A 43,037-nucleotide genomic window follows, 5' to 3' on the forward strand; every position below is an offset into this window, starting at 1 on the left:
CATACTCCACTCTCTTTTTAGTAAATTATTTGTTTTATCAAAATCAAATTAGAAAGAGTTTCCTCGTCTATTTAACCAATAAACAATTTCATTTATGCCTGTTATTTTACGATTCTTCTTTAATCTGATTGTATTTGGTACCAACTACTGCAGTTACTTCAAAGTGACCAAATTCATGATCAATGATCAGAGAACTTACAGCTTCATTGTTATTCAATTTTCATCATTTAAAATAACATCAAGTACTTTCCTTAATCCTATACCCACTCCAAAGTGTTTTATTGTATAATCTCTTATATAATTAATAACTTCTTTTTGGGTATCCAATGAAGAGTCGTATATTGAATCGTAGAAATTGATAATATTTTCTATGTTAATTGGAGTATCATCTGCTGGCACTCTGAGATAATATGGATAATTTCCATCAAAGTCCAATTCAGTTTTCATGCCTGACACTATAGGTAATCCTTTAGCACCGTATTCTTTCCCCTTTAATGAACTATTATAATAAACTTTACTCCGGTGTCTCCCCATAGAATCCAAGGCCAACTCACATTCATCGTATATCTCATTCAGTTCCTCACCATCCTGAAGACCATAGAACAAAACCTTATTGACAAGATTATGTTTCTTTACATAGTTTTTGCATTTCAATAAGTTCCTCTCCATCTCCTATCAAATGAAACACTATTTTTCTTTTTTCATCACTATTATTCTTATAGTATTCATATAATCCAACAAGAAAACGATCGTACCCATGCCAATAGTTAAAATTAGCTACAGCTATTATATTGATTACTGTATCCGTATTTTTAGAAGGCATTTTTGGAAGAGTCAGTTCTGTGTTAACAAAATTAGATAATTCCAGAGTATTAATTTTGAATATCTTTTCATCTTTTGAATAAGTCAAAACATAATCAACATAACTATGAATCCTTTTCCTATTAAGCCGATCTTTAGTTTTAATCGGTAATCTCCCTATCGTGTTGCTTATTTTAAAATCATAAGGGTAGGTAGGAATTTCAATCAAGATTATTATTTTTGGATTAATTCTTTTTACATTTTTTAGAAATTTGACAAATTGAAAGTCACTTGATGCGTATCTAGTATAAATTATATCGCAATTTTTTATTATCTTTTTATCAATACACCAATCATTTATGCCTGTAAAGGGCATTATTTCTCATATTTTGGACCAAAAAGATTTATTAATCATACTTATATCAATATGGGTGACCTCGATATTATTATCTTCAAAAAAACGCATTTGCTGTTGTAATTTATTTTGTACCCCTATAAACTTTTTTTGTCTCGTAGCTGATAAATATAATAATTTTCTCAAGATATTGATACTTCCCGCTCAGTTCTATTAACAATATTTGATTAATATAATCGAGTATAGCATATCGCTTATGAATTTTTTTATGATCTATCTTTAGCGTATAAAATTTTTTATTAAATAACAACTATCTAACCTTGGAGTAGCGGAAACTTTCCGTCTACTTGTTTCGAATAAGCCTAAATAAAGGAGCGCAAAAGGGCATGATACTTAAAGAACGCACAAAATCCGTCAGTCATCTCGTTTTAGAATCACTGAATCATCATACGGCGCTATCTTCGGTTGAAAGATCGCAATACGAGAACCAGGTGAAAGGTTTTACCGGCAATCTAAAGTTTGATCGATTATTAGAAGAAGCCCAACTGTCTGGACTGATCATAAATGATCTGTTGTTAAACACACGGGACACTTAATATCAGATCGATGCACTACTTGTAACAGATGAGCATATTTATTTATATGAATCGAAGAATTATTCAGGTTCTTAATATACCGCGACGCCAATAGTAATTCTAAATCTGGCCACACGATAAAGAACCTGGTTACTCAAGCTGACTATAAACGCTGTCTCCGCATAATTTACTGTTGAATCTCGGTTATCAGATCGACATATCGACGCAAGTCGTTTACATCAATCCTGACTTTTATATTTATTCATTACCGAAAAGTCCTTCTGTTTTATTTGCCGGTCAGCTTTCCAGTCATTTCGACTTGTTATCAAAGACGCTGGTCAAACAGTCAGACAAACACTTGAGCCTCGCAAAGAAACTAATAGCCATGCACAATGTTTCATACCGTCAGGCTAATTTACTTGACCATTCGTTCAACCCGTTTGGAAAAAGGCATCTTGTGTCTAGCATGTTTTTCCTTTGCTCGTAAATCGTCGAGACAAACTTACACGTGCTTGACTTTCGGACACCGAGACAAGTTGGCTGATGCCATTCATCGAAGTATTGAAGAATTGAGGCTTCTTTTAACGACCACGCCTTTGACCAAACAGCTCGCTCACGAATGGTGTGGGAACGACTTAAAGAAATCACATATAAGGAACGTGCTGAATAATAATTATCGGCTTCATAACGCCGGTTGGAGCAGTTATTATCATTAAATTGCTTTTTTCTAAATGAGTTCAGACCAGATCATGGCCAACTTATCTCGTTTACGCATCAATCTAACTGAGTACACCCATTTAACGCAGCTACTCGTTCCGATTAGCGTTAATCTAAACGAGTGGCCCTGAAATAACAAGAAACTCATTACGATTAACAAAAATCGTAATGAGTTTCTTGTTTTAAGTGGTCATTATCGAATGTAAGTTACCCTCTACTTCAATCTATCCATGGATATCCTCACATATATCTACAGTCGATTCCTCGTTACCGTTTAAGATATCTTATATTATACAACCGAACTAATCCCAGTATTCTTCAATTTTTTCAAAGCAATCAGATCACCATCCTTCAATAATTCATTTTTCGAAGGATAATACCGGGGGTTGCCTTTCTCCCTGACTATTAACTCCTCCAGATCATCGAAAATCGCCACTGCTTCACTGATAAAGTAGTTCCCTTCAGCAAAGGTAAAGCGTTTCTCGACTTCCGCTGAAGGATTTCTCAACTGTTTTTCAACGTCTTTAACACTGATCGACTTTTCATTCTGTGCATTGTAGGTTTCAACGATTTCATTTTTATGAACGGCCCCGTATAAATGAGTCAAAGCCACAATATATTGATTCAATAGATTCATGGTTATCAGCCCTCCTGTTTGTTTAAAAGATTAATAGTAAAAATCATTTTATATTAATTGAAAGTACAACCAATTTTATCAGCTCTCTGACAAAATCAGCCTTCCGGACGAGAAGTTTATACTAAACTCGTGAACTTATACTGATTACTACTAACCAGTACAAGTGAGATTCAAAATTTCACAAAATCTATACAAATTAACGCTAAATCAGTAGGTTTCTCTCCTTTCATTAAATTATCCTAGCATTATATAAGCGCTACCAACTATACTGGCTCAAGTATACTCCTTCCAAGCTGGATTAGATATGTACTAACACTTATAGTTTTTAGCGTGTGTAGATTCGCATCTTCCCTCACTCAGATTTCCTCTTCATGAATTACTGAATAACTTTTCTCCTTTTATTTAAAACAAACCAATTTTGATCGTTTTTTATAATTCTCAACCATCATTCGGAAATTTTGTCAGAATGCTGACAAAATAAACCTCTTTTTATTAAGATCTTCACTTTATCGTGATAAGTTTTGGTATTAATTGCTGCTACTCCTTAAGATGATACAGGTATCGTAACAAATAAGGATGTTATTCGTACCAACTTCTTAAGTTTCTCTCTAATCTTCAGAAGTTTTGCCCGTTTCCAATAAAACTTCTGAAGATTTCAATTAAAAAAGTGAGTTTCAGATTCTTTTGTATATATATTATATAGAGATAACTAAAAAAGGAGCGTATGTCTGCATGATACTAAAAGAACGAACCAAGTCGATAAATCATCTCTTGCTGGAATCTTTGAATTACCGAATGGATCTTTCATTCAACGAAAAAATTCTGTATGAGAATCAAATCAAGGGTCTTAAAGGTGAACAACTATTTGATGACTGTATGAACGACTGTCAATTACCTGGTCTGATTATAAACGATCTTTTGATCAGTATCCGGGACACGTATTATCAGATTGATTCATTGCTCATCAAAGCCGACCATATTTATCTATATGAAGTAAAAAACTATTCCGGTAATTACCATCATAGAGACGGCTCACTGTTCTCGGAATCCGGTCATGCACTGCAGGATCCTCTGGCTCAGGCCAACCGAAAACGTGCTTATTTGTTTAACTTGCTTCTGAATTTCGGTTATCAGACCGAAATCACCTCTTATGTAGTTTATATCAATCCCGATTTTTACATCTATTCGCTGCCGTCAACTCGATTTATTATCTTTGCAGGACAACTACCAAAGCATTTTAATGATTTGGTGAAACAGTTACCAAATGCTACAGATCTTATCGCTGCGCTGGGCGATAAACTGGTCAAACTTCATGATTACAATTTCCGACCAACTAATCTTCCTGAATATAACTTCGACCAACTGCAAAAAGGTATCCTCTGTCCTGAATGCTTTTCATTTAGACACACAGCTTCGAGACAATTTCTTCTATGCTCTGATTGTGGGCACCAAGAAAAAATAGCTGAGGCCATCCACCGAAGTATAGAAGAATTCCGACTGTTGTTCCCAGCTGTCCTCCTTACGAAGGATTTCATTTACGAGTGGTGCGGGGGTGACTGTTCCAAATCGAGAATACAAGTCGTTTTGAAGAGTAACTATCGCACACATTTCGCTGGTCGTGGCACCTACTATAGTTGAATCGACAATACCTTCACTAATTAAGTGGTTATTTTTCGCCTGCGAAAAATTTCAAATTTAAAATGATGGTGTTGAAGCTCTTATCTTAAGAAGTTTTCACTATTACCTTAATAACTCCTTAAGATTACGGTTTATCTTAAGGAGTTCGGCTCTCTTTTGACTATACTAGTGAATATTTAGTGGGTATCTTCACTAGTTTCCACTTAAAACACAGCAACTTCTTTAATTAAGTGGTCATTTTTCGCCCGCGAAAAATTTCAACTTTAAAATGATGGTGTCGACGCTCTTATCTTAAGAAGTTTTTGCTATTACCTTAATAACTCCTTAAGATTACGGTTTATCTTAAGGAGTTTGGCTCTCTTTTGATCAAACTAGTGAAGATTCAGTGGAAATCTTCACTAGTTTCCACTTAAAACACAGCAACTTCTTTAATTTAAGTGGTTATTTTTCGCCTGCGAAAAATTTCAACTCAAAAAAACGTGAAAGCTATCATTAGCTTTCACGTTTTTCACTATTTATTCTCATCTACAGCGTCTCATGTCCCAAGCGTCCCAACCGGCCATCTTGGGGTTATTGACTGTGTCGATGTTCAGTTTATAGGTCCAGTATAAAAAGCTAGTTACTAATCACGTTGTAATACGCGCCCAGTAAGCCGGCATCGTTATGGTACTTGCAGGTTTCGATCGGCACTCTGAACTCATGCCAGTCATTTAATAATATATCCATCGTTTCTCTCACAAGTGGTAAAAATGACGGGTGTGAACTGATGCCGCCACCGATGAGTATTTTTTCTGGATTGATCACGGTCACGACGTTGAATATGGACACACAAATATCCGCGATCCAACTCTTTACCAAAGCCCCGGTATCTGGATCATCTTTACTATTATCCAAAATTTCTTCTCCTGACACTCGCGCCTCTTTAGGCAGGTTCTTCAATTCCTTGTAGTTCATGATAAGCCACTTGACGGAGGCTAAACTGTTTACTTTTCTATCTATATCCGTCCGTGACATGATCCGCATTTGGCCAAATTCCCCCGCTTTGTATTGAAACCCGCGGACGAGTTGATTGTTGATATAAAAGGCGCCGCCAAAACCAGTCCCGACCGTGACCAAAAGAAATGACTGATTGTCCACGGCTCTGCCACTATTTTTTTCAGCAATAGCCGCGCAGTTCGCATCATTTTCGATATGGTAGACATAATCCTGCCCGATCGTTTCCGCAAACTGGTCTATGATATTACTACCGTCAAGAAAATTCAAGGCGCCCGCTTTTTCCGCATAGCCGTTGTTCGGGTTGATATAGCCCGGAAAACTCAAGGTGATGTCCTTGAAATCATATGTTTCATCGTATTTATTTGTGATAGAGTTTATTGCTTCAAGAAACTCTTTTTTGGTGGTCGGTGTGGGGGTAACTCCTTTAGCAACGATCGCCCCTTCGTTTATGATTGCATGTTTAATACTTGTGCCACCGACATCAATACTTAAAACAGTCATCTGCTGACCTCCATTCAAACCGATTTAGTTACTCAAGCCATTCTGTTCTATGACGTTCTGGTACCACACAAACGATTCTTTTTTTCTGCGCTTAAGGGTGCCGTTTCCCTGATTATCTTTGTCGACATGGATGAAGCCGTAACGTTTTTCCATCTCACCGGAGCCAAAACTGACGATATCGATGACTCCCCATGGCGTATAACCCATCAATTCGACTCCGTCTTCCTTGACGGCCTGGAACATCGCCTGGATATGTGCCTCCAAATAACTGACGCGGTAATCATCATGGATCTTGCCATCCTCTTCGATCGTATCATAGGCACCCATCCCGTTTTCAACAATGAACAGGGGCTTGTTGTAGCGCTGGTACACGGTGTTCAGCGTGTACCGCAAACCATCCGGGTCGATCTGCCACCCCCAGTCATTGGCTTTCACATGCGGATTAGACACTACTTTGGCATAAGGGTAATCTCTGATCGGTGTTCCCTTTATACCAGCCAGTGTCGTCACCGCGGTTGACATGTAATAACTGAAGCCGATGTAATCAACGGTACCTTCTTTAAGAATCTCCAGATCCTCTTGTGAGTAGTCGATATCATAGCCTTTTTGCTCCCACAGTTTCAAAGCGTAGCTCGGGATCTCTCCGCGAACGTGCACATCACTGTAGAAGAAGCGGCGTTCCATCATCTTGCTGGCCGCCAGCATATCTTCAGGGTGACACGAATACGGATACACCGGGACATAAGCCATCATGCAGCCGATCTGAAAAGCCGGATTGATCTCTTTACCGATCTTGACCGCTTTCGCGCTGGCAATCAGCTCGTTCATACTCGCTTGGATCGTTACTTCTTCCTTGTCGTCCCCGTCTTCGAATAAGATCGCCGAGTTCGTCCATGCATGCAGTTTTTCGAACGTGTCCATCTGATTATTGATTTCATTGAAGGTCATCCAATATTTCACTTTGTCTTTATAGCGGCGCATGACCGTTTCAGCATACCAGGCAAAAAAGGTGATCAGTTTCTTGTTCCTGAACCCACCGTAGTTTTCGTAAAGGGCATAAGGGATCTCAAAGTGTGACAGGGTAATGACCGGTTCGATGCCGTTTTCCAGCAGTTCGTCAAACAAGTCATCGTAGAACTGTAAGCCCTCTTCATTCGGTACCACGTCATCCCCATTGGGAAAGATCCTAGACCAGTTGATCGACGTCCGGAACACTTTCAACCCCAACTCCTTGAACAGCTGGATATCCTCTTTATACGTATGGTAAAAATCGATGGCTTCATGGTTCGGGTAATACTGGTCGCTTTCAATGCCTTTAGTGATCTGGCGTGGCGTTCTCTGATTGCCGGCCGTCAACACATCGGCAGTCGATAGCCCTTTGCCACCGACGTCGTAAGCCCCTTCAATTTGATGAGCAGCAACGGCCCCGCCCCACAAAAAAACATCGGGGAATTTGTCTGTTGCTTGATCCATAAATAGCACCTCTATACTTCAATTTTTTTCCTAGCGTTACAATATTAAAAATCATTTTGTCTGACCTATACTCATTTTTGTTTACCAATATACCAACAGAATACCATTTCGTGTAAGGATAAACAATACAAACCGGGATGATTTTTTCATAGAAATTTGACTGTAGGCCCGCTCCCATTACATCGACACCGATCGAAACGGCTTGCAGCCTTTTTTGAACAAGTAAAAGCTAATAACCACTCATCCCTGAAGAGAAGTTATTAGCTTCGTTACACATATTCGGATCATAAATGCCTTTTGATGACCGTGGCTCCCAGCTGACCTTGTAATTACTCACAAAGATGCGGTGGTAAGTATTTGTTTCAAATCCCAAAAAACGAAGCTCTATGAAAGTTAATTATACTTGGTTTATGCTGGCAAATACGGCGCCTAAAATGTTGGAATTATTTTTAAATGCACAGGTATCGATCACCAGTGGTTCAAATACCCTGCCATAAATAGTAGATTCTTTTCTTAATGATTTATATTGCTTAGTTATTTCATCGATCAGAACAGGCTGTTCACTGATTCCCCCACCGATCAATACTTTCTCTATGTCCAAAATAGCCTGCAGATTGACGATCAGATTGACGATTTTTTTAGTATAGTCACCGAACAAGGCCATCACTGCCGCATTATTATTTTTCTTGATCTCATCAAAGACTTTTTCGCCATCGTAAGGTCTTGATAAATGCAACGCTTCTGAACAGGCCTCTATAAAGTTGACTGCCGATAACTCATAGCCGACGATATTTTTTCGATCCAGTTCAAATAAGTTTTTAGTAATAAAGCTCAACTCGCCCGCTTGGAAATTAGTTCCCTGATAGAGTTTTCCATCTAAGATGATCCCTCCACCAACGCCAGTCCCCAGCGTTATGACTAAACCGTTTTTAATTCCTTTTAAATTGCCCAACCATAACTCACACAAAGCACCGGCTTTACCGTCATTGATGATCGTGCAATTTTTATTGTATTTTTCTTTGAAGTGTTTTTTGAAATCGAACTGATGCAGATACGGCAGAGACCCACCGAAACAAACGACACCTTCTTTTGAGTTGACTTTACCCGGAAGACTCAATGCAACTGATTCGATCTCATTACTGTTAAAAGAAGTATAGATCGTATCGATTTGATTTAAAAAACCGGCTAAATCTTCGGGTGTATCAACTTTATTTGTCTGGTCTATCGTCCCATCAGAATAAACTTTGGCAAATTTAATTTTTGTCCCGCCAATATCAATGCCAAGAAAACCATTCGTATCCATATTATTCCCCCAATTTAATTATCGTAGAAAGTAAATACATTATAACCGCTATATCCATACTTATTATACTCTATATGGGAACAATGCGTAACCATAAATTAAGTATGTCTCTTTGTTTGAAAAGGAAATTTTGTCAGGCAACTGACAAAATATACCCTCTTGATTTAAAAACGTAAGCAGTTAATGCTCAATTCGTGTAAACTTCTGAAGATACTGCGGTTATCTTCAGAAATAGAGGTAGTAACAGACAAAACTCCTTAAGATTCACTCTTAATCTTAAGGAGTTTAGGCCTTTCTGGTCTCCACTCATTAACATTTTCAAGTATCAACCTTCTTTCAGTAAGAAAAGTGCAAACCTATATATATAGGTTTGCACTTTTCTTGTTTCTATTCGTTTCTGAAAACGAACGCTTCGTATGGTTTTAGTTTTAGATCAGCTAAATCATATTCTTTTTTATCGTAGTTCGAGATCAGTGCCTGGACAGCCGTGTTGTGTATTGAACGCGCCTGCTCAGTATCCGACAGATTAGCAATCACCGTCCACTTCTCATTATCCAGTTCTCTTTCATAAGCAAAAATTTGTGGGTCATCTGGAAGAGTCAGTTTGAAACTTCCTTTTACAAGAATATCATGCTCTTTTCTCAATTCTATTAATTTTTGATACGTGTTTCATGCAACACTAGTGTTAATAATCATAGAATAATTTAAATGAGTAACTCGCTTTCTCCACTCCGCTTGTCTCGATCGGAAATTTTGTCAGGCAGCTGACAAAATACACTCCTTTTTATAAAAACTCTTCTTAATCTTAAGCAGTTATGTCTCTAGTTAGGGCTACTCCTGAAGATTAACCTGTTATCTTAAGAAGTTAGGTTTATATTACTTCAAACTTCTGAAGTTTATGCTTTAATCTTAAGTAGTTTCCCCGTTTCCAACCACTACTCCTGAAGATACGCGCTTTATAACGAAAAAAAGCCTGCATCGATCTACTCGTTATTCCAGGAGACATAGTTCCAAATGTATATTTCATTTAATTTATCCTTATCAAGAAGTAACAATCAAACTATTCTTTTTTCTTAGGTAGATATTCGACTTCTAAATCATCTTCCAGCACCTTAATAACTCGCCAGGAATATGTTCCCGCAGATGGTATGCTTCCATTTGATGTTTTTCCATTCTTGTATTGAATACGACCATAGGCAAAACCATACTTACTATCCGGCTTGAATTTGACTTTGTCCACTATACACCAGCTACCTTCACACCAGCTGTCCTTCATGATCATAATCTTTTTTAAATCATGTTTCTTCGCCAAATTCATGATATTGTCATATTCATTTTCCACATTTAACATCCTTCCCAAGTATTAGTATCTCTATATACTATTCTGTATCGATTACAAACAGATACTTACTAGTAATAAATTCAGTGCTGTCAAAACCAATATAATAAGAGTCTTTTCAACAAAAAGGTTCTCCGCCTACTTCATTTTTCTCAAAGTATTGAGGCAGATCATAACACCTTCTTGATTTTATCGTTCATACCAACTGTATCTGACAAAAAGATTAGATAGTGCACCCGTCTCATCCCCCATATAAAAATTAAATGAAAGACATATTTTTAATCACTAAATTAAAAATCAATATACACTTTTATATTAAAAGTGTACTTCTAAAAACGTATAAAATCAACTAACTTATACAACATGTACAAAAAAAATCTTTTTCTTTAATTTCTATCGGCTTAATTTATCATTTTCGGTCTAGATAACACCTTATTTATTTGTCTAGCCTGATTGCACAATAGACGAAGCACTAAAGCTGCTGACTCATTTAAGAATCAGCAGCTTTAGTGTTTATTTTATTTCAATCCGATTTTTAATACTCTCGCACTGTTCATTGCCGTATTTTTGAGATTTTCATATCCATTAGCCAGTGCATCTTCCTGTGAACTAAATTCTGGAATGATACTGAAGGCAGCGTCTATGCCTTCATCATAAATATTCTCGTATCCTTTATTTAGACACCCAGCAAACGCAATCGTCGGTACACCGTATTTTTTTGATACTTGCGACACAGCAATAGGTGTTTTACCAAAAATCGTCTGGTGATTAATGCCTCCTTCGCCCGTGATGACTAAGTCTGCCTCTTTGATCTTCGCTTCAAGATCCAGTAAATCAACTAGTAAATCGCCACCACGTTCAAGTTTACCGTTTAAGAATGCCATTATTCCGGCACCTAACCCCCCTGCAGCACCTGCACCTGGAATGTGTTCGATATCTTTACCTAACGTTTCTTTTATCAGTTGAGCAAAATGGGATAGATTCGCGTCCAATTGTTTCAACTGGTCTGGCGTTCCGCCTTTTTGCGGACCGTAAATATAAGAAGCGCCTTGCTCACCTGTCAGTGGGTTATCCACATCGCAGGCAACTCGAATGTTCACGTCATTGATTCTTGAATGCATCTCCGTGATGTCTATATAGGCTAAGTCTTTTAATCCTTTACCATTCGGTGATATCGGCTTTTTATTTTTATCGAGAAGTTTTCCTCCCAGACTCATAATCATTCCTGCTCCGCCATCGTTAGTCGCACTTCCACCGATTCCGAGTAAAATTTCTTCTACCCCTTCGTCTAGTGCATCCTTGATGAGTTCCCCAAATCCATATGTTGTCGTTAAAAGAGGATTTCTCTTTTCGGGATTTACTTTGTCAAGTCCTGAAGATGCTGCCATTTCAATGACAGCAATCTTTTTATCTCCTGATAGACCATAAAAAGCATCGACAGGTTCCTGAAGTGGTCCTGTTACAGTCAATTCTTTCATCGTTCCGCCTGTAGCATCAATGATCGATTGAACCGTGCCCTCTCCACCATCCGCCATAGGAACTTTGATATAATCTGAATCTGGAAAGACCAGCTTGAAACCTTCTTCAATTGCACTTGCTGCTTCTAATGCCGTCAAACTTTCTTTAAATGAATCGGGCGCAATAACTATTTTCATAATCTCATTCCTTTACACTTTATTTTAACTATTTTATCCGAGATTCAAGAATCCAAATATTACGACCGAAACAACGGTAATAGTTAATCCGATCATTGATTCATAGGGAATCAATTTTAGACGATCTTTAAAACCCATAAGGACACTACCGCCTGTAGCATGGAAGAAACTACCATGTGGCAGATGATCTAGCACAGTTGCGCCCGCATGGATCATTGCGGCTCCAGCTAAAGCGCCAACTCCTGATTCTATTAAAGCCCCACTGAAAACAGAACTTGCAACGATCGAACCAGATGTTGTTGATGCAGTAGCAGCGGACATTACAATACCTGAGATAGGTGCGAGTAAGAAAACGGGCAAACCTAATCCTGCTACTCCGTCAATCAGTACCTCTCCTAAAGTAGAGTTGGTGATTATTCCAGCAATTGTACCCGTTCCGATTAAAAGAATGGCTACTGGAGACATTTTACTTAAACCAAATGATGCCTGATCAATAATTCCTTTGAATTTACCCATGATCAGTGAACCGGCAGCTCCGCCTAAAGGGAGAGCTATCATGGGATCGATGACAATACCCGCTATCGGTCTTAAAGATAACAGAACGACCGCTACAATCGGACCAGAAATAGCTGTAAGTAAACTTGGTAAATCTTTCGTTTCCGAACCATTTGATTCTAATTCGCTCGTTTCAACTGATACGCCTTTAGTAGAATTTCGTTTTGCCATGAAGTAAGTCATGAATAATGCAACAATCCCAGGTATAATACCTGCTAACATAACAGAAGTTAATGGAGTTCCGAAAGCTTCCGAAACAGCGATCGTATTAAAGAATATGCAGAACTAAAAGAAGTCCTTCTTACTTATGGAAAAATGAATAAAAGTATAAATAAAAGCGCTGAGAAGCTGTACATACATAAAAATACTTTTCAGTACAAATTAAATAAATTAGCACGATACACAGGTTACGACCCTAAGGTTTTAAACGACTATGTTTGTCTTTATATTGCTTTTCTCCTTAATGATGTTGCCTAGGTACAAGTAAATATAAATTATGTAATTGCTTAATTGAATAAGTCCGGACTAAATAACAGTCCGTTTGTTCCGTTTACACATCGATCTAACTAAGTACACCCATATTTCCGAGCCACTTGTTAAGATTAACGCTAATCTTAACAAGTGGCTCGGAAATAATAGAAAACTCCTTACGATTAGCAACTAATCGTAAGGAGTTTATCTTTTTAAGTGGTTATTTTTCGCTCGCGAAAATATCATCATCGTTTACTAAAAACTAATTATTTAATACTCTGGACCGTTTCTTTCGCCACTATTTTTTCAAGATACGCTAAAAAGTCTGTTCTCAAGTCGTCTCTTCTCAGTGCGGTTTCCACCGTTGCTTCCAGGAAGCCGAGTTTATCGCCGACATCATAGCGTTTTCCTTCGAAATCATAAGCGACCATATCTTCTTGTAAGGCCAACTCTTTGAGGGCATCCGTTAATTGGATTTCTCCGCCTTTTCCCGGTTCGGTATCTCTAAGGATATCAAAGATAGCTGGATTGATGATGTATCGACCTAAAATGGCCACATTTGATGGCGCCTCTTCGATTGATGGCTTTTCGACCAACCCATCTACCGAGTAAACCTTTTCTGCCAGCTGTTTGCCATCCACGATGCCGTATTTGCTGACGTCTTCTGCTTTGACTGTTTGGACACCTAAGACACTCGTCTGATACTCATCATAACAGTCGATCATCTGTTTCAGGCAGGGCGTGTCTTCCGTATAAACAATGTCGTCTCCAAGCAGGACTGCGAATGGTTCATCGCCTACGAAGGTTTTCGCACAGTAGATCGCATGGCCCAGTCCTTTGGCTTCTTTCTGCCTTATGTAATGGATGTCCACCATATCAGATATGCTATTGACCAGTTCCAGTAATTCAGTCTTGCCTTTCTTTTCGAGTGCCAGTTCAAGCTCTACCGAATGATCAAAGTGGTCTTCGATCGCCCGTTTATTTTTACCGGTAATGATCAAGATTTCCTCAATGCCACTGGCGATGGCTTCTTCCACAATATATTGAATCGTCGGTTTGTCGACGACCGGCAGCATTTCTTTGGGCATCGCTTTCGTAGCGGGTAAAAAGCGCGTACCAAACCCAGCTGCTGGGATGACTGCTTTTCTTACTTTAGACATATATATTCTCCTCCATCTTTTATATTTATCTTAACCTATATATTGGTATTAAACCACATACAAAAAAATATCTTTAGTCAGTCGATCAATTAGTGAGTCGATTTTGTAAAAATTATATTCCCGCAATTTGGTTATCCACTCAGGCAGTGCGCTATTCGGGCTATTATTTCAGTTGAGAACGCATTAGCTATAGAAGTGGAGACAAGCCAACAGATAACTCATTTAGATTAGTCATCAATTGAGATAAGTGAATCCAAAATACTATTCTATTTATAATGATAACCGCTAATCGGTAGGAGTTCAACAAAATTAACTCGCAACTCCTGTCGATTAGCATCGAAAAGGCTGTTATTTTTTGCGAGCGAAAAATTTCCACTTTGCAGTCCTTATAAATTAATTTATCTTTTTTGAAATTCGGATATTCTTTTATCAATAATATTTCCGTTCTCAACAATTAGTGCATCCTGTAACGTTTTATTATCGCTAATTTTATCCTCGATTAATAGATCAATATATTTTACGACTTCACCGCTAAAGATTTCTGACACACTTCGAAAAGCGATACTCGGTGTATGATCAACAGCGTAATGTAATATCTCCTCCTTAACGTACACTGGATTTTCAAACGATGTAGGAATGCAGGTTTCTATCGCACCGTTTTTGTCGCAACTGACATCAATAATCATGGATAGAGGTTTCATATTTTTTAAATCGTTCTTGTATATGATATGATCTTCTCTAGCTGTATCCCATAACACACAATTAACAATGACATCAAATTCATTGATTTCTTTACGTAACAGTTCTTCCATCTTCCTGTTATAAACTTTGATATTGGCTCCCAAAGAAGCTAAAATCCGATAGGCACCTCTTGAAGTATTTCCTCTGCCGATGATAGCCACCTTACATTCATAAGGGAATTTTCCAAAAAAGGAAAATGCATGGACGATTGCAGCTTCACCTGCTAATTCATTATTTCTCCAAAAAACATGTCTGCCATCTTCATTCATATCTTCCCAGGCTACGGCAGAAAGTTCATTATCAACTATCACATCGGTAACTTCTTTATTTTGTACAGCGTGTACATATCCAAATAGTACTTGGTTTTTTAAATGATCCAAATAATCGGCATCGCCAATTTTAGGATCACAAATGATATCTTGCTTCAGCGCAACTTCTTTGGTCGTTACGTTGACACCCGCCTTTTCATAATCACTATCACTGTAACCTAGAACATCCCCGTAACTGGATTCAATATAAACGGATGATTTGTTTTTTATTTTCACGATATCTCCTGGAATCAAGGCTCTTCTCTTTTCGTTATTTTTTGTACTTTTAATAAAACTAATGGTATGCATTCTATTTCCTCCTGATTCTAAGTATAAACTAAACTTAAGTCTATTAACCCCCCTAATTTCATCTACTGTACATCAAGTATACTATAAATATGATAATATCAAGATATTCGAGATTGCGTGGTATTCTGTCGATTCAGTGGCTAATCCATTGAGAAAAGACCCTGGATTTCAAGCCTTCTCCGATTGAAAACAGAGTGAGAACAGCTTGCTTCCCAGTCATCGCTCTCTCGATTTTTAGATTGCTTTTCAAAAGAGCATAGTCATCCGCTTCAAGCATTGAACTAGGCGCTTATTAACAAAGCTCGACTTGTCCGTGATGATACCGAATGAATAATCGATTTGGATTCAATACATTCAGACACTTTTAGGCGACAAGAAGAAACAGATTATAACGCGCACTATCATACCTATGACTATCACCCTTTAGTCGCTTTCGTAGTGGGTAAATAACGAGTACCAAAATCAGCAGCTGGTATGACCGCTTTTCTAGCTTTTGTCATATATACTCTCCTCCATCTTTTAATACTATATTATCTTAAACTTTTGTATAAACTCGCATACATAATAAAATATCTATGATAGTCGATTACCTAATTATTATGTTCCATATAGCTTATATTCTCAAATTTTTTTATTCACTTAAGCAGTTCAGAGCAGTCTATACAATTGAAATCTCATTTATTATGCAAGTGGAGACACAACAAAAGATAACTTGTTTAGATTAGTCATCAATCGGGACAAGTGAATCTGAAATTCTATTCTACTTGTGAAGATAACCTTTTAATCGGTATGAGTTCAACTCAAATGACACGAAACTCCTGTCGATTAGCACTGAAATCATTTTAATCAGGCTGTTATTTTTCGCCGGGCGAAAAATTTCCTCCTAGTTTCAAGCACGTTCACGTATGTCGAGTCAGGGATACATCGATGCAAGTTAGTTCAGTTCAGCGATCGTCAATTGAACTGAACTATTCAGATCGCGCTGTAAAGTATTCTGCTTTCAAGAACCGGGCTAGTTTTCCAGCCCTTTCATCATCCCGTCCCGTCCGCTTCTTACTTACATCCAAATAACCCTACTTAATATAGCTACCAAAAGAAACGAATCCACTAAATATTCCAAGAAGCACAGTCGAGAACGCAGTATCTTAAGAAGTGCGTCCCACAATTGACTAAACTTCTGAAGATTCTCGTTTATCTTAAGAAGTGCGTCCTACAATTGATTAAACTCCTGAAGATTCTTGTTTATCTTAAGAAGTGCATCCTACAATTGATTAAACTCCTGAAGATTCTTGTTTATCTTAAGAAGTGCGTCCCACAATTGATTAAACTTCTGAAGATTCTTGTTTATCTTAATAAGTGCGTCTCATAGTTGATTAAACTTCTGAAGATTCTCGTTTATCTCGCACCAAACAGGTGGGGTTTCCACTAATTGCTATTCCTCAAAGCAACATCAATCACTTGGATTTCCGACCTATACTTTTTTTATTAAAAATATCTAATTTTTCATATTTTTGTAGTCAGACGCCTCTATCCTGTGCTATATTTGTATAGAAGTAACCGTTCTCATCTTTGTCAAATCAAGGTTTTTATGGAGGAATAAATTATTGGATTATTATCAGACAACCGCAGAAGCATACCTCAACGAATTAGCAAGTCGTGTCACAGAAAAACGACCATCTTATCCATTGAACTATTCGGATGCTATCTTCTCACCACGCAAGGTGCTTACCGTTTCACCCGATAAAGTGCTGACGTTTATCGATGAAGCGATCGAACAGACCTATTTGCTGATCAACACTGAAACGTTCTATATCTGTGACCTTTCCAAAGAAACGGCAACGCCTTTCAAAACGCTGGTGTTTCAAACGAACGGCGAACTTTTGAAGACGAAAGAAACTACCCGTCAGGTCATGGACCGTTTCTTTGACTACAGAACGATGGATTACCGTTCGGTTCAACTCCTGGGACGCAGTTTATCCATTCACAGGATGTGCCCGTATGTCGTGGGTGCGCAATGCTTTGCGCCGGACAAAGGACCGAGCAAGAATCAGGCCAACTGGATCGCCCTGCATCATGTGTTGAAGGTCACCGCGCACAGAGAACAAACGCTTTTACATATTACCGCTAGCCATGAACTGATTTTAGATCATTCGGTAAAAAAAGTGCAGCAGCTCATCGATCAGGCACGTACCCTTCGCCATGTAATGACCCTGGTAACGAGCGAATGGATCAACCTGATCCACTATGAAAAAACGGTGTACGAACCGATGAACGTGCTGAATCACCGGTCCCTGGAAACTGTCTTTAACCCGCCCGTTCCGCTCCTGTCGTCCTGGCTGTCGTCACTCATCTACCTGCAGGCACAGGATTTAGTGAAGAGTGTCCTCAAAGAAGGAGATCCCACGCTCACTGGTTTTGAAATCGACCTGGAAGATGACTAGCATAAAAACGATGCAAAAAAGACGAAGAGACCTGTCTCTTCGTCTTTTGCGTATGCTTGTTATACGAGTCTGACAAACGCCTGACTGGCGGTGATATAAAAGACCCTGCCTTTGGAATTTTTCACCCGGTACTGTTCGCCGCGTCCAACTTTTATTTTTTCGAGCACGGTCGGGAACCCCTGCCCCAGCAGCACATGTCCGAACACATCTTTATCTTCCCAGCTGGGCTTGATGTAAAAACGCAGCTTACCGTCATAAATGCTTTCCACCCGTCTGTTGACAAAACACTTCTCAAACGCAGGCTTTGACTTCATGACAGGAACAGCTGCTTTATTCAAAGGAGTCGGCCTGGCATACCCGATGCCGATTTTTTGACAGATGCCCTCGATGACGGCTTCGGCGGCTTCGTAAAAGACTGCTTCTTGTCTGTAGACATCGTGGTCGGTCTTGTTGTCGATAAAGCCGTACTCGATGATCACCGTTTCAGTTTTACCGGTCAGGCGGTGCATGTAATAGTAATCCACACCTTTTCGCATCTCCCGAGTAAAGACACGGCGAACGGGCAAGTCCGTTGCTTTGGCGATCCGGTTCACCAGATCCGCCGCAAATGCTGATTTTGAATGGATGGAATGGATGGTCTCCACTCCTCTGGCACTGCCGTTGAAAGCATTCCAGTGATTCGACACGCATAAATCGTACTGGTTTTTGACGCGTGCCACCCGCTGCATCGGCTCCAGCGTCATGTCACCCGAGCGGGTCAACGAAACGTCAGCGCCAAGACCTTTCAGCCGTTTATACTGGTAGAGGCTGATCCTTAGGGTCCAAGCCTTTTCCATCACACCAAAGCCGCTGGCGCCCGGGTCTTTACCGCCGTGTCCGGCATCGATAATCAGTCGTTTACTCATACTATTCCTTCTCTCCAATTAAATTAGTTTTTCAGTACCGTTTCAAAATGAGCCAGTTTCCTGGCGATCTGTTTTTTCCAGCCATACACCGTTTTACGGCTGACACCAAACTCTGTAGCCACTTCGGTTACCGTTCGCTGGTGGAACACCAACGCTTTCAGCAGGTTCTGTTCGTTGACGCTTAAACACTGCAGCATCGTATAAAACAGTTCCCAGGTGATCCAGTCATCCGTTTGGGCATCCACTTTTGGATCCTTCCACTCCGTCATCTCTTCCGGCAACACCGTTTCCTTTTCTTGCTTGCGCATACTGCGCCGCATCTCGTCAATAATCGCCCAGCGAATCTTCTGAAAGGCATAGCCGGTGAACTGATACAGATACTCTTCGCACCGTAAATCTTCCGGGAACGATTCATACGCTCCCACTAGTTTCATCAACCCCACCTGCACATAATCATCGTAGTCCGGGTGATTGTAAGAAATCCCGCACTTCTTCAGCACACCATAAACAATCGACTGATGCACAAAGAAAAAATCATGTTCCAATTCTTCTGTCAGTTGTCTCTTCACTATTGGTCCCATTCTTGAAAGATCTTCCATTTATATTTGTACTGGCCAGGTACACCTTTAATATAGATGGAAGAGCTCTCTCATACAAAAGACCAAAGTTGACCGTTTGGCGGAAGAAATATCGGATAAGAAGTAGTTTGGAACAGAATCAGCTGAACTTGGAAAACTAAGCGACTGATTTTCAGTGAGATCTAATAAAAAAATTTAAAAAACTTACTTTTAAGCATAAAAAAAGATGCCTCCGAGGAAGTGTCTTGGAAAAAGCTATGTTTGGAAATTTTGTCAGGCATCTGACAAAATGGACCTTATTTGCCCTGGTCTAGGGTCAATCGGTATGAGTGAGTGCCTGTTTCAGACCTACTCGTACCGATAACTGCTCTTTCGATACAAGTGCAGCTATCATTCCCGTTGACTTGTTCCGGTAAAGCTTAATCGGCACGAGTGACACCTTGATTTGTCAAAACTCATGCCGATTTGCATTCAGAGACAACGTTCCTTTCATTCAAGTAGGTAGTTTTCGCCGAGCGAAAACTGTCTAATCGAAAATACATCTCTTCAAGTGACTAAATAACCTTGAAAAAAGATTTTTAAGGTTAAACTTAAGCAGTTTTTCCTATTAACCGCTATACTTCTTAAGATTATCGTTTATCTTAAGAAGTACCTCTCTCTATTAAGAAAACTTCTGAAGATTAACTACTAATCTTCAGAAGTTTTAAATTAAAATGCTTTAACTTCTTAACTTAAGCAGTGATTTTTCGTTTAACCTGCTTGATTTGAATATGGAAAAGAAATAGCGACTTGAGTAGTACGGAGAATCAGGGCCATCAGTGCTGGGGTTTTTAGCTCGTCGAAAAATATCCGAGTACGTTTAAAATGCCAAAAACTTTCCAACTTAGTTTGAAAAGTGTAAGATTGATTTTGTAAGCTGATAAAGACGATAATTTTGAGAGGATGGTGAGCGAATGATTTATCAATTTAAAGTCACGCTGAAAGACGTCGGGGTGCCTGTGTGGAGACGGCTTCAAGTGGATAGCGAGACAACGTTCGAAGAATTCCACTACATACTTATGGCCGCTTTTGACTGGCTGGGCTATCATCTGCACGAGTTTGACATACGCAAAACCAATGGGCGCCGAACGAGCAATACACGCATCGGTCAACCAGAAGACGAGCCTTTAGAACTGACTGATCCGCTTCTGCTTCATTTAAGAAAGACCCTCGCTCACCCGGAATTTTATGACCTCCCCCGCTTTTTCCAGGAAAAAGACGAACATTTATCAACCTGGTTCAAGATTGAAAAAGACCGTGCCTTATACACCTATGACTTTGGAGATGACTGGGAGCACGAAATCGTATTAGAAAAAATACTGGACCCCGACCCGATTACAAATTACCCTCTCTGTACAAAAGCTAAAAATGATACACCGCTTGAGGACAGTCGCAGGGATCTGCTTGATAACGAATTGGACCTGACGAATCCCAACTGGAAACGGACCGCTCTAGACATCAATGATACCTTCAGGAGTGAAGGCTGGAAAGATGACTTTTTAGACAGAGAAGATTTTATTTGACCCATCCACGTTCATCCTTTCATCCCCTGTTAGAAGGCACTGTTTTTATGTTATACTAAGCAAATCAGCGTAAAAGGAGAAAATTATAATGAATGAGCAGTTAATAGAGACCATCAAACAGTTGGAAATCAAGAAAGCGCCCGAGGAACAGTCCTTAGAGGCAGCAAATCAGACTTACACAAAAAAACAATTGGCCCATTTTATCGAACGCCATGAGCTACCGATCGCTAAAAGCTGGAAAAAGGATGAAATCGTCTCATCCTTGACAGAGTGGATGAAAGAAGCGAGGATAAACTTATTGACTTCAGATGCAGAACTTCGCTCATTTTACTCTTATAATGTAAAATCTGCCGAACAGCCTCTCGATATTTACGACGCTAATCTATCAGAAACTGACTTGGAACGTGTCCTTCTTCTGATAGAACATGGCTTGATTTTTAATATCGACGGAGAGCTTTGGGTGCCAGATGAAACAATAAAAGTTGTCACAGATGATGTTGAGTCACCTGAGCTCACTTCTACCGAAAAAGAAGCCGTACCTGAAGAAAAAGCTGAAGAGACTAAGACTCAGTCAGAATCACTCCAGCAGAAACGTACGCAAAGCCATCCTCGTGGTCAGAGGACTCAAACGACCGCTTCGTCTGTTTCAACAGAAGAGGAACTGGCTCGGAATAAAAAAACAAGACTGAAGTATTTGAAGACACAAGCGAAAAAGAATAAACGAAAGAAAAAATAATAAAAGCACAGAAAACACCTACTGATTAAACCTCAATTTTAGACTAACACAAAAAAATGAGACAATATAAAACACCTTCGAAATGGTATAATATCAAATACTATCTCGGAGGTGTTTTTAATGTTAGATTGTTATTTTTCAGTAATCAAAAAAATTCCTTGTCAGCTTTTTCGATATTTGTCTTCTACAATATTATAATTATCATGGCTAATTTTGTCCCACTCGGTTTTCTTGTACTTAATCCCTTTCAACCTTTCGTTGATCCATTGGGCATCATATTCTCTAAAGTAAAGTGATTTAGCCCACGTTCTCACTTCTTCATGTTCAGGATGCTCCTTATTTCGGTATGCTTTAAGGAACTCGTAAAACCCGTGCAGTCCACCAACGTCTTCAGGTGGCGCGGTTTCTTCTCCATCTAGAAGTGTCGGAAAACCAAAAAAATAATCCTCGACAACGTCTTCAAGCATCACAGTGAAACACCAGCCATCCCCAAAATCATAGGTGTATGTGACTTTCGTATACATCTCCCGATAGTCGTCAATTTTGAGTCCGGTCGGTTTGCGCACTTCCGTCTGCAGCCTTATCTGATAATCCTTCTCAAATTCAAGCATGTTCGCCGGAGTAAAGACTAGCTGTTCCTCGAACAGTGCTTTGTTCTTCAGGTAATACTTGTGCTCGAGATAAGCTTCTTCATTGTTTGTGACGTTTTTATTCTCTTTTGGGAGTTCAAACTTATAAAGATGATAGCTATTGGATGGGTAGCCGCTCTAAAAATTGGTGACATTTTGAATCACGTCATGCGATCTGTTATAAGTCGCTCCTGCCGGCATTATGACTCTTCGCCAAATCAACGGTTTGGATCCAACCAGTTCTATTTTTATGATATATGCTTTCAATAATACCTTCCTCCCATAAATAAGTTGATGGTAATTGATAAGTATAGTGTGCATGAAGCTGTATAGTATATAAAGAACAAGCCTACAGTGGTTTTCGTTAATTCAGGAAAAATTATTCTGTCATCCATTATAACTATAATACTAATATAAAGAAGTAAAGCCATTATTTGCCTCTGCTTGTCTCGATTAACTTTTAATCTAAACAAGTGAACAGAAATAAATGAGCAACTTATACAATTCAGCTAGTATAACGTAAAAACGGCTGATCCATGTCAGAACCAGCCGTTTCATTACACTAGGTCATCTTATTTTTTTACTTTCCCGCTATTCATTATAGTACTTTTGAGATTTAATAGTCGTAAGATACCACTGGATCAAAGTCAATTCCTATAATATCTCATTTGTGAGGATATGCTTATCAACTGTTTATTACCAGATCTCTTTTTCAGCCGGTTTCATGTCAGCCCACACATCTTTTTAATAATATTCCCCAGGTTCTGCATTTTTGAACAGATTATCAACTTTAGGAATCAACGTTATAGTTCCGTGGTCATCCGTTTTCACAATATACTCTGTAGTCATGTCCAGTTTTTTCGCTTCAGAAACAAGAATAGTAAGGACGACAGGGCATAAGCTTCCTTGTTTACGTAATTTAGCAATTGACATTGGAATAACGCATAAGGATTAATTGATGAGGCAGGGTTACAAATTAAGCTCACTTACTCTGATTACTGGCCAATTCAATTATCATATAATTCATTTATGTCTAAATAATCAGATAATTGTTTTTGCATCGTTTTCACGTAGTCATCTTTATGACAAAGATGCTCTGTTTGATCCCCGTTTTACTTCACGTAAGCACACATGATCAGATAGGAAACTCGCTCCAAACTATAGTTTCATAAAAGTAGTCAAATTCATTTGATGACTTCCTTTTATATACTTTTATATAGTTTCATTGCATTTTCTAAAGTAAAACCAAATTTTTCCATGACTTCAGTTGGTTCCCCTGAAATTCCAAAAGAATCAATGCTTAGTATTTTACCTTTGTCACCAACATATTCTTTCCATCCCAACTTAGAGCCCATTTCAATACTCAATCTTTTTGTTAAATGAGTAGGTAACACCTTTAATCGATAGGCTTCAGGTTGTTGTTCGAATAATTCCCACGAAGGTAAACTGACTACATTTACAAATATTTCTTCTTTTTCAAGTTCTTGCTTAACAGCTAAAGCCAAATCTACTTCTGAACCGGTAGCAATAATGATTCCTTCAGGATTCTTAACCTGTTCTACAATATAGCCACCTTTTTTTGTACCTTCTTTAACGATTTCCGGCGACACTTTAAGTGTATCAGTTGCTTGTCTTGAAAGTACAAGCATAGTCGGTTTATTTTTTGAATCTAAAGCAATCTCCCAAGCAGCTGCTGTTTCATTGCCATCAGCAGGACGAATAACAGTGATATTAGGCATCGATCTAAATGCAGCCAATTGCTCAATTGGTTGATGAGTAGGTCCATCTTTCCCCACGGCAATACTATCGTGTGTAAATACATAAATGACTGGAAGGCCCATCAGAGCAGATAATCTAATCGCTGGTTTCATGTAATCTGAGAAAGTGAAATAGGTGCTAACAAAAGGAACAAAATGATTTAAAGCCAATCCATTAGCAATAGTCGCCATAGCAAATTCCCTCACCCCGAAATAAATATTCCGACCACTAAAATCATCTTTTGTAATTCTATCAGAATCATCTATGCTTACTTTCGTTGATCCACTTAAATCTGCCGATCCACCAATTAATTGAGGAATGTCTTTACAAACAGCATTTAATACAGAATGCGAAGCTACCCGTGTTGCTATTTTTTTATCGTTGACGTCAAAAATAGGTAATTTTTCTTTGAAGGACGAATCGATTCTATTTTGGATGAACGATTGCAAATCATTGAATAAAGCAGGATCATCCTTTTCTAACTTCTGTACTTTTTCTTTCCACTGATTCTCTTTTTCGTTCCCTCGCTCTTTTATAACTGAAAAATCAGCATAAACTTCTTTGGGTACATGAAAATCTTTCTTAGAATCCCAATCGTAGAATTCTTTAGCTTTTTTAACGTTTTCCTCACCCACCGGATCACTATGTGCATTGTGTGTTCCTTCAATGTCAGGCAATCCATAGCCAATAATTGTATTGACTTCAATCAGTGTCGGTCTATCTGCTTGTTTTGCTGCAACGATAGCGTCATCAATACTCATTACATCCGTACCATCTTCTACTTTAATGTAATTCCAGTGAACAGCTTCAAACTTTTTCTTGATATCATCACTAAAAGAAGCGTCTAGTTGTTCATCTAATGAAGAATGATTTGAATCGTATAAAACGATTAATTTATTTAAATTCAAATGACCGGCTAAAGATATAGCTTCATGACTCACGCCTTCCATCAAGTCACCATCTCCACACAATACATATGTGTAATAATCAATTACCTTCAAATCTTCTTGATTAAATTGATTCGCTAACTTTTTCTCTGCCATTGCCATACCGACTGCCATCGAAATCCCTTGTCCTAAAGGTCCAGTCGTTACTTCTACACCTTCCGTGTGTTCCCATTCCGGATGACCAGGAGTTTTACTCCCTGTTTCTCTAAAATCTTTTATATCTTCAATGGACAGGTTAAACCCACTTAAATGTAGCAGTCCATATAAAAGCATTGATCCATGACCTGCAGAAAGCACAAACCTATCACGGTTGTACCATTCAGGATTATTTGGATTAATATTTAAATGGTTCTTCCACAATATATAGCCCATAGGAGCCGCCCCTAGAGGCAACCCCATATGTCCACTTTGTGCTTTTTCAACAGCATCGATTGCTAACGTTCTAAGTGTATTAATTGATAATAAGTTATTTTCACGTTCCACTATATCATCCCTTCTTTATGAAAAAAAGTAATTTTATATTTTTACTTCTTTAGGTTTTTTTACTATTGAAATTCCAAAGTAAACTAAAATTGCAGCCACTATAGTATAGATTCCAATTTTTCCAAACCAGTTAAATAAATAACCGAGAACAATCCCTACAAAAGCAAAGTCAGCATCACCAAATGTGGAGTTCGCAAAACCAAGTTCACCTAGTAATGGTAATAGAATTGCGGGTAGTAAGATTAACAATAATCCGTTGACGATTCCTCCAATGACCGTTCCTCTTACTCCGCCAGTTGCATTAGCTAATACACCAGCACCAGCACCTACGAAGAATAATGGAATAAGTCCTGGAATGATAAGGGGTAAGTCAAAGAATGGAAGAATTGAGAACATAATAAATGCACCAACTACTGAGGAAACAAATCCTAACAATACAGCATTGGGAGCATATGGGAAAATAACTGGAACGTCCAAAGCGGGTGTTGAATTTGGAACAAGTTTATCCGAAATACCTTTGAAGGCGGGAACAATTTCTGCTAACATCATTCTTACACCTTGAAGTACAATAACGAAACCAGCTGTAAATCTAAGCGCTTCTACTATGGCAAACATGACCACGTTATCTCCACCAGACATATCTGCGATGACTGCTGCATCCGCAAATAAGAAAGTAGAAAGATAAATAATGATCATAACGAGAGCCGTAGAAATCGTATTGTCACGGAAAAACCCAAGTCCTTCAGGTATCTTTAAATCTTCAGTAGATTTTTCTTTATTACCAAACCATTTACCTATTAATCCAGCCAATGCATAATTCACAGCATTGAAGTGACCCATAGCAATATCGTCATTACCTGTTACTTGACGATAAAACGGTTGCACAATTGCAGGAGAAATGGCCATAAACGATCCTAATAAAAATGAACCAACTGCAATTAACTCAACCCCAACAAATCCGGCTGTACTTAGAACTGCGGCTAATAAAGCAGCCATAAATAATACATGGTGACCAGACAAGAAAATATATTTAATATTTGTAAAGCGTGCTACCAAAATATTCACTAAAAATCCGAAAGCCATAATCAAACTCATTTCAGTCCCCAGAAGGTTCTCTGCAATTCCAATTACAGCTTCATTAGCAGGGATTACTCCCTGTACATTAAATGCGTTCTCAAAAGCAGGGCCTAACGTTCCTAGTGCACTTGCAATTATTCCACCACCGGCTGATAATATTAAGAATCCAATTATCGTTTTCGTGGTGCCCGTAACGATTTTTTGAATCGGTTTTTTCAAGGCTACTAAACCGATAAATGATATCAAACCAATGATAATTGCCGGCTGATTAAAAAAACTATAAATAAAGTTCATCTATTTTCTCCCCCATCAAAATTATTTAATTGCATTCATTAACTTTTCTTTGATTGCACTTTTATCTACAACATTGTTTACAAATATCTTTTTAATATCATAGTCTTCCAATTTGCTTTCGAGTTCTTGTGTAGAAATAATTAAATCAGCTTTATAGCCACCTACTGAACCTAAATCTATCGCCTCAACATCTGCACTTATTCCTTCGTCTTCCAAAATTGAATCCACATTCATTTTGAGAATTAAACTTGAACCTGATCCCATTCCACATACTGTTAAAATTTTCATTTTATTTTCCTCCTATTTTTTTAACTAATTTTTTTTCAACTTCCAATAGTACTATATGAAATACTACCATTGCTGTTTCTTCTACTAAATCTGAATCTTTGAAATCCAAAAGAAGACTGTAGTCAGTCTTTTTTTTCAGTTCACCTCCCTTATTCCCCAATACTCCTATAACTGTCACACCCATTTCTTTAGCCGTTTCAGCCGCTCTAAGAAGATTAGGAGAATTGGCAGAACTAGATAATACAATTAATACATCCCCAGAATTTCCTAAACCTTGAACTTGCCTAGAAAATACTTCATCGTAGCCATAATCATTACCAGTAGCCGTCATAACACTCGGATCTACTGTTAAACTCAATCCAGCAAATGCCTTTCTTTCAATTTTATACCTTCCCACAATGTCTCCCGTAATATGTTGCGCATTCGCTGCGCTTCCACCATTCCCACAAGTCATAACTTTGTTACCTGATTCAATAGCGTTAACAATTAATTCAACAAATGTATCCATTGTTCTAAAATCTTCTTCAGAAAAATTGTTTAAAATGTGAACTCTTTTTTCCAATTCGTCTTTGAATATCATTTACTCATCATCCTCCTTTTTTTCTTTGTTAATTTCTTTAAGAATCTCATCGACGGTACCCGATTTAAGCAGTTCAATGAACTGTGAATCATTCAAGAAGCCCATTAAATCTTTTAATGCATTTAAATGAGATTTATGATCAGTGGCAGCCAGACAAATAACAATACTGACAGGATCGTTTTCAGGATGTCCGAATTCAACCGGATATTTCAAAGTGATCAAGCTCAAACCAACTTCGTTTACTCCATCTTTTGAACTAGCATGGGGCATAGCAATTTCCGGTGCAATAACAATATACGGTCCGAGATCTTCAACAGTATTTATCATCGCTTCGATATACGTATCCTCAATTTTTCCGATATTTTTCAACAACTTCCCACCATACTTAACGGCTTCTTTCCAATCTTTCGCTTCAATATTTAATTCTATCGTTTCTTTTATTAATAAGTCTTTTAGCATAATGTTTTCCCCATTCCCTTGTAAGTTGTTTTGGTTAAACTTTCTTGATTTTCTGTTTCTTTTTTCATAAGCACTTAATTTTTTAATATCTTTTTCACTTAATAGAGGAGAAACAACTACTTTTGGAACGCTAATTTCTTTTGCAAAATCAATAGTCGACACAACTAAATCAACAGTATTCTTATTGATATATTCATTTGTTACTTCCCTAACTGCGAGTGTATTAATGATATTAAAATTGAAATATTTTTTTAACATGATTTCTAACAACTTGGTTGTCCCAATACCATAATTACATACTAGCAATACATTGTTTTCCTTATTGTCCAATCCTTTTTTTTCAATTGCAGAGGCGATATGGATAGTCACAAATCCAATTTCATCTAACGAAAAATCCAAATTTTTATTTTCCCCAAATTTATTCAGCACAGTGTCAACCGTTTCAAATATTTCAGTATAATTTATCTGAATATACTCTACTATTTCATTCTTTAAAAAAGTTTTATTCTTTATACGTTGAATAGCGGGGGCTAAGTGTAAAGCTAACGCGTTAAATAATTCCTCGTCTTCCTCTAAAGGAATCTCTAAAATAATACTCATTTCTTCAAGAAAGTCTTTTATAAAAAGATGTAAATCTACCCAATCATCATTTATAATATTTTCCGATTTAATAAGTGAACTTTCTAAAAACAGATTCTCTATAAAAGAAACTTCCGCTCTCGTTAGTTGAATAGAAAATTTATCTTCGAGCATTTTTCTTTCCTGAAATAAATAGTGATGCTCTTTCGTTTCGAATTTTTGATGGGGACTTTTTTCTATTTTTGCACCTTTTTTTATTCGGATAATGGTTACTAGCATTCCATTTACAATACTTTGAAATGCCTTATCAGAATATTGCTTTAATAATTTCATCTCTATAGTCGCAATGAATTGTTCAATATAACTAAAATCATCGGATTCAATTGCTTTATATTGATCATTTAAAATTTTGCTTTCTACCGAATCTAACGTGCCCGGGTGTAAATTCAAAAAATTTAGCCCAATTCTGCGAATCACTTCCTCTTCTCCTCTAAAGATATAGCCTTTTTGTGGTTGATAATCCATCAGGACGTTTTGTGATTGCAATTTTTTCCGAATGAATCTGACATCACTAATTACAGTACTTCTGCTGACTTGCAATAGTTCCATAATTTTCCGAATATCTACTAGAGTATCTGAAAGGAGAATTTCTAAATATATTAATTCCTGTCGCTCTTTGGGTTGGTAATAATCGACATCTGTTTCTATTTCATCTTTGATTACGGCAGTAAAATTGGCAGGAAGTTCTTCGTAAGGTAAAGAAATAGTAACTCTTGTTTGTTTTTTTAACCGAGGTATTTTTTTATAAGTTAAGAAATCATCTATTTCTTCTAAATCATAGCGAATGGATCTTGAACTGACATTGTATTCAGTAGCAAGTTCCTCAATATCAATTTCCCCACTATCTAAACTAACTAACGTTTTCAATATTTTTTTTGAACGCTCCGTTAAATACATATCAATCTCTCCTATTTATATTTTTATTATAATTTGAATACGTCAGTTACAGAAGAGTTAATCGCTTCCAATAAAATGAAAGGGTTTACTCAGTTAGGGATGATGCTCTTAATCTGCATCTCTTCATTCTTGTGTACTTTACTTAAACATATCTGAAAAGTCTCATTATTGTTCTATATAACCGCATTCCACTTTTCAGTGGCGCGATTCCGCTTCAATCAAGCAACTTCACTCCCTCTACCTCTGCAAATTGACCAGTATCACTTATCCAAAGCAAACAGCTGTCGTTCAGGCTGTTAGAAATGCTGCGCATTTCTTGTTCATTTCTTTTCAAACCAAATAAAGCCAACCAGCTAAGGTTTTTCTCTTAGCTGGTTGGCTTTTGCTATTATTTATAATCAGAAAATATCTCAGATCCATCAACAATGTGTACAAAAATATCGATTGGAAGATTTTTAAGGTATTTATCAACTAGAGGTTTAACTTCTGTTTCCCAGTCCAAGCCACCATTTCCTGTCCCTAACTGAGGGAAAGAAATAGAGTAAATACCTTTTTCTTCATAGGTGGAAACAAATTTTTTCAATCCTTTTTCGATATAATCAATTTTGGACGGATTTCTCCAGTGTTTCTTTGTTGGAAAATTGAGAATCCATTTATTTTCGTCTTTATATAACCACAGCTTCCCAATATCCAGTAAACCTTGTTCACAGTATTCACGATATTGTTTATACATATCCGGGTAAAGCTGTTTGTATTTCTTTGCAATACCTTTTCCCATAACACCGACCGTATTTACTGTATTAACAATAACTTGTGCCGGGCTTTCAAAGATATCTTGTTTAACATAAAGCAGCATAAATCTCACCCTCTCTAACAACAAATCATGGATGTTTCTCTCTATTATACCATATGAGGACTGTTATAAATATCAGTACAATCTTTTAACTGATGCGAAATCACTTAAAGTTTCCACCTTTTTGAGAAAGTTAGTTCGTAAATTCGGTCAGCTCCTGTCGTTTCAAGATATGCTGATATTTTTAGCTATTCGAAAAGTCCTCTCTCAGATTTCTTCACTCGTATTTTCTTCCATAAGCTTTCCCATCGCCTTGGCAAGCACCAGGCACACGATCCGCATAAAGGTACTTTACTTGTATTTTGTGCCCAAGACATCAATGATGCCGTACCAACTGATTCGATGGTCAATGATGACAAATCGGTGAAAGACATTTTCTGATACAAGAATGGTCCAGCGTGAGCGCTCCAGTTCGTAGATCAAGCGTTCTCTGTTTTGACGGTGCCGGCTGTTCTTTATTTAGATACGTTCTTAGTGATTACTTTGACAGTCAAATTCAGCTCACACACAAAAACAGCTCTGAGATCACTGCTCAAAGCTATTTTACCTATTCGTTTTCTACCTTACAGGACTTTCCTGGGCATTACTTTCGTCTGCTTCCATCCCATCGATTTGGCCCAGCTTCGGTAATCAGCCGCTTCTTCTTTATCTTCGCCTTCATAAATGGCTCTCAAGAAGTTGGCAAATCCGCTTAACCCGCCCACGTCGTCCATGACAGACAGTCCATCTCTGGCTAGACACACCGGCTTGTGTTTAGCCATCACTGTTTCACTGGCCTCTTCCAATTCTTTTGGAGTGACCGAATAGTCCGTCAGCAAATCAGCATAGTCCGCTTTTTTGGTCAGTCTGACTTTCCAGCTGTCACCAAAATCATACTCGTAATACAATTCGCTTGTGACAGGAAACCCTGATCCACTCGTGTCTTCATCTTCATACGCCAAGATGTCCGTGACCAGTAGTTTTTCCAGTAGATTCTCTGTGCCGCTCTCCAAAGCGATAGAGGCATTCATTTCTTTCAGTGTCATGTCGATCAGCGAAGCCGTTCCAACAATTTCCGGTTCCGCATCCGGCTTTTTCTTTTTCCGCTCCCGATAGTCAGAAAAGGATTCCCGGATCTCTAATTCTTTAAAGCGGTTCAGCATTGCCTCTATATCCTGTCTGGCAGCGTCATACTGTTCAAGCTGTCCGTAAAAGTGATAAGGACCCGTATATTTCTTGCGCAGCCAAGTGGCAACACTCCCTGACTCATAATCATCATCCCAGAACAGATCGTGCTCGCCTTCAGAAGGAGGCTGGAACAGCACCCCGACCAGATTTGACCATCCCTTCACCGTACCCTTCGTGAGCTGATGATGCACCTCTTCCGGAAGATAAAACTGCCTTAAATGCGAATTCTGCCAACCGAATAATTTCTGAATAGCATAATGCAGCGCATGCAAAGTCATGTCAGATGGAATCATCAGCTCTCTGACGATACTCTCGCCTGTGGACGACTCTCCGTACCGTTTCAACATGACTTTCTCATCGCTGGACAAGTACTCACTGACCAGTTCCAGACGCAGACGTACGGGGTAAATTTCTTCATTGATTTCATTCATAACTATTGCCTCCACATTTAATCATTTTTATAATGTCTTCTCACTTAGTTTTCAAAGCTTGATCATACCTCAATAAAAGTATACCATTTTTGACTTCTGGATAATGAGATGAGCTATGTGTGGAAGCGAATCAAAGTACAGTCCCGCCAATTTGTTTCATTTTCAGCTGAACGGAACAAGTGCCTTCTTTGATCAACGTGACTTTACCGTCTCCTTTCCAGATATATTGGCTTAATGCGATCTAAGTCAGTTCGAGTTCATCATACGTCAGTGCATGACCAAAGTTGCTATTCACTCCTTTTTTTTGTATAACCCTGTCCAGTCACCCTTACCTTGATTCTTCTAAAGCTTGCTGACCGTTCTGCTCCTCCACAAACCCAGTTGTATCTCGTCTTCACTTTTAGCCACGACTCTATCAAACAAACTCACCAGTGGCATATAATGATTGGAGTGGTCAATAGAGTTATACTTTATCAGCAGTTCGGTAATGACTTCCTTGCATAGATCCCACTGCTTATTCTTCACTAAGTATTTCAGGTTGCTGTAATCAGGCATTTCGACCGGGAGAAATCTCATTTCATACAAGCTATCAAGATCAAGGATGGTAAATTTTGAGTAATACGGATGTTGCGCGGAGTCTTCTTCTAAGTAGCAATAAGTCTCCAGCTGCTTTAAATACTCATAGATAACTTCAGACAGACTTGGGAGATCTTCATATCCATCAAAATTTTTCAAATAGACCAGATCGAATATCAGTTTATTTTTAAAAACTTTCTTAATTTGTGTTTGAATATATTTTACGGAAATTGGATAAGTATTTTCCCCAAACTGTTTCACTCTATTATTGATATATCTACAGAAGATGTAGCTTTGCCAGAGTCTTCTGTCACATCCGAAAACAAAGTCGCCAGAAATCTCCAAGTTGATATTTCTGGCACAGTGGCTTCCTTCAGATTCAATAACCTGGATGTCTTTATCCATATCGGGTCCTTTTGAAAGTCTTTTTCCCATTGTGGTCTTTGTGCTATCTGATAATTTGGATCAATAAGGTGTGCTACTCTCTGCTCCTTATCTGCTCGCTTTTTCTCCCGTTTCTTTTTCAACTCTAGCCTTTTTTCTTCGGCTTTCCGAAGTAATTCTTGTTCGATTTCCATTAATTCAAGATATTTCTCTTTTAATTTTCCTTCTTCATTTTCTTCTTTAGTATTGTAAATCCAATATTTATTATCCGTGCTATGAAGTATCGCATATCCCATGAGTAATTTTAATCTCAATCATTAACGGTCTGTCGTTTTTATACACTAGGATGTCTTTTATAATATCACTTACCTTTTTTTCCAGTATGACGCGATCAAAACGAATGGCTCTTGAAGCTGAAACTTCTTCTGTCAAAAAGTCATAAGAAACCATGACACTGGGACCAGTCAGTCGTTTTTTCCTTTTCAATGATCTCTTTGGCTTTCAAATGAATCGCTGTCTCAGTCGCAAAGGCGCACGTGTCCGCATTGTGATGCGCAACCCGTGGCTTGAAATCCTTTTTCGTTTTGGGTAATTTGGCCTGAAGTCTGGCCCCACAGTTGGAACATAAGCAGTTGCACTTCAACCCTGATTCCAAAGCCTCTATTTCTGAAATATGCAGGAGTTTCTCTTCCCCATTTTCTCTGCGCAATCCATAGGGCAGTTTGAATGCAGAACTCAACCCTTCCCCCCTTCAGTATTTTTTGTACATCTCTTGAACGCTAAAAACAATGACCGAAATCTAGTGTGAGTGTTACTCAAAGACGTCCCGCTGTTGATTGACAAGTAAGTGTGATACTCATTATGGCAGCCCATCATTTCCCAACATTTCTACTAACTACAAGACTTAACAACTTAAAAGTATAGTTCATTACGGCACTGTTTTAAAGGGCTTTCATTTTTTCCTATGTTTTTATTACAGTTTCCTTTAATTGAGTAGTAAAACCGTTCGAGCAACCTGTTACGTTGAATAGGCTCGCTAGATTGAAAAAAAGAAGCCATTTTCAGCTTCTCTTTTGGTTTAATTACATTATTCTTGCATCCGGTCCGCTCCAAATTCATTCCTTCGTCTGTCCAGGTTCCCTTGCGTAAGTTATGGTTGTTTCCGTTGACACAGCTTACTTACCTATAACGAATATCCTGCAGTGCTTCGTGAATTTTAAAAATAACAATAACCAGTTCACAGTTTACTCTAACTAACAGCGGACCCAATATTATAATTGCCAGACCACCGAGGACTGATTCTCCAGTAAATATCATCACAAGTCCTATAAGTATCGAAATGATTAGTGCGATATAAAATATGAGTTGAATAATTTTAGGAGTGATCATATTATCGAAATTCAAAAAAGACTTGCCATAGCTCTGAACCTTATCTTCCGAGCTGTTTTTCATCTATACCTCTCCTATTCTGTCCTATTTTATTTAAACGCGATCGGAACAGTTATTTCTTATGATACACACCAATAACCGTTTTAGTTCCTGTCTTATACCCTCCTTAAATGACAGTATAAGTCTTAAAATCATTTATGTATATACTATTATTATCCGTGCGAAATCATTACTCGCTTGACACAAAGTAAGAGAAGACTGTTATTTTTCGTCAGGCGAACAATGTCATGCTAATATACCCTTGTCTTTTGAAAATCGGTACAAGTGAGCGTACTTGTTTCATTCACTCGTTTTGATTACAACTCTTTCGGTATAAGTGCAGCCACAATTCCTGTCCACTTGTTCCGATAAAGGCAAAACGGTAAGAGTGACACCTGGATTCGACTAAACTCCTGCTGTTTAGCCTGCATTAACGGATTTTCTTTCAGTTAACAAGCGGTCATCCTATTTCTTACGTCGTATCCGTTCAAGGGTGTCTCGTAACCCTCGATCCGTCGCTTTGTCAACAGGTCTGTGCAAACGTCGTCTCTATACGCCCGCTGTGGCAGGTTTTCTTGCCCAGGTGGTTGTTTTGTAAAGGACTGCCGCCGATAAGTGTTTTCGTAGCACGTACACCGTTCACTGCGATAGATCAGTAGATAGATAAAACACGGCTTAATTTCTACAAATTTAGTACATTTTTTCAAAAACACTACTTTTCTCGTTAATACAGTGTAAAATAGAGAGGGTAAAACTAGCGTAACGAAAGGAAAGGAAAAAAATATGACAATTCAAACCGACTTATTAACTGACCTGACAGATACATACGGAGATGTCATCTACAGGGAGACAAGTGAAGGAAACCATAGGTATAAGTTTAACTTCGACTACACGAGCAATCCGATGTTACTATCTGTCGATTACCTAGCGCAGGCGTCTAAAATAACAATCGCATTGAGTTTTATTAACGATTACAACTCGCTCGTCAAAGATGACGACAAAGCCCATAAAATCCTCATGTACCTAGATGTCTTTTACGCCGAACCCCGTGTCGAAGTCAGCGATGGAAAATTGATCGTTTGGGAAGACTATGCCTTTACATCATCAACATTCAATATCGAAGACTTCAGCAATAGATTAGAAACGATAGAAAAAATGGCCATTGAAGTAAACGACATGATCAGCACGGATGATTTTTATGAAGATACCTATCAAGATGCTTTATATAGTGGAACAATATTTGAAGAAAAGTTTAAAGATGATGCTTTTCTTGATAAGTAACAGAAGACAATGGCTGTTTGGCGTCAATTTTATATAGTCCAGTACGTTCAACTACCTGAGCGCCAAGATGAATTTAAAATAGCAAAAAATGAACCAGATGATAGATATAAGAAATCAATGCGCAAGTATATATAGAAAGAACTAGTCATTATTAATGAGTGGTTCCTTCATGATCTAACAGAAGAAGAACTCTACTTGACCATGGAAATTATTGAAAAACGAGAAAAGACGACATCTACGATTGTCTGTAATCAATTTAACACTGCCGGATGGCATTCTGAACTGGGAGGCGGCCCAACAGAAGATGCCGTTATTGATCGAATTATCCATAACTCCTACACATCACTATCGATGGAGAAACATCCATGCGTGAACGATTGGGATTGTCCAGTAAATTCTAATTTATTTTAGTACTATGAAAAAAATAATGTAATCTTATGAATTATATAAATTCATTCCATGACCGCCTAAAATTACAGTGATTATGGGATTTTTTTTTAATGGTATGAAACTTGGCATCAGGGTACAAATGCCTGGCAGTAGTGTGACTACCCAAGTTAAGGATTTTTTCTGCACTATTTGGGTGCGTTTCACTGGCCGTAGTCACATAAAGTGAAAGACCGCTTTATCGAAAGAAGATGAACAAAGACTTCTATCGGCAACTTAACGACAGCACTAAATAAGTCTCAATTCTTTTGTTTACACTAACTGGATTCGATTTAACCATCGAAACCAGGTAATTTGTAAAAAAGGACAGCTTTTCATTTATGATGTACAGAACAGAGTATCAGTTTATAGTGCATCACTTCAATACACTATAAAAGAAATACGTGTAACAAAATAAATACAAATAATATAAATAAACACCTTAAATACCCTTTCCATAGCGGAAACTACGGAAAGATTGACAAAAAAATTTACATAGAAAGTGAATAGCTGTTCAATAGCTGCTAAAGCAGCCATTGAACAGCCTTCTCTTTTGGAAAATTATTAATCTACAAGAATTTTTTTATATTCTGTAAGGCTAAAAAGCAAGTTAATGAGTAATTTTCTATTACTATCATTCATTGTACAGACAAATATATTATTCATTTAAATATATTCTACATAAATAATAGCCACGATAGAGAAGTAGTATTTATTACTGACAAAATAAATAGTGAAAGAGGTTCACTATGGATAAAACGATGGTAAGTGTTCCTTTCGAGGAAAAGTTAGCTTTAGAGTTTGAAAAAGAAAATATGAACGTAACAAGAATGCAAACAGAGACAGGCGCAACAATTTTTACTAAAGAATTGACCGTCCTCGGTCGCAGTTTGATCAGACTGGAATTCGAATGCGATAGTCTCATTCCAGCTATAATGACTTATCGCTATAAAGTGAACAATCGCTTTACCAATGAAGAATTAACAAAAGATTTTTACTATCAATTGAATGAAAACAATAAAGATGTAGCAGTATTTTGGTTTACAATAGAAGGTACAGATTTAGTAATTCAAACAACTGAATTCTTTGAAGAAACGAAAATATTTTCAGCAGAAACGTTCATGATAAATTACCATTTCATGTTAGACCAATTCAGTAAGTTAGGACAACAGTATCTTAGCTAATACCTAATGTAATCAATAAATGAGTAATACGCTTTATAAACTAATTTGATTAAGTAAATAACTCGGTCATACTTTCTACAGAAGGAACTGGAGAAAGTATGACAAAAACTGGTTCTACATCAAACATACTAATCTTAATATGTCTGATGTAGAACCAATTAAAAAATCTTTCAGTTGTAACGTTGTGTGGCTAATCTCTGCAATCTTGTGTAGGAAAGCCTTATATAACGAATCCGTCTTTGATGTCATATAAGTAAATGATGTCTTAAATAGCTCTCCTAACATCTACTTCATTCAGTAATCCCACTTCTTTTCCAATTTTTTAAAGCAAATACTGTTTCCAACGTGCTATTAGCTAACTTCTAAAAAAGCTTTTTACACTTCCGTAAGTTCTTGTTAAGAGTGGGTCGTTACTTCTATACTTAAATTTTATTACTTGGTTTAGCCTCTACATGTATCCTATTTACTCTTTACTCCTACGGCAATCACGAAGTAGATCATTAGCTCTTTTCACAGGATTAAATGTAGTTAAAGGTACTTCAACAAATAGCGTATTCCAATTGTCCATTGAACCATTCCAAAGTCCTGGATGCTCTAATGCTTTTATATCTTTGCCTTTATAGGTCTTTTTACTTATAAAATACCTTTCCTCGTTTACATAATTAAGCAAATTGAACTTCTCACCCTTGTAGTCCTTAACAAAACACACAATGTCTACAGGATTAAAAAATGCTGAAGAATTTAATATTTTTAACTGGTCATTATTATTTAAATCTATTTCTGATTTTTCACATATCTGTAAATCAGTATATTCTCCATTTCCAACAATAAAAGGCCCTCCACCAGGTTCTCCCTGATTTTTAACAACACCACATACTCTAAGGGGTCTGTTTAAAAACGATAGTGCTTTATCTTTAGTCAGTTCTCCTTTTGAGGATATTTTCAATTCTTTATTTATAAAATCCTTAATTTCAACTATATCATCATCATCTGACAATAAAGATCTAACATATCCATCAATTCTTTTTTTAAATTGAAATCCTACTGAACCAATGATTTTTTTTGAATTAACAGTATCATCTATGTATTCTCTATGACATACATTGTCTATATTTTTTATAAATATAATATCTCCATCTATATCATTCAAGTTTTCAATTAAAGCACCATGTCCTCCTGCTCTATATAGTATGGATCCATCCTTTAACAAAAAAGGGTTATTATCCATATCTACAGCCAAGGTATCGGTCTTTTGTTTTTGAAAGGAATACGTAATATTTATATTATCTTTTTCCTTTAATATATTTTTAATGTATCCATTAAACAACTCTTCATGATTCTTTGATATAGTGAAATGAAAATTTAAAAAATTATTATTTAAGTGTTTTTCACCTTCAAATATATGCTCATCTATTGGAGTAGTTGAGTAATCTTTATATGAATTCATTTTAATTAAAGCCTTTGGTAAACTACCGTAGTTTAGATTTTCATTAAGTATATAATCTATTATTTTAATTCTACCAACTATAGTATTCTTATCGATATTTTCATCTTCAATAAATTCTTTAACGTCTTCATAAAAAGTAATCTTTTCCAATTCATTAAAAAACTTATTTATAGATTCAGTATTTATATTATCATCTATATATTTATAAAGGTCTTCAAACATTCTAGTGGCTGCACCACTTGCTGGAATAAACTTGACACACTTCATACTCAAGTATTCGTTACTTATATTATCACAAGATGTCAATTCTTCTGATGTTACTGATGAGACTATGTTTACATACTTTGTCCCTTTTTTAAATCTATTTATATTTTTGTCCACTTTAATTTCCCCGCCTTTCTTAAAATAGAACAATTCGTAATTTAAAAATAGCCCTAAACTATGTTAGGGCTGATTCATTAGTCTCTACTAAATAAGTCTCTAGTATAAACTTTATCCACTACGTCTTTAATTTCATCAGATAGTCTGTTCGCTACGATAACGTCTGATATTTTCTTAAATTCATCGAAGTCTTTTATAACTCTTGAACTATAGAATTCGTCCTCTTGTAAAGCTGGTTCAAAAACTACTACTTCAATACCTTTTGCTTTAATTCTTTTCATAACACCTTGTATCGCTGATTGTCTAAAATTATCAGAGTCCATCTTCATTGTTAGTCTGTAGATGCCTACAATTTTTGGTTTTCTTTTAATAATCATATCAGCAACATGATTTTTTCGTGTTCTGTTTGCATCAACAATGGCAGACATGATATTCTGAGGCACATCTGAATAATTTGCTAATAACTGTTTTGTATCCTTGGGTAAGCAGTATCCACCATAACCAAAGGAAGGATTATTATAGTGACTACCTATACGCGGATCCAGCCCAACGCCTTCAATAATCTGCTGTGAATTTAGACCTCTCATTTCTGCATAAGAATCCAATTCATTAAAGTAAGCTACTCTAAGTGCAAGATAGGTGTTTGCAAATAACTTGATGGCTTCTGCTTCTGTGGACTCTGTATAAAGAATATCAATATTCTCTTTTATCGCACCCTGTGCTAGAAGTTCAGCAAATACCTTAGCTCTTTCAGACTGCTCTCCAACAACAATTCTTGATGGATAAAGGTTATCATACAGAGCTTTGCCTTCTCTTAAAAACTCTGGTGAGAAGATGATATTATCTGTTTCAAATTTTTCTTTTACAGATTCTACATAGCCGACTGGCACGGTTGATTTAATAATCATTACAGCATCTGGATTGATAGAAAGAACATTTGCAATAACTGCTTCAACCGTTCTTGTATTAAAATAGTTCTTCTCAGAATCATAATTTGTAGGTGTTGAAATGATGACATATTCAGCATCTTTAAACGCTTCATAATTATCTGTTGTTGCAGTTAAGTTCAACTCTTTAGTGGATAGATACTCTTCAATTTCAGCATCTATGATTGGAGACTGTTTGTTATTAATCATTTCTACCTTTTCTTTAATGATGTCTAAAGCAATGACTTCATTGCGTTGTGCTAAGAGTATAGCATTGGAAAGACCAACGTAGCCTGTTCCAGCGATAGTTATTTTCATGGTGTACATTCCTCCTGTTTATATCAATACTTTTTTTCATCCACTTTACAATTATTTTTCAACATTATAATATTCTTTATACCAATCTACGAACTTCTCAAGACCGTCTTCAATACTCGTAGATGGTTTAAAATTAATATCTTTCTCAAGATCAGATACATCAGCATAGGTCCTCACAACATCCCCAGGTTGCATATCCATATAGACTTTCTCTGTTTCTTTGCCGAGTGCAGATTCTAACGCATTGATAAATCTCATGAGTTTCACCGGGTTATTGTTACCGATATTATAAATTTTGTATGGTGCAAAACTTGAACTTAAATCGTCCTTGCTTTCATCCCACTCTTTATTGGCAACAGGAGCTTTATCAATAAGTTTTACAATACCTTCGACAATATCATCAATATAAGTAAAGTCGCGTTCCATCTTCCCGTGATTAAACACTTTAATAGGTTCCCCAGCTAAGATGTCTTTGGTGAAGGAGAAGTAAGCCATGTCAGGTCTACCGTATGGTCCATAAACCGTAAAGAACCTAAGACCAGTAGTTGGTATTCCATAAAGATGACTATATGTATGAGCCATCAATTCATTCGATTTCTTCGTAGCAGCATAAAGCGACACTGGATGATCCACATTATGATTTGTAGAGAATGGTGCTACTTTATTGCCACCGTAAACAGAGCTTGAAGAAGCGTAAAGTAGATGCTCCACAGGGTAGTTTCTACATGCTTCTAATATATTCATAAACCCAGTCAAGTTGAATCCACATATGCATAAGGATTCTCAATGGAGTAACGGACTCCTGCTTGAGCCGCTAAATTAATGACGTAAGTTGGATGGTAAGTTTCGAATATATTGTCTACTTCAACTTTTTTTTAAATCTACTCTATGAAAGTTGAAGTTGTTGTACTTTCCTAAGATTTCAAGTCTTGATTGTTTTAGATTTGGATCATAATAGTCGTTCAAGTTATCAATCCCAATTACCTCATAGGAAACATCTAGTAATTTTTTTGAAAGGTGAAAGCCGATGAAGCCGGCTGCACCTGTTATTAGTATTTTCACTTTAAAATCTCCTCCTTTCGTTTCAATGAATGAATCTTTCATGTTGACACTGTTTGTATATTCGTTTCTCACAATAATAGACTGAAAAAAGGAACGTTAAAATCAACGCGGTTGTTGTTGCAATTGCGGGGCCTAGTAAACCAAAAATATTTATAAATACAACATCTAATACCAGATTCAGTATTGCCCTAAATATATTGAGGTATTGTAGAACCTTGTGTTTCCCATTGGCGTTGTAGTATAGTGTATAAAAAACTGCTAGATATCTAGCTATACTACCAATCATAAGTATGATAAAAATTGGAACTGAGCTAGAGTACTTTTCACCATAGAGAGTTGTAATTATCTGATTTGAAAATAACATTACAACAATGTGAGCTATAGTACTTACGGCAAATATTACAAATCTTTCTTTGTAGAAAAAACTTCTTAATTTATGACTATCTCCTTTTGCAAAAGATTGTGTGATACTTGCAGCATAATAACTTGTTACAACAAACGCAAAGTTCGCTATTGAATTAAAGAGTTTATATGCAGCATTGTATATCGCCACATCCTCAGTTGTCATAAAATATTTGATTACAGCTATATCACCAAAATTGATCAAGTAAAGTCCTGAATAACCGAAAAGTTGCCAAAGTGAGAAATTCAGTATTTCTTTAAACCACTCTTTATCAAACTCAAATTTCCCAACATCATTTTTGTTCATTCCTAAAATATAAAATAAAACAGATGCATGACTCACGATATTAAGAATAATCAACGTTCTTACATCAAATGTAAATAACATTATTAGCAGAATGTAAATAACCTTGGCAGTTAACGATAACATCGTAGAAAGTAATTGCTTTTTTACTGCAAGATAATACTGACTTAGGTAATCTTCGGCGACACTTACATATAGCCAAATTAAAATAATAAAAGAAAAATCCTCACCAATATACGCATTGATTTGCTTATGAAAAAAAAGAAACAAAAAACTCGTAATAATCAAACTAACAAAAATTATGATGTTTCTTGCCCAGAAAGTTTTGTTGAGTTTTCCTGTATTGGATTTTTCTTTACTACCAAAATACAAAATTGATGAGGAACTCCAACTAAAACCAAAAGTTGTAATTAAACCTATAGACATCAATGCAACTGAAAAAACACCATAATCATTTAACGAAAGTTCGCGCACAATAAATATGTTCGTAATCAATGCCAAAACCATTACTAGAACTTTTAATAATGAAAAAAATATAAAATTCTTTCGTTTACTTAAAGAGATTATTAAACTCTGCATTCCGTGTTTATCTCCTCATTCTTGATACTCTATATTTTAACCCTTCAATTAGCAGCTCTCTATGTGCTTCACATTCTACAT

Annotated in this window: 41 protein-coding genes and 3 pseudogenes; 12 read left to right on the forward strand and 32 right to left on the reverse strand. The window is 37.2% G+C overall.

Going from position 1 to position 43,037, the window contains the following annotated elements; translation table 11 throughout:
• Positions 1-213: 213 nt before the first annotated feature.
• Together AX762_RS12350 and AX762_RS12355 are read right to left on the reverse strand one after the other, a co-directional pair.
• Positions 214-654 carry a hypothetical protein gene (locus tag AX762_RS12350; RefSeq protein WP_083432772.1) on the reverse strand — a complete coding sequence of 147 codons (441 nt, stop codon included), beginning with the start codon at positions 652-654 and terminating at the stop codon, positions 214-216.
• A complete protein-coding gene (locus tag AX762_RS12355) occupies positions 623-1,177 on the reverse strand; it encodes a glycosyltransferase (protein ID WP_083432773.1) in 555 nt (184 codons plus the stop codon). Before AX762_RS12355 ends, AX762_RS12350 begins: the two co-directional genes overlap by 32 nt.
• A 365-nt stretch (positions 1,178-1,542) precedes the next feature.
• On the opposite strand from AX762_RS12355, the gene AX762_RS03775 reads away from it, so the two are divergent.
• The 3 genes from AX762_RS03775 to AX762_RS12540 all read left to right on the forward strand — a co-directional run bounded on the left by AX762_RS03775 (position 1,543) and on the right by AX762_RS12540 (position 2,218).
• Positions 1,543-1,752: a hypothetical protein gene (locus tag AX762_RS03775; protein WP_071847833.1), complete on the forward strand. Its 210-nt coding sequence runs from the start codon at positions 1,543-1,545 to the stop codon at positions 1,750-1,752.
• A gap of 6 nt (positions 1,753-1,758) precedes the next feature.
• On the forward strand, positions 1,759-1,827 hold the full coding sequence (locus AX762_RS13270) for a hypothetical protein (RefSeq protein WP_371261626.1): 69 nt from the start codon (positions 1,759-1,761) through the stop codon (positions 1,825-1,827).
• A gap of 97 nt (positions 1,828-1,924) precedes the next feature.
• Complete coding sequence (locus AX762_RS12540; protein WP_143139279.1) at positions 1,925-2,218, forward strand: hypothetical protein; 294 nt, start codon at positions 1,925-1,927, stop codon at positions 2,216-2,218.
• Between the two features lie 519 nt (positions 2,219-2,737).
• Here AX762_RS12540 and AX762_RS03780 read toward each other — a convergent pair.
• The gene (locus tag AX762_RS03780; protein ID WP_071847834.1) at positions 2,738-3,085 is read right to left on the reverse strand and encodes a hypothetical protein; all 348 of its coding nucleotides are present in this window, start codon (positions 3,083-3,085) and stop codon (positions 2,738-2,740) included.
• A gap of 732 nt (positions 3,086-3,817) precedes the next feature.
• Between AX762_RS03780 and AX762_RS03785 the strand changes: the two genes are divergently transcribed.
• Complete coding sequence (locus tag AX762_RS03785) at positions 3,818-4,723, forward strand: nuclease-related domain-containing protein (RefSeq protein WP_071847835.1); 906 nt, start codon at positions 3,818-3,820, stop codon at positions 4,721-4,723.
• A gap of 615 nt (positions 4,724-5,338) precedes the next feature.
• On the opposite strand, the gene AX762_RS03790 is transcribed toward AX762_RS03785, so the two are convergent.
• The 7 genes from AX762_RS03790 to AX762_RS03820 form a co-directional block, all read right to left on the reverse strand.
• Entirely contained in the window at positions 5,339-6,220 is an 882-nt protein-coding gene (locus tag AX762_RS03790) for an ROK family protein (RefSeq protein ID WP_071847836.1), read from the reverse strand.
• A gap of 24 nt (positions 6,221-6,244) precedes the next feature.
• Positions 6,245-7,693: a 6-phospho-beta-glucosidase gene (locus AX762_RS03795; protein WP_071847837.1), complete on the reverse strand. Its 1,449-nt coding sequence runs from the start codon at positions 7,691-7,693 to the stop codon at positions 6,245-6,247.
• A gap of 397 nt (positions 7,694-8,090) precedes the next feature.
• Positions 8,091-8,996: an ROK family protein gene (locus AX762_RS03800; protein ID WP_071847838.1), complete on the reverse strand. Its 906-nt coding sequence runs from the start codon at positions 8,994-8,996 to the stop codon at positions 8,091-8,093.
• 387 nt (positions 8,997-9,383) lie between these two features.
• Positions 9,384-9,647 (reverse strand): alpha-glucosidase C-terminal domain-containing protein, encoded by a 264-nt coding sequence (locus AX762_RS03805; RefSeq protein ID WP_083432774.1) that lies wholly within the window; start codon positions 9,645-9,647, stop codon positions 9,384-9,386.
• A gap of 409 nt (positions 9,648-10,056) precedes the next feature.
• Entirely contained in the window at positions 10,057-10,338 is a 282-nt protein-coding gene (locus tag AX762_RS03810; RefSeq protein ID WP_071847840.1) for a hypothetical protein, read from the reverse strand.
• 515 nt (positions 10,339-10,853) lie between these two features.
• The gene (locus tag AX762_RS03815) at positions 10,854-11,990 is read right to left on the reverse strand and encodes a glycerate kinase (protein ID WP_071847841.1); all 1,137 of its coding nucleotides are present in this window, start codon (positions 11,988-11,990) and stop codon (positions 10,854-10,856) included.
• Positions 11,991-12,023: 33 nt separating this feature from the next.
• Positions 12,024-12,716 (reverse strand): hypothetical protein, encoded by a 693-nt coding sequence (locus AX762_RS03820; protein ID WP_256244369.1) that lies wholly within the window; start codon positions 12,714-12,716, stop codon positions 12,024-12,026.
• Positions 12,717-12,812: 96 nt separating this feature from the next.
• Between AX762_RS03820 and AX762_RS13275 the strand changes: the two genes are divergently transcribed.
• Positions 12,813-13,022 carry a helix-turn-helix domain-containing protein gene (locus AX762_RS13275; protein WP_371261627.1) on the forward strand — a complete coding sequence of 70 codons (210 nt, stop codon included), beginning with the start codon at positions 12,813-12,815 and terminating at the stop codon, positions 13,020-13,022.
• Positions 13,023-13,282: 260 nt separating this feature from the next.
• Here AX762_RS13275 and galU read toward each other — a convergent pair whose 3' ends face one another.
• Both galU and AX762_RS03835 read right to left on the reverse strand, forming a co-directional pair.
• Positions 13,283-14,176, reverse strand: coding sequence for a UTP--glucose-1-phosphate uridylyltransferase GalU (gene galU, locus AX762_RS03830; protein WP_071847842.1), 894 nt, complete (start codon positions 14,174-14,176; stop codon positions 13,283-13,285).
• A gap of 398 nt (positions 14,177-14,574) precedes the next feature.
• The gene (locus tag AX762_RS03835) at positions 14,575-15,534 is read right to left on the reverse strand and encodes a N(5)-(carboxyethyl)ornithine synthase (protein ID WP_071847843.1); all 960 of its coding nucleotides are present in this window, start codon (positions 15,532-15,534) and stop codon (positions 14,575-14,577) included.
• A gap of 327 nt (positions 15,535-15,861) precedes the next feature.
• Between AX762_RS03835 and AX762_RS13280 the strand changes: the two are divergent.
• Together AX762_RS13280 and AX762_RS03845 are read left to right on the forward strand one after the other, a co-directional pair.
• Positions 15,862-15,969: pseudogene (locus tag AX762_RS13280) on the forward strand (transposase); the annotation flags it as partial.
• Positions 15,970-17,138: 1,169 nt separating this feature from the next.
• The gene (locus AX762_RS03845) at positions 17,139-17,975 is read left to right on the forward strand and encodes a competence protein ComK (protein ID WP_071847844.1); all 837 of its coding nucleotides are present in this window, start codon (positions 17,139-17,141) and stop codon (positions 17,973-17,975) included.
• A 59-nt stretch (positions 17,976-18,034) separates the two neighbouring features.
• Here AX762_RS03845 and AX762_RS13230 read toward each other — a convergent pair whose 3' ends face one another.
• Positions 18,035-18,880, reverse strand: a complete 846-nt coding sequence (locus AX762_RS13230) for an N-acetylmuramoyl-L-alanine amidase (protein WP_071847845.1) — start codon at positions 18,878-18,880, stop codon at positions 18,035-18,037.
• 23 nt (positions 18,881-18,903) lie between these two features.
• The gene (locus tag AX762_RS03855) at positions 18,904-19,461 is read right to left on the reverse strand and encodes a sigma-70 family RNA polymerase sigma factor (protein ID WP_256244370.1); all 558 of its coding nucleotides are present in this window, start codon (positions 19,459-19,461) and stop codon (positions 18,904-18,906) included.
• A gap of 950 nt (positions 19,462-20,411) precedes the next feature.
• Here AX762_RS03855 and AX762_RS03860 point away from each other — a divergent pair.
• Entirely contained in the window at positions 20,412-21,020 is a 609-nt protein-coding gene (locus tag AX762_RS03860; RefSeq protein ID WP_071847846.1) for a plasmid pRiA4b ORF-3 family protein, read from the forward strand.
• 88 nt (positions 21,021-21,108) lie between these two features.
• Complete coding sequence (locus tag AX762_RS03865) at positions 21,109-21,756, forward strand: hypothetical protein (protein WP_071847847.1); 648 nt, start codon at positions 21,109-21,111, stop codon at positions 21,754-21,756.
• Positions 21,757-21,917: 161 nt separating this feature from the next.
• Here the strand turns inward: AX762_RS03865 and AX762_RS03870 are convergent.
• From AX762_RS03870 to AX762_RS03935, 14 genes and pseudogenes are all read right to left on the reverse strand, one after another.
• Positions 21,918-22,706: pseudogene (locus AX762_RS03870) on the reverse strand (plasmid pRiA4b ORF-3 family protein).
• A 423-nt stretch (positions 22,707-23,129) separates the two neighbouring features.
• Complete coding sequence (locus AX762_RS03875) at positions 23,130-23,318, reverse strand: hypothetical protein (protein ID WP_071847848.1); 189 nt, start codon at positions 23,316-23,318, stop codon at positions 23,130-23,132.
• A 269-nt stretch (positions 23,319-23,587) separates the two neighbouring features.
• Positions 23,588-25,573, reverse strand: coding sequence for a transketolase (gene tkt / locus AX762_RS03880; RefSeq protein ID WP_218162458.1), 1,986 nt, complete (start codon positions 25,571-25,573; stop codon positions 23,588-23,590).
• 33 nt (positions 25,574-25,606) lie between these two features.
• Positions 25,607-26,944 (reverse strand): PTS ascorbate transporter subunit IIC, encoded by a 1,338-nt coding sequence (locus AX762_RS03885; RefSeq protein ID WP_071847850.1) that lies wholly within the window; start codon positions 26,942-26,944, stop codon positions 25,607-25,609.
• Positions 26,945-26,965: 21 nt separating this feature from the next.
• Positions 26,966-27,232: a PTS sugar transporter subunit IIB gene (locus AX762_RS03890; RefSeq protein ID WP_071847851.1), complete on the reverse strand. Its 267-nt coding sequence runs from the start codon at positions 27,230-27,232 to the stop codon at positions 26,966-26,968.
• Between the two features lies 1 nt (position 27,233).
• The gene (locus tag AX762_RS03895) at positions 27,234-27,812 is read right to left on the reverse strand and encodes an SIS domain-containing protein (RefSeq protein WP_071847852.1); all 579 of its coding nucleotides are present in this window, start codon (positions 27,810-27,812) and stop codon (positions 27,234-27,236) included.
• Positions 27,813-29,807 (reverse strand): BglG family transcription antiterminator, encoded by a 1,995-nt coding sequence (locus AX762_RS03900; RefSeq protein ID WP_071847853.1) that lies wholly within the window; start codon positions 29,805-29,807, stop codon positions 27,813-27,815.
• 388 nt (positions 29,808-30,195) lie between these two features.
• Complete coding sequence (locus AX762_RS03905; protein ID WP_071847854.1) at positions 30,196-30,663, reverse strand: macro domain-containing protein; 468 nt, start codon at positions 30,661-30,663, stop codon at positions 30,196-30,198.
• A 288-nt stretch (positions 30,664-30,951) separates the two neighbouring features.
• A complete protein-coding gene (locus AX762_RS13100; RefSeq protein ID WP_256244371.1) occupies positions 30,952-31,083 on the reverse strand; it encodes a hypothetical protein in 132 nt (43 codons plus the stop codon).
• Between the two features lie 140 nt (positions 31,084-31,223).
• Positions 31,224-32,258, reverse strand: coding sequence for a hypothetical protein (locus AX762_RS12360; protein WP_083432778.1), 1,035 nt, complete (start codon positions 32,256-32,258; stop codon positions 31,224-31,226).
• Positions 32,259-32,600: 342 nt separating this feature from the next.
• A complete protein-coding gene (locus AX762_RS03920; RefSeq protein WP_071847855.1) occupies positions 32,601-33,095 on the reverse strand; it encodes a hypothetical protein in 495 nt (164 codons plus the stop codon).
• On the reverse strand, positions 33,092-33,532 hold the full coding sequence (locus AX762_RS03925) for a hypothetical protein (protein ID WP_143139280.1): 441 nt from the start codon (positions 33,530-33,532) through the stop codon (positions 33,092-33,094). The genes AX762_RS03920 and AX762_RS03925 overlap by 4 nt, the downstream gene beginning before the upstream one ends.
• A gap of 122 nt (positions 33,533-33,654) precedes the next feature.
• Positions 33,655-33,957 (reverse strand): hypothetical protein, encoded by a 303-nt coding sequence (locus AX762_RS03930; protein ID WP_071847857.1) that lies wholly within the window; start codon positions 33,955-33,957, stop codon positions 33,655-33,657.
• Positions 33,958-34,397: 440 nt separating this feature from the next.
• The gene (locus AX762_RS03935; RefSeq protein ID WP_071847858.1) at positions 34,398-34,670 is read right to left on the reverse strand and encodes a DUF4282 domain-containing protein; all 273 of its coding nucleotides are present in this window, start codon (positions 34,668-34,670) and stop codon (positions 34,398-34,400) included.
• A gap of 759 nt (positions 34,671-35,429) precedes the next feature.
• Between AX762_RS03935 and AX762_RS03940 the strand changes: the two genes are divergently transcribed.
• The 3 genes from AX762_RS03940 (at position 35,430) to AX762_RS03950 (ending at position 37,537) form a co-directional block, all read left to right on the forward strand.
• Complete coding sequence (locus tag AX762_RS03940) at positions 35,430-35,927, forward strand: hypothetical protein (RefSeq protein ID WP_071847859.1); 498 nt, start codon at positions 35,430-35,432, stop codon at positions 35,925-35,927.
• A 150-nt stretch (positions 35,928-36,077) separates the two neighbouring features.
• A complete protein-coding gene (locus AX762_RS13285; RefSeq protein WP_371261628.1) occupies positions 36,078-36,338 on the forward strand; it encodes an ATP-binding protein in 261 nt (86 codons plus the stop codon).
• Positions 36,339-37,102: 764 nt separating this feature from the next.
• Entirely contained in the window at positions 37,103-37,537 is a 435-nt protein-coding gene (locus AX762_RS03950) for a hypothetical protein (protein ID WP_071847861.1), read from the forward strand.
• A gap of 463 nt (positions 37,538-38,000) precedes the next feature.
• Here AX762_RS03950 and AX762_RS03955 read toward each other — a convergent pair whose 3' ends face one another.
• From AX762_RS03955 to AX762_RS03970, 4 genes and pseudogenes are all read right to left on the reverse strand, one after another.
• Entirely contained in the window at positions 38,001-39,365 is a 1,365-nt protein-coding gene (locus AX762_RS03955; RefSeq protein WP_177244030.1) for a DUF4301 family protein, read from the reverse strand.
• A gap of 77 nt (positions 39,366-39,442) precedes the next feature.
• On the reverse strand, positions 39,443-40,609 hold the full coding sequence (locus AX762_RS03960; RefSeq protein WP_071847863.1) for a nucleotide sugar dehydrogenase: 1,167 nt from the start codon (positions 40,607-40,609) through the stop codon (positions 39,443-39,445).
• 51 nt (positions 40,610-40,660) lie between these two features.
• Positions 40,661-41,713: pseudogene (locus tag AX762_RS03965) on the reverse strand (NAD-dependent epimerase).
• Positions 41,694-42,956, reverse strand: a complete 1,263-nt coding sequence (locus tag AX762_RS03970) for a lipopolysaccharide biosynthesis protein (protein WP_071847864.1) — start codon at positions 42,954-42,956, stop codon at positions 41,694-41,696. The pseudogene AX762_RS03965 and the gene AX762_RS03970 overlap by 20 nt, the downstream one beginning before the upstream one ends.
• Positions 42,957-43,037 lie beyond the last annotated feature (81 nt).

The sequence above is a fragment of the Alkalibacterium sp. 20 genome (assembly GCF_001885615.1).
GTDB lineage: Bacteria > Bacillota > Bacilli > Lactobacillales > Carnobacteriaceae_A > Alkalibacterium.

Bases quoted from the DNA above. Each gene is read 5' to 3' on its own strand.
- AX762_RS12355 (WP_083432773.1), bottom strand. From the start codon at position 1,177: ATGCCCTTTACAGGCATAAATGATTGGTGTATTGATAAAAAGATAATA.
- AX762_RS03775 (WP_071847833.1), top strand. From the start codon at position 1,543: ATGATACTTAAAGAACGCACAAAATCCGTCAGTCATCTCGTTTTAGAA.
- AX762_RS03780 (WP_071847834.1), bottom strand. From the start codon at position 3,085: ATGAATCTATTGAATCAATATATTGTGGCTTTGACTCATTTATACGGG.
- AX762_RS03785 (WP_071847835.1), top strand. From the start codon at position 3,818: ATGATACTAAAAGAACGAACCAAGTCGATAAATCATCTCTTGCTGGAA.
- AX762_RS03790 (WP_071847836.1), bottom strand. From the start codon at position 6,220: ATGACTGTTTTAAGTATTGATGTCGGTGGCACAAGTATTAAACATGCA.
- AX762_RS03795 (WP_071847837.1), bottom strand. From the start codon at position 7,693: ATGGATCAAGCAACAGACAAATTCCCCGATGTTTTTTTGTGGGGCGGG.
- AX762_RS03800 (WP_071847838.1), bottom strand. From the start codon at position 8,996: ATGGATACGAATGGTTTTCTTGGCATTGATATTGGCGGGACAAAAATT.
- AX762_RS03815 (WP_071847841.1), bottom strand. From the start codon at position 11,990: ATGAAAATAGTTATTGCGCCCGATTCATTTAAAGAAAGTTTGACGGCA.
- AX762_RS03820 (WP_256244369.1), bottom strand. From the start codon at position 12,716: ATGGCAAAACGAAATTCTACTAAAGGCGTATCAGTTGAAACGAGCGAA.
- galU (WP_071847842.1), bottom strand. From the start codon at position 14,176: ATGTCTAAAGTAAGAAAAGCAGTCATCCCAGCAGCTGGGTTTGGTACG.
- AX762_RS03835 (WP_071847843.1), bottom strand. From the start codon at position 15,534: ATGCATACCATTAGTTTTATTAAAAGTACAAAAAATAACGAAAAGAGA.
- AX762_RS13230 (WP_071847845.1), bottom strand. From the start codon at position 18,880: ATGAGTAAACGACTGATTATCGATGCCGGACACGGCGGTAAAGACCCG.
- AX762_RS03855 (WP_256244370.1), bottom strand. From the start codon at position 19,461: ATGGGACCAATAGTGAAGAGACAACTGACAGAAGAATTGGAACATGAT.
- AX762_RS03860 (WP_071847846.1), top strand. From the start codon at position 20,412: ATGATTTATCAATTTAAAGTCACGCTGAAAGACGTCGGGGTGCCTGTG.
- AX762_RS03865 (WP_071847847.1), top strand. From the start codon at position 21,109: ATGAATGAGCAGTTAATAGAGACCATCAAACAGTTGGAAATCAAGAAA.
- AX762_RS03875 (WP_071847848.1), bottom strand. From the start codon at position 23,318: ATGTCAATTGCTAAATTACGTAAACAAGGAAGCTTATGCCCTGTCGTC.
- AX762_RS03885 (WP_071847850.1), bottom strand. From the start codon at position 26,944: ATGAACTTTATTTATAGTTTTTTTAATCAGCCGGCAATTATCATTGGT.
- AX762_RS03890 (WP_071847851.1), bottom strand. From the start codon at position 27,232: ATGAAAATTTTAACAGTATGTGGAATGGGATCAGGTTCAAGTTTAATT.
- AX762_RS03895 (WP_071847852.1), bottom strand. From the start codon at position 27,812: ATGATATTCAAAGACGAATTGGAAAAAAGAGTTCACATTTTAAACAAT.
- AX762_RS03900 (WP_071847853.1), bottom strand. From the start codon at position 29,807: ATGTATTTAACGGAGCGTTCAAAAAAAATATTGAAAACGTTAGTTAGT.
- AX762_RS03905 (WP_071847854.1), bottom strand. From the start codon at position 30,663: ATGCTGCTTTATGTTAAACAAGATATCTTTGAAAGCCCGGCACAAGTT.
- AX762_RS12360 (WP_083432778.1), bottom strand. From the start codon at position 32,258: ATGAATGAAATCAATGAAGAAATTTACCCCGTACGTCTGCGTCTGGAA.
- AX762_RS03935 (WP_071847858.1), bottom strand. From the start codon at position 34,670: ATGAAAAACAGCTCGGAAGATAAGGTTCAGAGCTATGGCAAGTCTTTT.
- AX762_RS03940 (WP_071847859.1), top strand. From the start codon at position 35,430: ATGACAATTCAAACCGACTTATTAACTGACCTGACAGATACATACGGA.
- AX762_RS03950 (WP_071847861.1), top strand. From the start codon at position 37,103: ATGGATAAAACGATGGTAAGTGTTCCTTTCGAGGAAAAGTTAGCTTTA.
- AX762_RS03960 (WP_071847863.1), bottom strand. From the start codon at position 40,609: ATGAAAATAACTATCGCTGGAACAGGCTACGTTGGTCTTTCCAATGCT.
- AX762_RS03970 (WP_071847864.1), bottom strand. From the start codon at position 42,956: ATGCAGAGTTTAATAATCTCTTTAAGTAAACGAAAGAATTTTATATTT.